Annotated in this window: 42 protein-coding genes; 20 read left to right on the plus strand and 22 right to left on the minus strand. The window is 71.5% G+C overall.

Features of this window, described 5'->3' with window-relative positions; translation table 11 throughout:
• Window positions 1-150 precede the first annotated feature (150 nt).
• Window positions 151-690 carry a class E sortase gene (locus AB0881_RS31860; protein ID WP_366622900.1) on the plus strand — a complete coding sequence of 180 codons (540 nt, stop codon included), beginning with the start codon at window positions 151-153 and terminating at the stop codon, window positions 688-690.
• Window positions 687-971, plus strand: a complete 285-nt coding sequence (locus AB0881_RS31865; protein ID WP_366622902.1) for a hypothetical protein — start codon at window positions 687-689, stop codon at window positions 969-971. The genes AB0881_RS31860 and AB0881_RS31865 overlap by 4 nt, the downstream gene beginning before the upstream one ends.
• Window positions 972-973: 2 nt before the next feature.
• On the opposite strand, the gene AB0881_RS31870 is transcribed toward AB0881_RS31865, so the two are convergent.
• From AB0881_RS31870 to AB0881_RS31880, 3 genes are read right to left on the minus strand one after another with little or no spacing between them, the layout of a single operon-like run.
• Entirely contained in the window at window positions 974-1,588 is a 615-nt protein-coding gene (locus AB0881_RS31870) for an ATP/GTP-binding protein (protein WP_366622904.1), read from the minus strand.
• Entirely contained in the window at window positions 1,569-1,949 is a 381-nt protein-coding gene (locus tag AB0881_RS31875; RefSeq protein WP_366622906.1) for a DUF742 domain-containing protein, read from the minus strand. The genes AB0881_RS31870 and AB0881_RS31875 overlap by 20 nt, the downstream gene beginning before the upstream one ends.
• 7 nt (window positions 1,950-1,956) lie before the next feature.
• Window positions 1,957-4,602: a nitrate- and nitrite sensing domain-containing protein gene (locus AB0881_RS31880; RefSeq protein WP_366622908.1), complete on the minus strand. Its 2,646-nt coding sequence runs from the start codon at window positions 4,600-4,602 to the stop codon at window positions 1,957-1,959.
• Between the two features lie 167 nt (window positions 4,603-4,769).
• Between AB0881_RS31880 and AB0881_RS31885 the strand changes: the two genes are divergently transcribed.
• From AB0881_RS31885 to AB0881_RS31905, 5 genes are all read left to right on the plus strand, one after another.
• A complete protein-coding gene (locus AB0881_RS31885) occupies window positions 4,770-5,999 on the plus strand; it encodes an ABC transporter substrate-binding protein (RefSeq protein ID WP_366622910.1) in 1,230 nt (409 codons plus the stop codon).
• Between the two features lie 85 nt (window positions 6,000-6,084).
• Window positions 6,085-7,134 carry an LLM class flavin-dependent oxidoreductase gene (locus AB0881_RS31890; protein WP_366622912.1) on the plus strand — a complete coding sequence of 350 codons (1,050 nt, stop codon included), beginning with the start codon at window positions 6,085-6,087 and terminating at the stop codon, window positions 7,132-7,134.
• 150 nt (window positions 7,135-7,284) lie between these two features.
• Window positions 7,285-9,447: an MMPL family transporter gene (locus tag AB0881_RS31895; protein WP_366622914.1), complete on the plus strand. Its 2,163-nt coding sequence runs from the start codon at window positions 7,285-7,287 to the stop codon at window positions 9,445-9,447.
• A 5-nt stretch (window positions 9,448-9,452) separates the two neighbouring features.
• Entirely contained in the window at window positions 9,453-10,589 is a 1,137-nt protein-coding gene (locus tag AB0881_RS31900; protein WP_366622916.1) for a sensor histidine kinase, read from the plus strand.
• Window positions 10,586-11,215: a response regulator transcription factor gene (locus AB0881_RS31905; protein ID WP_366622918.1), complete on the plus strand. Its 630-nt coding sequence runs from the start codon at window positions 10,586-10,588 to the stop codon at window positions 11,213-11,215. The genes AB0881_RS31900 and AB0881_RS31905 overlap by 4 nt, the downstream gene beginning before the upstream one ends.
• A gap of 73 nt (window positions 11,216-11,288) precedes the next feature.
• On the opposite strand, the gene AB0881_RS31910 is transcribed toward AB0881_RS31905, so the two are convergent.
• Complete coding sequence (locus AB0881_RS31910; RefSeq protein WP_366622920.1) at window positions 11,289-11,540, minus strand: hypothetical protein; 252 nt, start codon at window positions 11,538-11,540, stop codon at window positions 11,289-11,291.
• Between the two features lie 142 nt (window positions 11,541-11,682).
• Here AB0881_RS31910 and AB0881_RS31915 point away from each other — a divergent pair, with 142 nt between their 5' ends.
• Window positions 11,683-11,877 carry a hypothetical protein gene (locus AB0881_RS31915; RefSeq protein WP_366622922.1) on the plus strand — a complete coding sequence of 65 codons (195 nt, stop codon included), beginning with the start codon at window positions 11,683-11,685 and terminating at the stop codon, window positions 11,875-11,877.
• A 17-nt stretch (window positions 11,878-11,894) separates the two neighbouring features.
• Window positions 11,895-12,287, plus strand: a complete 393-nt coding sequence (locus AB0881_RS31920) for a VOC family protein (RefSeq protein ID WP_366622924.1) — start codon at window positions 11,895-11,897, stop codon at window positions 12,285-12,287.
• Between the two features lie 16 nt (window positions 12,288-12,303).
• Here the strand turns inward: AB0881_RS31920 and AB0881_RS31925 are convergent, their stop codons facing one another.
• Window positions 12,304-12,924 carry a hypothetical protein gene (locus tag AB0881_RS31925; protein WP_366622926.1) on the minus strand — a complete coding sequence of 207 codons (621 nt, stop codon included), beginning with the start codon at window positions 12,922-12,924 and terminating at the stop codon, window positions 12,304-12,306.
• A gap of 135 nt (window positions 12,925-13,059) precedes the next feature.
• Between AB0881_RS31925 and AB0881_RS31930 the strand changes: the two genes are divergently transcribed.
• Window positions 13,060-13,500, plus strand: a complete 441-nt coding sequence (locus AB0881_RS31930) for an SRPBCC domain-containing protein (protein WP_366622927.1) — start codon at window positions 13,060-13,062, stop codon at window positions 13,498-13,500.
• Here the strand turns inward: AB0881_RS31930 and AB0881_RS31935 are convergent.
• Together AB0881_RS31935 and AB0881_RS31940 are read right to left on the minus strand one after the other, a co-directional pair.
• Window positions 13,464-16,517 carry a BTAD domain-containing putative transcriptional regulator gene (locus tag AB0881_RS31935; protein ID WP_366622928.1) on the minus strand — a complete coding sequence of 1,018 codons (3,054 nt, stop codon included), beginning with the start codon at window positions 16,515-16,517 and terminating at the stop codon, window positions 13,464-13,466. The genes AB0881_RS31930 and AB0881_RS31935 overlap by 37 nt on opposite strands.
• Window positions 16,518-16,575: 58 nt before the next feature.
• A complete protein-coding gene (locus AB0881_RS31940; RefSeq protein ID WP_366622930.1) occupies window positions 16,576-19,743 on the minus strand; it encodes a BTAD domain-containing putative transcriptional regulator in 3,168 nt (1,055 codons plus the stop codon).
• 145 nt (window positions 19,744-19,888) lie between these two features.
• Here AB0881_RS31940 and AB0881_RS31945 point away from each other — a divergent pair, with 145 nt between their 5' ends.
• From AB0881_RS31945 to AB0881_RS31960, 4 genes are all read left to right on the plus strand, one after another.
• Window positions 19,889-20,452, plus strand: a complete 564-nt coding sequence (locus AB0881_RS31945) for an NAD(P)H-dependent oxidoreductase (protein ID WP_366622931.1) — start codon at window positions 19,889-19,891, stop codon at window positions 20,450-20,452.
• 57 nt (window positions 20,453-20,509) lie between these two features.
• Entirely contained in the window at window positions 20,510-21,079 is a 570-nt protein-coding gene (locus AB0881_RS31950; protein ID WP_366622933.1) for a dihydrofolate reductase family protein, read from the plus strand.
• Between the two features lie 138 nt (window positions 21,080-21,217).
• Window positions 21,218-21,571 carry a YciI family protein gene (locus AB0881_RS31955; protein WP_366622935.1) on the plus strand — a complete coding sequence of 118 codons (354 nt, stop codon included), beginning with the start codon at window positions 21,218-21,220 and terminating at the stop codon, window positions 21,569-21,571.
• Window positions 21,572-21,663: 92 nt separating this feature from the next.
• The gene (locus tag AB0881_RS31960; RefSeq protein ID WP_366622937.1) at window positions 21,664-22,986 is read left to right on the plus strand and encodes an RNA polymerase sigma factor; all 1,323 of its coding nucleotides are present in this window, start codon (window positions 21,664-21,666) and stop codon (window positions 22,984-22,986) included.
• A gap of 61 nt (window positions 22,987-23,047) precedes the next feature.
• Here AB0881_RS31960 and AB0881_RS31965 read toward each other — a convergent pair whose 3' ends face one another.
• Window positions 23,048-24,322 carry a lipase family protein gene (locus tag AB0881_RS31965; protein WP_366622939.1) on the minus strand — a complete coding sequence of 425 codons (1,275 nt, stop codon included), beginning with the start codon at window positions 24,320-24,322 and terminating at the stop codon, window positions 23,048-23,050.
• A 183-nt stretch (window positions 24,323-24,505) separates the two neighbouring features.
• Between AB0881_RS31965 and AB0881_RS31970 the strand changes: the two genes are divergently transcribed.
• On the plus strand, window positions 24,506-24,994 hold the full coding sequence (locus AB0881_RS31970; RefSeq protein WP_366622941.1) for a pyridoxamine 5'-phosphate oxidase family protein: 489 nt from the start codon (window positions 24,506-24,508) through the stop codon (window positions 24,992-24,994).
• Between the two features lie 88 nt (window positions 24,995-25,082).
• Window positions 25,083-26,042 carry a threonine/serine dehydratase gene (locus AB0881_RS31975; protein ID WP_366622943.1) on the plus strand — a complete coding sequence of 320 codons (960 nt, stop codon included), beginning with the start codon at window positions 25,083-25,085 and terminating at the stop codon, window positions 26,040-26,042.
• Window positions 26,043-26,048: 6 nt separating this feature from the next.
• Here AB0881_RS31975 and AB0881_RS31980 read toward each other — a convergent pair whose 3' ends face one another.
• Both AB0881_RS31980 and AB0881_RS31985 read right to left on the minus strand, forming a co-directional pair.
• Window positions 26,049-27,317 (minus strand): serine hydrolase domain-containing protein, encoded by a 1,269-nt coding sequence (locus AB0881_RS31980; protein ID WP_366622945.1) that lies wholly within the window; start codon window positions 27,315-27,317, stop codon window positions 26,049-26,051.
• Between the two features lie 135 nt (window positions 27,318-27,452).
• Window positions 27,453-30,821 (minus strand): pyruvate carboxylase, encoded by a 3,369-nt coding sequence (locus tag AB0881_RS31985; protein WP_366622947.1) that lies wholly within the window; start codon window positions 30,819-30,821, stop codon window positions 27,453-27,455.
• A gap of 483 nt (window positions 30,822-31,304) precedes the next feature.
• On the opposite strand from AB0881_RS31985, the gene AB0881_RS31990 reads away from it, so the two are divergent.
• Window positions 31,305-32,198: a MinD/ParA family protein gene (locus AB0881_RS31990; protein WP_366622949.1), complete on the plus strand. Its 894-nt coding sequence runs from the start codon at window positions 31,305-31,307 to the stop codon at window positions 32,196-32,198.
• A gap of 1,427 nt (window positions 32,199-33,625) precedes the next feature.
• Here the strand turns inward: AB0881_RS31990 and AB0881_RS31995 are convergent.
• From AB0881_RS31995 to eccD, 9 genes are all read right to left on the minus strand, one after another.
• Entirely contained in the window at window positions 33,626-34,006 is a 381-nt protein-coding gene (locus tag AB0881_RS31995) for a YbaB/EbfC family nucleoid-associated protein (protein WP_366622951.1), read from the minus strand.
• 74 nt (window positions 34,007-34,080) lie between these two features.
• Window positions 34,081-34,752: a hypothetical protein gene (locus AB0881_RS32000; protein ID WP_366622953.1), complete on the minus strand. Its 672-nt coding sequence runs from the start codon at window positions 34,750-34,752 to the stop codon at window positions 34,081-34,083.
• A 30-nt stretch (window positions 34,753-34,782) separates the two neighbouring features.
• On the minus strand, window positions 34,783-35,085 hold the full coding sequence (locus tag AB0881_RS32005; protein ID WP_366622955.1) for a hypothetical protein: 303 nt from the start codon (window positions 35,083-35,085) through the stop codon (window positions 34,783-34,785).
• Window positions 35,072-36,181 (minus strand): S8 family serine peptidase, encoded by a 1,110-nt coding sequence (locus AB0881_RS32010; protein WP_366622957.1) that lies wholly within the window; start codon window positions 36,179-36,181, stop codon window positions 35,072-35,074. The genes AB0881_RS32005 and AB0881_RS32010 overlap by 14 nt, the downstream gene beginning before the upstream one ends.
• 1,450 nt (window positions 36,182-37,631) lie before the next feature.
• Window positions 37,632-38,072, minus strand: coding sequence for a hypothetical protein (locus tag AB0881_RS32015; RefSeq protein ID WP_366622959.1), 441 nt, complete (start codon window positions 38,070-38,072; stop codon window positions 37,632-37,634).
• Between the two features lie 24 nt (window positions 38,073-38,096).
• Complete coding sequence (locus AB0881_RS32020; protein ID WP_366622961.1) at window positions 38,097-38,390, minus strand: WXG100 family type VII secretion target; 294 nt, start codon at window positions 38,388-38,390, stop codon at window positions 38,097-38,099.
• A 29-nt stretch (window positions 38,391-38,419) separates the two neighbouring features.
• Window positions 38,420-38,734, minus strand: a complete 315-nt coding sequence (locus AB0881_RS32025; protein WP_366622963.1) for a WXG100 family type VII secretion target — start codon at window positions 38,732-38,734, stop codon at window positions 38,420-38,422.
• 219 nt (window positions 38,735-38,953) lie between these two features.
• Window positions 38,954-40,285, minus strand: coding sequence for a type VII secretion protein EccB (gene eccB, locus AB0881_RS32030; protein ID WP_366622965.1), 1,332 nt, complete (start codon window positions 40,283-40,285; stop codon window positions 38,954-38,956).
• The gene (eccD, locus tag AB0881_RS32035; RefSeq protein WP_366622967.1) at window positions 40,285-41,670 is read right to left on the minus strand and encodes a type VII secretion integral membrane protein EccD; all 1,386 of its coding nucleotides are present in this window, start codon (window positions 41,668-41,670) and stop codon (window positions 40,285-40,287) included. The genes eccB and eccD overlap by 1 nt, the downstream gene beginning before the upstream one ends.
• A 332-nt stretch (window positions 41,671-42,002) precedes the next feature.
• Between eccD and eccCa the strand changes: the two genes are divergently transcribed.
• Window positions 42,003-45,992: a type VII secretion protein EccCa gene (gene eccCa / locus AB0881_RS32040; RefSeq protein WP_366622969.1), complete on the plus strand. Its 3,990-nt coding sequence runs from the start codon at window positions 42,003-42,005 to the stop codon at window positions 45,990-45,992.
• Here eccCa and AB0881_RS32045 read toward each other — a convergent pair.
• From AB0881_RS32045 to AB0881_RS32055, 3 genes are read right to left on the minus strand one after another with little or no spacing between them, the layout of a single operon-like run.
• Window positions 45,989-47,230 (minus strand): S8 family serine peptidase, encoded by a 1,242-nt coding sequence (locus tag AB0881_RS32045; protein ID WP_366622971.1) that lies wholly within the window; start codon window positions 47,228-47,230, stop codon window positions 45,989-45,991. The two genes, eccCa and AB0881_RS32045, sit on opposite strands and share 4 nt — an antisense overlap.
• A gap of 60 nt (window positions 47,231-47,290) precedes the next feature.
• Window positions 47,291-48,022: a hypothetical protein gene (locus AB0881_RS32050; RefSeq protein WP_366622973.1), complete on the minus strand. Its 732-nt coding sequence runs from the start codon at window positions 48,020-48,022 to the stop codon at window positions 47,291-47,293.
• A complete protein-coding gene (locus AB0881_RS32055) occupies window positions 48,019-48,357 on the minus strand; it encodes a PadR family transcriptional regulator (RefSeq protein WP_366622975.1) in 339 nt (112 codons plus the stop codon). The genes AB0881_RS32050 and AB0881_RS32055 overlap by 4 nt, the downstream gene beginning before the upstream one ends.
• A 217-nt stretch (window positions 48,358-48,574) precedes the next feature.
• On the opposite strand from AB0881_RS32055, the gene AB0881_RS32060 reads away from it, so the two are divergent.
• Both AB0881_RS32060 and AB0881_RS32065 read left to right on the plus strand, forming a co-directional pair.
• Complete coding sequence (locus AB0881_RS32060; RefSeq protein ID WP_366622977.1) at window positions 48,575-48,754, plus strand: hypothetical protein; 180 nt, start codon at window positions 48,575-48,577, stop codon at window positions 48,752-48,754.
• Window positions 48,755-48,904: 150 nt separating this feature from the next.
• On the plus strand, window positions 48,905-49,841 hold a 937-nt coding region (locus AB0881_RS32065), incomplete at its 3' end, for a serine/threonine-protein kinase (RefSeq protein WP_366622979.1).

Below are 49,841 nucleotides of genomic sequence, written 5' to 3' on the forward strand. Positions count from 1 at the left end.
GGGGGGCCCCCCCCCCCCACACCCCCCCCCGCCGGTCCAACACCCCCCCCCCCGTCGTCGGCGCCCCGTTAAAGGGGGGGGGGGGGGGCCGCGCCCCCCCCCCCCCCCCCCCCGCCGCCGTTCCGGCCGATCGAAGGACCAGACAGGAACATGCACGCGCTCATCGCCGCCGTCGCGCTCGCCCTGCCGCCCGCCGTCCCCGCAGCCCCTGCCACCGCTCCGGCCGCCGCCGTCCCTTCCCGCGCGTCCCAGCCGGAGACCGGTGAACGGATCGCGCGGATCACGATCGCCCGCATGAAGGTGCGCGGCCCCGTCCGCGAGGGCGTGACGCGCCGGGTCCTGGCGCGCGGTATCGGCCACTACCCCGGTACGGCGATGCCGGGCGAGACCGGGAACGCGGTGCTGCTCGCCCACCGCACCACGTTCAGGGCGCCCTTCGCCCGCATCGGGCGGATGCGGGCCAGCGACCGCATCACCGTGAAGGCGGGCGGCAGGACGTTCGTCTACCGGGCGTACGGGAAGCGGGTCATCTCGCCCCGCCGGACGAGCGTTCTCGCGCCGGTGCCGTTCCGGTGGGGGGCGACGCCGCGGGAGGCCGTGCTGACGCTGGTCAGCTGCCATCCGCCCGGATCCGACCGCGCGCGGCTGGTCGTGCTGGCCAGGCTGGAGCCGGGGAGGGGTGCCTGGTGACCGGCGCGCACCACCCCGCCTGGGGCGCCAAGACGCTGGGCGCCATGACGGTCGAGGACCTGCACGACCTGCGCGCCGTCCTGTGCCGCGAGACGCCTCCGGACTGCGCGCTGCTGCGCGCCGTCGACGGCCGTCTCGACGCCCTCGAACCGGCGCCCGCGCCCGTACCGGCGCCCGTACCGGAGCCGGAGCCGGCGCCCGTCACGGTCACCGTGACCCGCGACGAAGACGAGTACGAGGACGAGTACGAGGAGTCCGACGACTGGGCGCTCGACGGCTGACGTCAGATCCGGCCCGCCGCCGGCTGCGCGGAGCGGTCCTCGCCGTTCACCGCGATCAGGTGCTTGACCAGCGACGTGAGCACGCTCTTGGTCGAGTTCCGGCTGCGCGCGTCGCACATGATGACCGGCGTCCGGTCGTTCAGGTCGAGCGCCTCCCGGATCTCGTCGGTCTCGTAGTCGTAGCCGTCGTCGAAGCAGTTGACGCCGACGACGAACGGCAGCCCGCGGCTCTCGAAGTAGTCGACGGCCGGGAAGCAGTCCGCCAGCCGCCGGGTGTCGGCCAGCACCACCGCGCCGAGCGCGCCGTGCGACAGCTCGTCCCACATGAACCAGAACCGGTCCTGGCCCGGCGTCCCGAACAGGTACAGGATCAGCCCGTCCCGGATCGTGATGCGGCCGAAGTCCATGGCGACGGTGGTGGTCGTCTTGCGGTCCACCCCCGAGATGTCGTCGACGCCGACGCTCTGCTCGGTGAGGACCTCCTCGGTCTGCAACGGCTTGATCTCGCTGACCGCGCCGACGAACGTGGTCTTGCCGACCCCGAAACCCCCCGCCACGAGGATCTTCACGGCGAGAGGCATCGCCGCGGGGTCGGCGTCAGAGCGCCTCGAGTCCATGGAGCACTTCCCTGAGCAGATGTTCGGTCACGGTCGGGCTTTGCTGTTGCGGGCGCCGTACCGCGATGAGCCGGTGGGCGAGCAGGTCGCCGAGCAGGACCCGGACCACGACCAGCGGCAGCCCCAGCCGGGCGGAGACCTCCGCCACCGAATGGGGCCGCACGCACAGGTCGACGATCGCCAGGTGCTCGGGACCGATCTCGGGCGAGGACGCCGCCGGGGTCGCGACGGTGGCGATGATGGCGATCATCTCGAAGCCCTCGCCACGGGTGCGGGGCCGGGCGCGGCCCCGCGTGAGCGCGTAGGAGCGGACGAGGGGACCGGCGTCCTCGTCGAGCCATTCGTTACCGGGGCCGCTCATCGACCGTTCACGACCCCTCGTCGAACTCGATGTTCTCGATGTTCGGCTCGGCGACCGTCTCGTCCCGGCCGCGCCGGGTGCCGAGCTGGATCGACGACATCATCGAACGCAGTTCCTCGGGCGAGCGTTCGGCCCGCGACTCGGCCGGCGCCGGCGCGGGCTCGCCGCCCGCCTCCTCGCGCAGCTGCGGCGCGAGGTTGGCCTGCCGGACCCGCTTGGGCAGCTCGGGCCGCCCGCCGCGCGATCCGCCGCCCCGGGACGCCCCGCCGGGCGGGCGGCGCAGCGAGCCGGGACCGCCGGTGGTGCGCCGCTCGGGCCGCAGCTCCTGGACGGGCCGCGCGGACCGCTCGGGCCGTTCGGACCGCTCGGGCCGCGGCGGCTCGGGCGCGGGCGCCGGATCGGGTACGGAACGCGGCGGCTCCCCGTCCGGCCGGCGGTGCCGTGACCCGAGCTGCGGCGCGTCCTGGATGCCGACCGGCATGCCCGGCTGCTGCGGGATCGGGCCCGTCGGGCCGTTCGGGCCGTACGGCGGTTCCGGATGGCCGGGCTGGCCCGGCTGGACCGGCTGGCCCGGCTGGTTCGAGTGCAGGCGCAGCACCGCGCCGCCGGACCCGGCGGGCAGCGCGGCCCGCTCGTGGCCGCCGCGCAGCACGCCGGCCGGGACCAGCGCGTCCTCGCTGCGCCGGGTGAGCGCGAGCGGGGCGGCCTCCTGGAAGCCGTCGCCGTCGCCGTGGACCACGATGTCCTCGGGGATCAGCACGACCGCGCTCATCCCGCCGAACGGCGAGGTCCGCAGCGTCACCCGGATGTTGTGCCGCTTCGCCAGCCGGCCGACCACGAACAGGCCCAGCTGGGCGCTGTCGGACAGGTCGAACTCGGGCGGCTCGGCAAGCCGGGCGTTGGCCTCGGCCAGGCTCTTCGCGTCCATGCTCAGCCCGCGGTCCTCGATCTCCATCGAGAAGCCGCGCGCCACGACCTGCCCGGTCACCTGGACGCTGGTGTGCGGCGGCGAGAACGAGCAGGCGTTCTCGATGAGTTCGGCGAGCAGGTGGATGACGTCCGCGACCGCCACGCCGGAGATCGCGGCCTGCGACATCGGGGCGACCGACACCCGGGTGTAGTCCTCGACCTCCGACGCGGCCGCGCGGGCCACGTCGATGACCGCGACCGGGTTGCGCCAGCCGCGGCCCGGCGCCTGGCCGGACAGGATGATGAGGCCCTCCGCGTGGCGGCGCATGCGGGTGGCGAGGTGGTCGATGCGGAACAGGTCCTCCAGGTCGTCCGGCTCGGTGATCCGGCGCTCCATGGAGTCGAGCAGGTTGAGCTGGCGGTGCAGCAGCGTCTGGCTGCGGCGGGCCAGGTTCACGAACACCTCGCTGATGCCGCGGCGCAGCCCGGCCTCCTCGACCGCGCCCTGGATCGCGGTCCGGCGGGCCTCGTTGAACGCCTGGCCGACCTGGTCGATCTCTTCGGTGCTGAACGACAGCGGCGGCGCCTCGGCGGCGACGTCGACCTCCTCGCCGCGGCGCAGCCGGCGGATGACGCCGGGCAGCTTGCTGCCGGCCAGGTCGAGCGCCTCGCGCTTGAGCCCGTTCAGGTCGCGGACGACCGAGCGGGCGGCCCAGATCGCCAGGATGACCGACAGCACGACCGCGATCAGGCCCAGCACGCCGGCCAGCGCGACCCGCATGATGATCGCGTTGGAGATCGGCTCGGCTCGCTGCTCGGCGGCGGCGATCAGCGACAGCTCCAGGCCGCGCAGCCGGGTGAGGTTGGAGTCGACGGTGGTCTTCCACAGCACCGGGGCGTCGGCGCCGGCGCGCGGCAGCCGGACGCTGTTGACGTAGCGGTCCTCCAGCGCGCGCAGCCGGCCGTACTGCGGGGTGCTGGTGACCCGGCGGAAGTACGTGCGGTCCTCGGTGCGGAGCTCGGGCGAGGCGATGTCGTACAGCGCCCGCTGGGTGCCCACCGCCTTGACGAACGCGGCGTGCTCGGCGCGGCTGATCCGGCCGGCCGCCAGCACGCCCGCGAGCAGCGCGTCCTCCTGCGAGAGCGCCTCCCGCGCGCGGGCCAGGGCGACCTGGTTGCGGGCGTCCTTGGCGACCTCGGAGTTGTTCAGCGTGGACAGCGTGCCCTGCAGCGTACCGATGCCGCCGATCAGGCCGGTGTAGTCGGCGAACGCCTGGGCGCGCTGGGTGCCGCCGGTGTCGATGGCGTTGCGCTTGCCGGCCAGTCCGTCCAGCCCGCGGACGATCTCGTCCGCCAGCCGCCGGGTCGTCGCGGGAGCGGCGTCCAGCGCGTCCTTGTCGCCGGCCAGCCGGCGGAACAGGCTCGCCTGCCGGTCGGTGACCAGCCGGGCGGCCTCCATCACCGCGAAGTCCGTGGGCTGCTTACCGCCGAGATAGACCATCGTTGCCCGGCGTTCGGCCTGCAGCGTGCTGCCGAGCGCGCCGGACGGGTACTCGAAGTGGTCCTGAACGGTCTCGACGTTCCGCAGGTTCAGCCCTTCCCCGAGGGTGACGCTCGCCGCGAACGCCCACAGGATGCTCAGCGAGACGAGCGAGACCAGGACCAGCGCCGTGACCTTGAAGCGAACCGTACGGAACCGGCTCGTCCCGGTACGTGGCCGCCGATGATTGCTGCGTGACCCCATACTGCGGTCCCTTGATCGCACGAAGAAGGCTCTCTGTTAGCCGACGGTTACTGATCGCACGAGAGGGTACAGGTCCGCGTGATCGTTTGCGGAACTTGTGGGGAGAGATCTGAATCATTGCGGTTCGGCCCACATGACGGGTAGTCGCGGGCATACAATCCGCGACCGTGATCTTTAAGAGCCAGCTCAAGCGAAGGCCGCCCGGCCCTCCCGGCCTGCGGCGCCCCCGGACGGGCGGACGGCTGGCGGTCGCCGTGGCCGTCACCGCCGCACTGGCCGGGTGCAGCGACTCGTCGAACGCGACCCGCACGTCGCTCCCCCAGATCCCGGCCCAGCAGGTGATCGGCGCGACCGAGGGGCAGCTGAACCTCGTCGCGTGGACCGGGTACGCCGAGGACGGCTCGACCGATCCGAAGGTCGACTGGGTCACCCCGTTCACCAAGGCGACCGGCTGCCGGGTGCGCACCAAGATCGCCGACACGTCGGACTCGATGGTCGCGCTGATGAAGACCGGCAAGTACGACGGCGTGTCGGCGTCCGGCGACGCCAGCCTCCGCCTGGTGTACGGCGGCGACGTCGCGCCGGTGAACACCTCGCTGCTGACCAACTACCCCGACATCGCGGACTACCTCAAGGAACAGCCGTACAATTCGGTCGGTGGGCAGATGTACGGCGTCCCGCACGGTTACGGCGCCAACTATCTGATGTATCGCACCGACAAGCTGCCGCAGCCGCCGACGTCCTGGAACGTCGTGTGGGACAAGAACTCGCCCGCCGCCGGCAACATCACCGCCTACGACTCCCCGATCTACATCGCCGACGCGGCCCTCTACCTCAAGGCGCACCGTCCCGACCTGAAGATCAAGGACCCGTACGCGCTGGACGAGAAGCAGTTCGAGGCCGCGCTGGACCTGCTCCGGCAGCAGCGCCCGAACGTCGGCCAGTACTGGCACAACTACGCCGACGAGCTGCAGTCGTTCGTCCTCGGCGACAACCACGCCGGCACCGCCTGGCAGGTGACCGCCAACCTGGCCAAGGAGCAGAAGGCCCCGGTCGACACGGTGCTGCCCGTCGAGGGCGCCACCGGCTGGTCCGACACGTGGATGATCTCCTCCCGCGCCAAGCACCCCAACTGCATGTACCGCTGGATGAACTGGATCACCACACCGAAGGTGCAGGCCCAGGTCGCCCAGTGGTTCGGACAGGCGGCCGCCAACCCCAAGGCGTGCCGCTACACGGCCAAGGGATTCTGCGCGACGTTCAAGGTCGGCGACGCCGACTTCTACAAGCGCATCGCGTTCTGGAAGACGCCCGTGTCCAACTGCGGCGACGACCGGGGCGACGGGTGCGTCGAGTACGCGCGCTGGTCCCAGGCCTGGACAGAGATCAAGGGCTAGGAGGAAGACCCCGGAAACACCAGGACCCCAGCATCTCCCTTCATCCCCCGAACGTGCGATGGCGCACGACAAGGAGAGCAATCCCGTGAAGTTCAGCTACGCCATGCTTCCCGACTACCCCGTCGCGGAGTCGCTGGCCTCCATCAGGCTCGCCGACGAGCTCGGGTTCCACGCCGTGTACGCGGCCGACGAGCCGTGGCACAAGGACCTGTGGCTGCTGTTCGCCGCCGCCGCCGCGCAGACCTCCCAGATCCGCATGGGTCCGAGCGTCTCGGCGGTCACCCTGCGCGAGCCGAGCCTGATCGCCCAGGCCGCCGCCACCCTCGACGAGCTGACCGGCGGCCGCGCCGACGTCGTCCTCGGCAGCGGCAACTTCGGCGTGCTGGCCCAGTACAAGATGGACTGGACCAAGACCAAGCCGCTCACCCGCGTCAAGGAGGCCGTCGCGGCCGTCCGGACCCTGCTGGACGAGGGGGCCATCACCCGCGACGGCGAGTTCTACTCGTACGACGGCCTGTTCACCTTCGCCCGGCCCGTCCAGGAGCACCTCCCCGTCAAGATCGGCGCGATGCGCGGGCCGAAGTCGTTCCAGGCCGCCGGCGAGCTGTCCGACGGCGTCCACCACGCGCTGAGCTACTCGCGCGGCGCGTACGAGTACGCCGTCGAGAACTTCCGGATCGGCGCCGAGCGGGCGGGCAAGGACTGGGAGTCGATGGACATCGGCGCCTGGGTCGTGTTCGCGACCGGCCCCGACTCGCAGGCGGCCAAGGAGGCGGCCCGCAGCATGGTCGGCCTCTACGCCTCCGCGATGCCGGCCGAGCAGCTGGAGCGCAACGGCGTCGACCCGAAGGACATGGAGCCGATCGTCGCCGCCATCGGCGCCGGCGACCTGGCCAGGGCCATCGAGCTGACCACCCCGGACATCACCGAGAAGCTCTCGCTGGCCGGCACCCCCGACGAGGTCCGCGCGAAGATCGAGCGCGAGATCGCCGGCACCGGCGTCAACCACATGATCCTCGCGATCACCGACGCCACCCTGGTGAAGCAGTTCACCGGACGCGACGTCGAGAACGTCGCCGACGTGGACACCCAGCTCCGCCTGATCCACGACGAGCTGATGCCCGCGTTCAAGTAGGCACGCGCGCAGGCAAGGGGCCGGGCATGCGGCTTGCCCGGCCCCTTCCGCATGCCGCCGGCCAGGCCCGCTCGTCCACCGATCGGTGGACACGAGGTTCGACCGGTCGAGGCTGTCGGCGGGAAAGGGCGTCCGACCAGCATTGACGGCATGAGAGACCTACCTGTGCGGGCGGCCCGGTGGAGCGCCGGGCACCCCTGGCGCGCGATCGCCGGCTGGTTCCTGTTCGTGGCGCTGTGCTTCGGGATCGGCATGACCGTCGGCGGGAACGCCGCCACCACCGAGGACTTCCGCATCGGCGAGGCCGGGCGCGCGGAGGCCATGGCCGCCGAGGGCGGTCTGGGCCGGCGGCCCGTGGAACGGGTGCTGATCACCGCGCGTACCGGAGCCCTCGACCCGGCCACGGCGGACGGCGCCGCGCGCGACGTCACCGCCCGGATGAAGGCGCTTCCCGAGGTCGAGTCGGTGGGCGCCCCCGTACGGTCCGCCGACGGCTCGGCGGTACGCGTCGACGTGACCATGAAGGGCCCGGAACTCGACGGCAAGAAGCACGTCGAGCCGCTGCGCGCGCGGACCGCCCAGGTCCAGGCCGTGCATCCGGGGATCCGGGTCGAGGAGACCGGGAGCCCGTCCATCAGCGAGGGCGTCGAGAAGCTGCGGAGCGACGACCTCGCCCGCACCGAGATGATCGCCCTGCCGGTCACCCTGGTCACGCTGCTGCTGGTCTTCGGCTCGATCGCGCTGGCCGTCGTCCCGCTGCTGCTGGCGCTCACCTCGATCGTCGCGGCCGTCGGGCTGTCGATGCTCGCCTCGCACGCGTTCCCCGACTCCGGTGTCGGCACCAACGTGATCCTGCTGATCGGGCTGGCCGTCGGCGTCGACTACACGCTCTTCTACCTCAAGCGGGAGCGCGAGGAACGGGCCCGTTCCGGCGGCCGGCTCTCGTCCCGCGCCGTCGTGGAGCTGGCCGCCGCCACCTCGGGCCGCGCGGTCGTGCTGTCCGGCCTCGCGGTCGCCGCGTCCAGCGCCACGCTGTACCTGGCCGACGACGTCATCTTCTCGTCGATCGCCACCGGCGCGATCGTCGTCTCGCTCGTCGCGGTGGTCAGCTCACTGACCGTCCTGCCCGCGCTGCTGGCCAAGCTCGGCGACCGCGCCGAACGCCGCCGGGCCGGACGGCCGCGCCGGGAACGGTCCGGCGGCGGCCGGATCACCGTCGCCATGCTGCGCCCGACCGCCCGGCACCCAGCCGCCACCCTCGCCGTCTCCGCCCTGGTCATGCTCGGCCTCGCCGCGCCGCTGCTGTCGCTCGACCTCACCGACATGGGCCGGGAGACCCACCCCCGCGACATCCCGGCCATGCAGGCGTACGACCGGCTGAACGCGGCATACCCGGAGCTGAAGGCCATGCACCAGGTCGTCGTGCGCGCCGACCCCGCCCGTTCCGGCGACGTCGCGGCCGCCCTGGACGACCTCGCCGGGCGCGCGAAGAACGACCCGAACCTGGCCGGCCTCGCCGAGCTGCGCACCTCGCCGGACCGCCGGATCAGCCTGCTCGAACTGCCCGTACCGCACCATGTGAGCACGGACCAGGCCCGCACCTCCCTGGAAGCGCTGCGCGAGCGCCACGTACCCGCCACCGTCGGCGCGCTGGACGGCGCCGAGACCGCGGTGACCGGCGACGTCGCCCGGTACGCCGACTATCCCGAGCACCAGAAGGGCAAGCTGCCGTTCATCATCGCGGCCCTGCTCCTGGTCACGTTCGCGATGACGGTGTGGGCGTTCCGCTCCGTCGTCCTCGGCCTGGTCGGGGTGGTCCTGAACCTGCTGTCGGCCGCCGCCTCGCTCGGGCTGCTGGTGCTGGTCTTCCAGAACACCTGGGCCGAGGGGCTGCTCGACTTCACCTCCACCGGCTCGATCGGCTCCCGCGTCCCGCTGTTCCTGTTCGTGATCCTGTTCGGGCTGTCGATGGACTACCAGGTCTTCGTCATCAGCCGGATCCGCGAGAAGGTCCTGGACGGCATGCCGACCCGGCAGGCCGTGCTGGACGGCATCGGCGGCTCGGCCGGGGTGGTGACCAGCGCCGCGTTCGTGATGGTGACGGTGTTCGCGAGCTTCGTCCCGCTGCACATCATGGAGATGAAGCAGATGGGCTTCGCGCTCGCGGTGGCCGTGCTGCTCGACGCCGTCGTCATCCGGATCATGATCCTGCCCGCGCTGATGCTGCTGCTCGGCGAGCGGTGCTGGTGGCCCTCGCGCCGGACGGTCCCGGCCACGCCCGCCGCGGCCCCGCACCCGCTGGAAGTAGGCTGACCGGCATGGATCTTCGGCCGCGGCCCGGCGTCCGGGACCTCGCCCGGACGCCGGGCCGCTGGTACACCGCCGTGTGGATCCTGTTCGGCCTGTGGCCGCCGGCCATCGCCGTCCATGACCGTCCCGCCGCGACGCTGTACCCGGTGGTGGCGCTGCTCGCCGTCCTCGCGCTCTCCCACGCGCTCATCCGGGTGATCGGCCCGTACGCCTTCCTGTGCGTGCTCGCGGGCGGCGTGGGCGGGATGTCGTTCCTGCTCGGGGGCGGCGCGGCGATGTTCATCGTGGCCCTCCCCCTCTTCTGGATCCACTCCAGGAACCCGGGGCACGCGATCGCCTTCGTCAGCGCCGCCGCCGCGCTCACGTTCGCCGGCACGATCCGCTGGGACGGCGACACCCTCACCGGCAACGCCGTCTTCACCCTGCTCGGCTACGCGGCCGGCGCCCTGCTCGGCCTCTGGACGCACCGCGTCCTGGAGCAGCGCGACGAGCGGGCCCGCCGCCTCGCCACCGAACTGGACAGCACCCGCCGGCGGCTCGCCGAGGCGTACCAGCGCCAGGGCGCCGCCGAGGAGCGCGAGCGGCTCGCCCGCGAGATCCACGACACCCTGGCCCAGGGCTTCGCCTCCATCGTCGTGCTGGCGGAGGCGGCCCGGGCCGATCCGGAGAACGGCGCCCAGCGGCTGCTCTCCATCGAGCGGACCGCCCGCGAGAACCTCGCCGAGGCCCGCGCCCTCGTCGGGTCCGCCCCGTCCCAGAGCAGCACCTCGATCGCGGCGACGCTGCGCCGTACCCTGGACCGCTTCACCGAGGACACCGGCCTGTCCGTCACCGCCGAACTCCCCGAGATCGAGTGCGACCAGCCGACCCGGATCGCGCTGCTGCGCTGCACGCAGGAGTCCCTCGCGAACGTGCGCAAGCACGCCGCCGCCAGCACCGTCGGCGTCGTCCTGGCCCTCCACCCGCACGGCATCGAGCTGGAGATCACCGACGACGGCCGCGGCTTCGTGGTCGGCGACTCCCCCGGCTACGGCCTGGACGGCATGCGCCGACGGCTGGCCGAACTCGGCGGCGACCTCACCGTCACCAGTTCCGTCGGCGACGGCACCCGCGTCCTCGCCCTGATCCCGGCAGGTACCGCATGACCGAGCAGCCCCTCCGCGTCATCGTCGTGGACGACCACACCGTGATGCGCGCCGGCGTCGTCGCCCTGCTGGCCGCCGACCCCACCATCACCATCGTCGGCGAGGCCGGCGACGGGCGCGAGGCCGTCGAGCTCGTCGCGCGCCTCGCCCCCGACGTCGCGCTCGTCGACCTGCGGATGCCCGTCCTGGACGGCGTCGCCGCCACCGCCGAGATCGTCCCGACGGGCACCCGCGTACTGATCCTGACCACGTACGACACCGACACCGACATCGAGCGCGCCGTCGAGGCCGGCGCCATCGGCTACCTGCTCAAGGACACCACCCGCGAGCAGCTCGTCGACGCGATCCACGCGGCCGCCCAGGGCGAGACCGTCCTCGCGCCCCGCGTCGCCGAACGCCTCGTCGCCCGCATGCGCCGCCCCGCCCAGGTCCCGCTGACCTCCCGCGAGACCGACGTCCTGAACGCGGTCGCGGACGGCCTCTCCAACGCCGAGATCGGCCGCCGCCTGGTCATCGCCGAGGCCACCGTGAAGACCCACCTCCTGCGCATCTTCGCGAAACTCGACGTCAACGACCGCACCCACGCCGTCGTCGTGGCCATGGAACGCGGCCTCCTCATCCGCTGACCCCTACTGCTCCCGGCATCCCCCGTCCCGGACCGCTCCGCCTCACCGTCCACTGGGCAGGGCCGAGCGGGACTCAGTCACCACCCGTCCTGATAGCGACGGCCGTACCGAACAACACGTACTGATCGAGACCGTGGCTGCCCACACTGAACGCGCTGACGCGCAGACCCACGATCGCGTGCGCCCCACGCGAAGTCGCCACGTACGCGAGCTGGTCAAGGCCCTTCCCGATGTCACCGACCACCACCCACACCGGCCAGGCCTGCTCGACCGGCCCTACCCCCGCCACCGGAATCTGATCGGTCGTGTAGATGGGAATCGTCACCACCCCATGATGAGCCGCCCACTCAGAGCCCCGCTCCGCAATGACGTGAAAGCCGCGCACGTCCCTGCCGAATCCAGGCCGCCGGACGGGAACGCCTGTGAGACGCTGCGGACGTCGAGCCTCCCGGCCTGAAGGAGCCGCTATGAACGCGCCACGGTGGGAGCACGCGTTCGAGACCTACAACCCGTACGCCTCCAACTCCTGGCGTTCCCCCGCCCACCTGCTGGACACCTACTCCGCCGAGGGCTGGGAACTGGTCAGCCACGCGCACGACCACGACTGGATCACCTTCGCGTTCAAGCGCCCGCTGCCGGACGAACACGCCCCGGCACGGTGATCCGTACTCTCACCAGGATGCGCATCGACCTCACCACGATCATCGTGGACGACTACGACCGGGCCATCGAGTTCTTCACCGGCCCCCTGGGCTTCGAGCTGGTCGAGGACTCGCCCTCGCTGACCACCGACGGGCGTCCGAAGCGGTGGGTGACCGTACGGCCGCCCGGCGCCGAGACCGGCGTCCTGCTCGCCCGGGCGGACGGCGAGCGCCAGACCGCCGCCATCGGGGACCAGGTCGCGGGCCGGGTCGGGTTCTTCCTCCGGGTGGACGACTTCGACGCCGCGTACGAACGTATGGCGGCGGCCGGTGTCCAGTTCGTCCGCCCGCCACGTACGGAGGAGTACGGCCGGGTGGCCGTCTTCCTGGACATCTCCGGCAACCGCTGGGACCTTCTCGGCCCCGCCTGACGCCGGTGCCCGGCCGTCAGTCGCGGTCGGCCTCGACATATCGGGCGAGGAGCCGCTTCCACTGGGCCGAGGAGATCCCGGACCGCATCAGGCCCGAAGGGCTGTACGGGCAGGACGTGTCCTGGCCGGTGACGTCCATCGACGCGACCTCGTCCCGCGTGCGCGCCTCGTACACCGTCACCTTGTACGCCGTCCTCCACAGCGAAAGGGTCGCCGTCGTGCGCTCCGGTCGGGACCCGAACGTCGGGTAGAGCGACCGCCGCCCGCCCACGGGGCACTCGGCGGCCACATCCAGCAGGTCCTCGAACTCGGCGCAGGCGACGAGCGTCACCTGCTCGGGCCGCCGGGGCTGCCAGGTGGCGGGCGGCTTGTCCGACTCCGCGACATCGCCCGCACCGCCCCCGGGCGCACCGAAGATCACGATCTCGTGCGGGCCGCGCCCCTCGTACGGCGCCGCCTTCGTGTACGCGGTGTCCTCGCACACCGCGTACCAGTCCTTGCCATAGGCCTGCGCGGGCAGCCGGTCCACCTTGGTCGGCAGGGAGACCACGTACCAGATCCCGCCCGCGACGAGCACCGCCACCGCACCCAGCAGCAGCCACGTCCGCACAGGCCCCAACCGCCGAAGCAGCTCCATGCTCAGAAACTAATGATCGCCCCGCCCCCGCCCTACTCCCTGACCGGACCAGGCCAAGGCTTAAGCGGGTTTGAAGGAGGTCGTAAGGGGGTTCGGGGAGTGTGGGGCTCGTCGGGTGGGACGAGGGAGGGTGCCGTGGAGGCGACGATCGTGCGGGAGTTCGGGGTGTCGCGGGAGGAGGTGTACGCGGCGTGGACGCGGGCGGGGAGGTTCGCGCGGTGGTTCGGGCCGCGGATCTTCGCCACGCCGGTGGAGCGGGTGTCGCTGGACGTGCGGCCGGGCGGCGCGTGGGAGGCGACCATGGTCGGGGACGAGGGGTACGAGGTCACGTTCGGCGGGGTGTACCGCGAGGTCGAGGCGCCGGGGCGGCTCGTGCTGACGATGGGCGCGCCCGGCGGGCCGGTGTCCGTGGTCACCGTCCTGCTGGAGGAGCGGGACGGGGTCACGACGATGCGGTTCCGGCAGGACGGCGACGGCGCGGAGCAGGCCAGGGCGGGGTGGAGCGAGTTCTTCGAGCGGCTTGCGGAGCACCTGGCCGTTCAGAGGACGTCGTCGAAGGAGAGGCCGCGGCCGTGAGCGTACGCGGCGGCGAAGGCGGCCTCGCCGAGGGCGGCGGTGTGCTTCGCGGTGACGCGCTCGATGTCGCGGGTCTCGGACGGGTTGTACGTGCCGCCGTGCGCGGCGCGGGCGGCGGCGGCCAGACCGAGGAGGCGGGCGCCGTCCTCGGCGGGTGAGGCGGCGGCGAGGGCCTCGACGGCGAACGCGGTCGTCCAGGGGTCGCCGACCTTCAGGGCGGTGGTGAACGCCTCCGCGGCGAGTGCGCGGGCGCGGGCGGTGTCGCCGCGCTGCTCGTGGAGGAACGCCAGTTCGGCGAGGGTGGAGGGGAGGAAGAGGGGCGGTTCGCCGTCGCGGGGGACGCCGTCGAGCATCGCGTCCAGGTGCTTCTCGGCCTCGTCGAGGCGGCCGGCGCGGCGGGCGGCGCTGGCGTAGCCCATCCAGGCCATCATGCGGCCCTCCTGGTAGCCCTGCTCGTCGGCGAGGCGGAGGGCCCGGTCGCACTGGGACATCGCGCTCTCGTGGTCGCCGGCGTTCAGGGCCATCCAGCCGAGCCAGGACATGCGGCGCACGGCGTCCGGCCACAGGCCCATCTCCTCGGCGAGCCGCAGGCCGTCGGTGAACAGGCGGGCGGCCCGGTCGACGTCGCCGGCGCCTTCGGCGAGGGCGGCCAGCCATTCGGTGGCCTGGAGGCGGCCCCAGCGGTCGCCGAGGTCGCGGAAGATCCGCTCGCTCTCGGCGCCGGCGCGCTCGCCGGCCTCCAGCTCGCGGAGGGAGAACGCGTCGCGGGCGTGCCGGCTCAGCGCGGCGGCGGTGCCCCAGCGGTCGCCGGTCTCGCGGAACGTGGCGAGCGCGGCGTCGTTCAGTTCGCGGGACGAGGGCAGGTCGGGAAGGCTGAGCGAGACGAACCACTGGGCCCGCGCGCGGTCGCCGGGGTCGGTGAGGCCGTCCAGGGCGCCCTTCCAGTCGGCGTCCCCGCCGGTCAGGAGGGTGAAGCCGGCGAGCCAGGCGGCGGCCCTGGCCCGGTCGGGGCCGGGGTCGGCGCCGGTCAGGGCGCGGGTGAGCGAGCGGCGCGCCTCGGGGAGGCGTCCGCGCAGGAACCAGTACCAGGCGAGCGCGTTGACCAGCCGCAGGGCGACGGGCGGGGAGGCGGCGTCGAGGGCGGCGCGGAGGTTCGCGGACTCGGCGTCCAGGCGCCGCATCCATTCCGTCTGGTCGGCTCCGCGCAGATGCCGCTCGGCCCGCACGGCGAGTCCGGTGTAGTACGCGGCGTGGGCCGAGCGGACGGTCTCCGTCTCGCCGGCGTCCTCCAGCCGGCGCAGGCAGTACGCGGCGACCGATTCGAGGAGCCGGTAGCGCATGCCGCGGGCGCCGTCCGCGGCGACGACGAGGGAACGGTCGACGAGCCGTCCCAGGACGTCCACGACGTCGATGTCCGGTTCGCCGCAGACGGTCTCGGCCGCGTCCAGGTCGCAGCCGTCGGCGTGGACCGCGAGGCGCCGCAGGACGAGCCGTTCCTCGTCGCCGAGCAGCGTCCAGCTCCAGTCGATGACGGCGGCGAGGGTCTGCTGCCGGGCGGGCGCGCCGCGCTGGAAGCCCTTCAGGAGGCGGAACCGGTCGTCGAGCCGCGCCACGATCTCCTGGACGCCGAGGGCGCGGACGCGGGTCGCGGCCAGTTCCAGCGCCAGCGGGATGCCGTCCAGCCTGCGGCAGAGCTGCGCGACCGCGCCGGCGTTGGCCGCGTCGAGCGCGAAGCCGGGCGCGGCGGCGGCCGCCCGCGCCTGGAACAGCCGTGCGGCGTCGGTCGCGGCCACGGCGGGCAGGTCGTCGGATCCGGCGGGGACGGCGAGGGCCGGGACGCCGTACAGCGTCTCGCCCGCGACGTTCAGCGGCTCCCGGCTGGTGGCGAGGATCCGCAGGCCGGGGGCGGCGCGCAGCAGCCGGCCGGCCAGCGCGGCGGCCTGGTCGATCACGTGCTCGCAGTTGTCGAGGACCAGCAGGAGGCGCCGGTCGCGCAGCGCCCCGGTCAGGTGGTCCAGGGCGTCGGCGGCCCCGGCGCGGACGTCGAGGGCGGCGAGCGCGGCCTCGGCGAGCGATGCCGTGCCGGGTTCGTACGCGGCGAGTTCGACGATCCAGACGCCGTCCGGCTGGCCGTCCAGGAGCCGCCTTCCGACCTCCAGGGCCAGGCTCGTCTTGCCCACGCCTCCGGGGCCGGTGAGGGTGACGAGGCGCTCGCCGGCCAGCAGGTCGCGCAGCTCGGTGATCGCGGTGTCGCGGCCGATGAGTTCGCCGACGGGCGCGGGGAGGTTGGTACGGGGGCGTTCGCGCGTGCCCTTCAGCTCGGGGGCCTGGCGCAGGATCCGCTCGTAGAGGGCGGCCAGCTCCGGGGACGGGTCGAGCCCGAGCTCGTCCGCGAGGCGTTCGCGCAGGTCGGCGTACGTGGCGAGGGCCTCGCTCTGGAGGCCGCGCTGGTACAGGGACGTCATGTGGACGGCGCGGAGCCGCTCCCGCAGAGGGTGCTCGGCGACCAGTTCGGCGACGTCGACGGGCTCGCCGGCGTCGAGGCGTTCGGCGGCGTGGGCCTCGGCGGCCGACAGGCGCGCCTCGGCCAGCCGCGCGACCACCGGCTGGAGGAACTCGGCGTCGGCGAAGTCGGCGTACGGGTCGCCGCGCCACAGGGCGAGCGCCTCGGCGTACCGGCCGGCCCCGGCGAGCCGCTCGAAGCGGGCGGCGTCGACCGCGTCCGGCGCGGCGGCCAGCGCGTAGCCGGGCGCGCGGGAGACGACCAGGTCCCTGCCGCCCGGCTCGGCGTCCGCGAGCGCGCGGCGCAGCTGCGACACCCGCACCTGGAGGGCGGCCGTGGGGTCGGCGGGCGGCTCGTCCCCCCACAGGTCCTCGATGAGGCGGTCGGCGGGCACGACCCGTCCCTCGTGGGCGAGCAGGTCGGCCAGCAGCAGGCGCACCTTCAGCCCGGGGATCGTGACGGCCTCGCCCGCATCGGTCCAGGTCGTGACCGGTCCCAGAACTCCGAAACGCATAAGAGGGACCTTATGCCCCGTCTCAATGCCCGTCTCAATGCCCGTCTCAATGCCCGTCTCAGAGCAGGGCGTCCGCCCGCTCCAGGCACGCGGAGGGGGTGAGGGCGGCGCCTTCGGCCAGCTCTGCTTGCAGGGTGTCGCCCAGGTCCGCGCGTAGCCGCGCCTCGGTACGGGACACGTCGGCGCGTTCGGTCACGCCCGGCCCCAGGTTCCGTACGCGGCGGATCTCCGCGGCGGCTCCTAGGAAGCGGGCCGCGTCGGGGGAACGGCCCATGAGACTGAGGACTCCGGCCATGCATTCCAGGGAGACGGCCATGACGCGCGGGCCGTCCGCGCGTACGGCGAGGCCGAGGTTCTCCCGGTAGAGGCGCAGGGCCTCGGGCAGGTCGCCGCGCAGCTCGGCCGCGCGGGCCAGGCCCTCGTTGAGGAGGGGCAGGAAGATGGGGGGCTGGTCGTCGTCCCCGGCCGGGAGGTCCTTGAGGAGGGCGGTCAGGCGGGACTCGGCCTCGTCCGCGTCGCCCTCCCGGCAGGCGGCGAAGCCCAGGATGATCTCGGCGAAGATGTGGGACTGCCGGTCGTTCGAGCCCAGCGCGCGCTCGGCGCACGCGCGCGCCTCCGCGAACTCGCCGAGCTGGAGGGAGACCCAGCCGAGGAAGGCGTACCCGATCGCGACCTCCGGCCACAGGTGGAGGTCCTCGGCCATGGCGATGCCGTCGCGCTGGAGCTCCGCGGCGCGCTCGAACGCGCCGACCAGCTCGGCGTGGGCGGACAGCCAGCCGATCGCCTGGAGGCGGCCCCAGCGGTCGCCCAGCCGGGCGAAGATCCGGTCGGCGCGCTCGCTCAGGCTCTCGACCGCGGCGGGGTCGCCGCGGATGTGCGCGTGCATCGCCCTCATGGACAGCGTGGCGGCCTCGCCCCACGTGTCGCCCTGCTCGGTGAACGTCTCCATCGCCAGGTCGAGCAGCTCCTCGCCGGCGGCGGCCTCGTCGTACCGGCTCCCGCAGTACGCCAGGAACCAGAGAGCGCGCGCACGCTGGTGAGGGGAGGTCGGGGCGAGCCCCGCGACGGCCTTCCGGCGGCGGGCGGGCCAGCCGTCGCCGTCGCCCTGGACGAGCGCGATGCCCTCGCGCCAGGCGGCGGCGCGGGCGCGGGCCGCTTCGTCGCCTCCCTTCTGGAGGGCCGCGTCCAGGGAGCGGAGCGCCTCGGCGAGGCGGCCGCGCAGGAACCAGTACCAGGTGAGGGCGTTCGCCAGGCGCAGCGCGTGCTCGCCGTCCAGGGCGACGCGAAAGTTGGCGGCCTCGGTGTCCAGGAGGCGCAGCCAGCGGTCCTGGTCGTGACCGTAGAGGTACGGCTCGGCCCGTTCGGCCAGTTCGGTGTAGTAGACGTGGTGCCGCCGTAGGACGTCCTGGTACTCGCCTGCCTCCTGCAACCGGTCCGTGCAGTACGCGGCGACCGATTCCAGCAGCCGGTAGCGGGGGCCGTCGGCGTGGTCGGTCGCGACGACCAGGGAACGGTCGACGAGCCGGGCCAGCAGGTCGAGGACGTCCTCGTCGCCCCCCGCGCAGACGGCCTCGGCCGCCTCCAGGGAGCAGCCGCCGGCGTGTACGGCGAGCCGGCGCAGCACGACCCGTTCCGGCTCGGACAGCAGCTCCCAGCTCCACTCGATCATGGCGGTGAGGGTGCGCTGGCGGTGCGGGGCGCCGCGGTGGCCGGTCGCCAGCAGGCGGAAGCGGTCGTCCAGGCGGGCCACCAGGCCGTGCACGCCGAGGGCCCGGACGCGCGTCGCGGCCAGTTCGAGCGCGAGCGGGATGCCGTCCAGGCGGCGGCAGAGGGTTGCGACGGCGGCGGCGGTGCCCGCGTCGAGGCGGAAGTCGCGCGCCGCGGCGGACGCGCGGGCGACGAACAGCCGGACGGCGCTCGACCGTTCCAGCACGGCAGGATCCGCCTCGCTGGTCTCGGGGACGTCCAGCGGCGCGACGTTCCAGACGGTCTCGCCGGGGACGTCCAGCGGCTCGCGGCTGGTCGCCAGGACGCGCAGCCCGGTCACGGCGGCGAGCAGGCCGCTCGCCAGCTCCGCGACCTGGTCGATCACGTGCTCGCAGTTGTCGAGCAGGAGCAGCGCCGGCGGGCCGTCCAGCGCCTCGGCCAGCCGCCCGGCGGGCGTGCCGTGCTCCGCCGAATCGTGGACGTCGAGCACGCGCATGATGCCGTCGGTGAGGTCGGCGGTGGTCGCGGACCGCTCGAACGCCGCCAGCTCCACCATCCACACGCCGCCCGGAAAGGCCGTTCCGGCGGCGGCCTCGATCGCGAGCCGGGTCTTGCCGACGCCGCCCGGCCCGGTCAGCGTCACCAGCCGCGCCTCGTCCAGCAGGCCGCGGACGCGCCCGGCGTCCTCCTCGCGGCCGACCAGCTCGGTGGGCGGGATCCGCAGATTGGTGGTGGGGCGGCCGGCGGCCGGGGCGGGCGGCCGCGCGGGCTCCAGACCGGCGTCCTGCGCGAGGATCGACCGGTGCAGCGCGACCAGCTCGGGCCCCGGGTCGAGCCCCAGCTCGTCGGCCAGCGCGGCGCGCAGCGACTCGTAGCTCGCGAGCGCCTCGCCCTGCCGCCCGGAACGGTAGAGCGCCCGCATGTGCGCCGCGCGCAGCCGCTCGCGGAACGGGTGCGCGGCAAGCAGGTCGCCCAGCTCGCCGGCCAGGACGCCGTGCTCGCCCAGTTCGAGCCGCACCTCGGCGTGCTCCTCCAGCACGGCCAGCCGCAGCTCCTCCAGCCGGGCGGTCGCGGCCCGCGCGAACGGCTCGCCCGCGAAGTCGGCGAGCGCGTCCCCGCGCCACAGCCCCAGCGCCTCCGCGAACAGCGCCGCCCTGCCCGCGGGCGCGCGCGTGTCCCGGGCGCGGGCGGCGGCGGCCTGGAACCGGTGCGCGTCGACCCGTTCGGGAGGGACGTCCAGGACGTACCCGGCGGGGCGGGTCGCGACGAGTGCGCGCGCCCCCGCCTCGGCGTCCTCGAAGATCCGGCGCAGCTGCGAGACCTTGGCCGACAGCGCGGCGGGCGGGTTGCCCGGCAGGTCCTCGCCCCACAGGTCGTCGATCAGCCGGTCGGCCGGTACGGGGCGGCCCTCGTTCAGCAGCAGGTCGGCGAGCAGGGCCCGCACCTTCAGCCCGGGGACCGCGACGGGCTCGCCGCCGTCCGTCCAGACGGCCAGCGGCCCCAGCACCCCGAAACGCATGAGCGCACGATAGCGCCAGGCCCCGACCGGACCGGCGAGCCGCCGTAAAGCGGCGCGAAACGGCCAGCAACTCGCCGTAAAGATCCCGTAAGACCCCTCGGGCATCGTGGTACTCGTCCACAGAGAGGGGGCGGAGATGCTCAGGATGGCGGTCATCATCGGCAGCACCCGCGACGGCCGGTTCGGGCCGACGGTGGCGGACTGGTTCGCCGGTCACGCCCGCCGCCGCCCGGACTTCACGGTCGACCTGGTCGACCTGGCCGAGGCCGGGCTGCCGGCCACGCTCACCGACCACGACATGCCGGTCCCGGCGCCGGTGAAGGAGCTGGCGCCGCGGCTGGCCGCGGCGGACGCGTTCGCCGTGGTGACGCCCGAGTACAACCAGAGCTTCCCGGCGCCGCTCAAGACCGCCATCGACTGGTACTACGAGGAGTGGAAGGCCAAGCCGGTCGCCCTCGTCTCGTACGGCCGCGAGTCCGGCGGGCTGAACGCCGCGGCGCAGCTCCGGCAGGTGTTCGCCGAGCTGCACGCGGTGACGATCCGGGACGGCGTCGTCCTCCCCCGCTACTGGGAGGACTTCGCGCCCGACGGTTCCTGGCCGAAGCCGACCGCCGAGTGCAACACCGCCGTCAGGACCACCCTCGACCAGCTCTGCTGGTGGGCCCGCGCCCTCCGGGACGCGCGCGCCAGGACCCCGTACACCACCTGATCCCGAGAAACCGAAGACCCGAAGACCCGAGAACCACCGATCGCCAAGGAGGCGGCCATGCGCAAGATCATCAACTCCACCTACATCTCGCTCGACGGCGTCATCGAGAACCCGCACATGTGGACCATGGAGTACTTCGACGGGGAGGCCCAGGCGTACGCCCGCGAGCTGCTCTTCTCCTGCGACGCCCTGATCGCCGGCCGCGTGACCTACGAGGGCTTCGCGCAGGCCTGGCCGAGCATGGAGGAGCAGACCGGCGACTACGGCGTCCGGATGAACTCGATCACGCACTACGCCGTCTCCACCACGCTGGAGAAGGGCGAGTGGAACAACACCGTGATCATCAAGGAGAACGTGGCCGACGAGGTCCGCAAGATCAAGCAGCAGGAGGGGCAGGACATCGTCCAGTACGGCTTCGGCCAGGTGTCCCGGACGCTGGTCGAGAACGGCCTGCTGGACGAGGTGCGGCTGTGGATCCACCCGGTCATGGTCGGGACCGGCGACGCCGCCGACCTGATCACGGCCGAGGGCTTCTCGTCGAAGTTCGAGCTGGCGGACACGACCACGTTCGGCTCCGGCGTGATCGTGGCGACCTACCGCCCGATCGCCCCCGGAAAGGACGCCTGACCAGGGCGGACGGCCGACGCGGAAAAAATGTCGGAAGAATGTCGTCCGGGATGTCGATCCGGCCGTCGTCCGAACGACGCGTTGGTGACGGGCGGGACGGACACGCCGTCCCGCCCGCGCATCCGATGGGAGAAGACGATGCGGTTCCTGATGATGACGACGGACGACGGCTCGGACGGCGGGGCGCCGGACGAGAAGATGATGGCGGAGATGGGCGCCTTCATCGAGGAGCTGACCCGGGCGGGCTCGCTGCTGGCGACCGGCGGGCTGGAGCCGGACGGTGTCCGCATCAAGTCCGAGGGCGGCAAGGTCACCGTGACCGACGGGCCGTTCACCGAGGCCAAGGAGGCCGTGGTCGGCTTCGCGCTGGTCGAGACCCGGACCCGCGAGGAGGCCATCGAGCTCTCCAAGCGGTTCTACTCGATCGTCGGCGACGGCCAGGGCGTGATCAAGCAGGTCTTCGGCCCGGGGGACCCGTTCCCCGGCCAGTGACCGGCGGAGATCGGCCAGTGATCGGCCGGTGAGCCCGGAACGCCCGGCCCCGCGCTTGCGCGCGCGGCCGGGCCGGTGCTCTGATCGTCGTCGTGACGGACACGGAGACGGGGGCCCGGACCGGGACGCACCGGGCGATCGACGCGGTGTGGCGGCTGGAGTCCGCGCGGATCATCGCCGGGCTGGCCCGGCTGGTGCGCGACGTCGGGCTCGCGGAGGAGCTGGCGCAGGACGCGCTGGTCACCGCGCTGGAGCAGTGGCCGGAGTCGGGCGTACCGGAGAACCCGGGCGCCTGGCTCATGGCCGTCGGCAAGCGCCGCGCCATCGACCGGATCCGCCGCGACCAGACGCTCGAACGCAAGCTGGAGGAGATCGGCCACCGGCTGGAGACCGCGGACGAGTCCGCCGAGGACTTCGCGGCCGTCCTGGAGGACGAGCCGATCGAGGACGACATCCTCCGGCTGGTGTTCACCGCCTGCCACCCGGTGCTGCCCACCCCGTCCCGCGTCGCGCTCACGCTGCGGATGCTGGGCGGGCTGGCCACCGACGAGATCGCGCGGGCCTTCCTCGTCCCGGAGACCACGGTCGCGCAGCGGATCGTGCGGGCCAAGCGCACCCTCGCCGAGGCCGGCGTGCCGTTCGAGGTCCCGGCGGGCGAGGAGCGGGCCGGCCGGCTCTCCTCCGTGCTGGAGGTCATCTACCTGATCTTCAACGAGGGGTACGCGGCCACCGCCGGCGACGACTGGGTCCGTACGGACCTGTGCCAGGAGGCGCTGCGCCTGGGCCGGCTGCTGGCGGGGCTCGCCCCTGGAGAGGCCGAGGTGCACGGGCTGGTCGCGCTGATGGAGATCCAGGCGTCGCGCACGCGCGCGCGTACCGGGCCCAAGGGCGAACCCGTCCAGATCCTCGACCAGAACCGCGGCCTCTGGGACCAGCTGCTCATCAGGCGCGGGTACGCGGCGCTCCTGCGCGCCGAGAAGGCCGCCAGCCCACCCGGCCCGCCCGGCCCGTACGTGCTCCAGGCGGCGATCGCCGTCTGCCACGCCCAGGCCCGTACCGCCGAGGAGACCGACTGGGAACGGATCGCCACGCTCTACGGCATCCTCGCCCAGCGCGCGCCCTCCCCCGTCGTCGAGCTCAACCGCGCGGTCGCGGTCGGCATGGCGCACGGCCCGGAGAAGGGGCTGGAGGTCGTGGACGCGCTGCGCGGCGAGCCGTCCCTGAAGAGCTACCACCTGCTGCCGAGCGTGCGCGGCGACCTCCTCTACAAGCTGGGACGCTTCGCGGAGGCAAGGGCGGAGTTCGAGCGGGCGGCATCGCTCACCCGGAACGGCCCCGAACAGGTCGTTCTCCAGGAGAGGGCGGCGGCGGCCGCCGAGCAGGCGTCGGGCGAGCAGTCGGCCGAGCGGGCATGACGCGGCCCGGGCGACGAGCCGTGCCGCTCGCGTCGCCCGGGCCGCGCGCTATCGGGTGCCGTCAGCAGTTCCCCTTGGTGGGCTTGCCCTCGAAGCGCTCGCCCAGGAACTTCGTCACGTCACCCGCGGCCAGCCAGTCCGTGGACAGGTGCTCGGCCGGGTAGGACATGTTCCACTGCGTGGTGATCCCCGCCTTGCAGTACGCCGCCCGCGTGGCGTCCTCGGTCTCGTGCGGGATGATCTCCTCGAAGAAGCCGCGGTACTGGAAGACCGGGAAGCCGATCTTGTACCGGGCGCCGGACGCCGGGGTGCCGATGCCGACCCCGAGCTTCTGCCGGTCGATGATCTCGCCCCAGGTGACGCCGTTCGGGCCGCGCACCGCGTAGAGCTGGTCCAGCGTCAGCTTGTCCTTGGAGAAGTCCTCGACCTTCGCGCCCAGGAACACCGCCAGGGTGCCGTACAGGCAGTGGCTCTTGACGTCCTTGATGGCCTGCTCGCCCTTCGCGTTCATCAGCTCGGTGAACGGCATCTCCGGGTACGCGGCGTTCAGCCCGACCAGGGCGTCGGCCAGGAACCCGGCGAACAGGCTGCCGTTCAGCTGCTTCGCGGTGATCTTCAGGTCGCCCGGCACGCCGCCGGCCGCCGCGCCCGCCACGTTCAGCTCCGGCGCGTACGACGCCGCCAGCTGGGCGCCCCACAGCGACGCGGCGCCGCCCTCGGAGTACCCGGCGATGCCGACCTTGCCGTCCGGCTTGAGGTCCCCGCCCGGGATCTGGCGGGCGGTGCGGACGACGTCCAGCAGCGCGTGCCCGGCGTTGGCGCCGACCATGTACGTGTGCACCTGCCCGTCGAGGTAGCCGACCCCGTCGGTGGCGGCGACCGCGAACCCGGCCTTGAGGAACTCGGCGATGTTCGGCCCCTCGTAGTGGTCCACGTACTGGCCCGACATCTGCTTCGACAGCGCGCACTGGAGGCCCGACCCGGACGTGCCCGGGTTGAACGCGACCACCGGCCGCGACCCGCCCTTGGTCCAGGGCGCCTCCGGCACCGCCACGAAGCCGGAGATCACGTTCTTCGCGCCCTTGTGGTCGGTCGACGCGTACCGGACCTTCCAGGCCTTCATCTTGATGTTGTGCGGCACGCCCGGCAGGGCCGTCGGCCGGCACGCCAGCAGCTCGCCGGGCGCGCCGGTGACCGCGCCCTGTGCCGCGTAGATCTCGGCGTCCGAGGCGGTGCAGCCGGCCGGCGCCCCCGCCGCGGCCGGCACGGCCACCAGTGCCGGCGCGAGCAGCGCGGCGCCCGCCGCCACCGTGGTCAACAGCGTCCGTAGTCTCATCGCCACTCCAGGGGTGGGGGGTGAAAGCGAATGCTGACGACTGTCGCCCACTGCCACCGATCACTGGAATGAAGCCGTCTCACATGGAGCGGCCGCGTTTTAGCAACCGGCTCACAACGCGCGGTCCGCACGGGGGAACGGCGTCGCGTTGCCGTACGGCGACCCTGCCGGAAGGATGGCGGGATGACAGAACTGGCCGTGGCGGCTCCCGCGTTCGTCTCGATGGCACACGAGATCGTCTGGTGCACGGTCTCGACCGTGGACGGGCGGGGGCGGCCCCGCTCCCGGATCCTGCACCCGATCTGGGAATGGGAGGACGGCGAGCTCGTGGGATGGGTCGGCACCACGCCCACCCCCGCCAAGCGCGCCCACCTGGAGCACAGCCCGTACGTCTCGTGCAACTACTGGTCGCCGTCGCACGACACGGCGCTGGCGGAGTGCAGGGCGGAGTGGGCGTTCGACGATGAGACCCGCACCAGGGTGTGGGACCTGTTCGTGAACGGGCCCGAGCCCGTCGGATACGACCCCGCCATCATCCCCACCTGGGAAGGGCCCACGAAACCGTCCTTCGCGGCACTGCGGCTCACGCCCTGGCGGCTGCGCGTCTTCCCCGGGACCGTGCTGATGGGCCAGGGCGGCGAGATCCTGACCTGGACGGAGGACGAGGCGTAGGGGGATCCGTACGGAGTGGCGTCACCGCGCGCGGCGGCGGGCTGGTAGGCATGACGGTGCCCCCGCCGCATCGGAGAGGACCCCGCTGATGATCGCCCTGCCGGATGTTCTGGACGCCGCCGCACGCATCGAGGGACTGGTGCGCACGACGCCCGTCATGGAGGTGGACCCGTCCGGCTTCGTCCCGCGCGGGTCGGGCCTGCCGGCGCGGATGTGGCTCAAGCTGGAGCTGACCCAGCACACGGGCTCGTTCAAGGCGCGCGGGGCGCTCAACCGCGTCCTGGCGGCCGCGGAGGAGGGGGCGATACCCGAGGCCGGGGTCGTCGCCGCCTCGGGCGGGAACGCGGGCCTGGCGGTCGCGTACGCGGCGGCGCAAGCGGGGACGCGGGCCGAGGTGTTCGTGCCGGAGACGGCGCCGCCCGTCAAGGTGGCCAAGCTGCGGGCCCTCGGCGCGTCGGTCGTCCAGGTGGGGGTGAAGTACGCCGACGCGTACGAGGCGGCCATGAAGCGCGTGGAGGACGCGGGCGCGCTCTTCTGCCACCCGTACGACCAGCCCGCCATGTGCGCGGGCGCGGGCACGCTCGCGCTGGAGTTGCTGGAGCAGACCGGCAGCGAGGTCGACACCGTCCTGCTGGCCGTCGGCGGCGGCGGCCTCATGGCGGGCGTCGCCGCCGCGCTGGAGGGCCGGGCGACCGTCGTCGGCGTCGAGCCGGCGAACGCGCCCACCCTGAACGCCGCCCTGCGCGCCCGCAAGCCGGTCGACGTGGACGTCTCCGGCGTCGCCGCGGACTCGCTCGGCGCCGGCCGGCTCGGCGAGATCGCCTACGCGGTGGCGGCCCGTACCGGCGTGCGGTCCGTCCTGGTGACCGACGACGCGATCGCCGAGGCCCGCCGCCGCGTGTGGGACGAGTACCGGCTGGTGGTCGAGCACGGCACCGCCGCCGCCGTCGCCGCCCTCCGCACCGGCGCCTACCGCCCCCGGGCCGGCGAGCGCGTCGCCATCCTCCTGTGCGGCGCCAACACCGACCCCGGCGACCTGGTCACCTGAGGGGACTCAGGCGCCGGTGCGCGGGTTCACGAACTGCAGCGGCAGCGGCGGCGTGGCCGGCGCCCCCGGGGTGGCGCTGGTCAGCGGCCCCTGGCCGCCGCACAGCGCCTGCACCAGGTGCGCGCCCAGCGCGTTGTCGATCGCGTGCGGCAGCGGCACACCCTGCCCGTCGAGCTGCTGGTACTTCATCAGGTTGATGCCGTACGCGATCTGCCGGCGGCCGTCCGGGCTGGACAGCGCCTGCGTCCCGGCGCCGAACACCGCGCCGTCATGGCCCCAGAACCGCCCGCACGGCAGGTCCACCGCGTAGAGGCCGAGACCGTACTCCATGAGGGTGTCGCCGTTGGCGTTCTTCACGGGGACGGTGCGCTGCATCTCGGTCAGGCCGCCCTCTCCGAGGAGCCTGCCCCCGAGCAGCGCCCTGTAGAACGCGTTGATGTCGTCCATGGTGGAGACGAGCGCGCCCGCCGTACCGGCCCAGGACATGTTGTAGACGCTGTAGTCGCGGGGCGGGTCGATGCGGCCGTACAGCGCCTCGTACATGCGCGAGTGCGAACCGCGTACACGGGACGAGCCCGGGAAGTACGTGTGCTTCAGCCCCGCCTTGCGGATGACGTTGCGGAAGATGTACGTCTCGGCCTTGACGCCGGTCGTCTTCTCCAGCAGCGCGCCGAGGATGACGTAGTTGGTGTTGGAGTACGACCACGCCGCTCCAGGGGCGTTGGTCGGCTGCCCCTTAACGCCCCACTCGATGAGCTGCTCTGGGCGCAGCGTACGGAAGCGGTGCTCGTCCAGGCTGTCGGGCGACAGCTGCGCCCATGACGGGAACGCCGAAACGACGTAGTCGGCGATACCGCTGGTGTGGTTGAGCAGCATCCGCACCGTGACCTGCTGCCCGCGCTCTCCAGGGACGACGCCCGGCAGGTACTGGGCGATGGGCTGGTCCAGCTGGATGCGGCCCTGCTCGACGAGCTGCAGTACGGCGGTCGCGGTGAACGACTTGGTGACGCTGCCTACACGGTGCTCCATGTCGGACCGTACGGGCCGCTTCGTACGGACGTCCGCGACACCGGCGGCCCCCTTCCAGGAGTCGTCGTCGCGGCGCACGGACGAGTAGAGCCCGTACATGCCCGCCTGGTGGGTCGCCTCCAGGGTGATGCGCAGCTTGGCGTCGTCGAACGAGACGACCTGCGGATCCGCGGCATGCGCCGGAACCGCCGGGAGGGCGAGCGCCATGGCCATCGCCACCGGCAGTGCCCTCGCGAGACGCCTCAACCGTACGAACCGCCGCGTCGCCATCCCGTCTCTCTCTACCCCGTCAGCCGACTTCCCGGACGAAGACCATGGTGACACCCCACCAGGCCGCTTGATCGACATCCTGCCAAATGTCACATGAATGCGACCACCCGGTCAGGAGATCACCAGGAGCAGGTCCCCGGCCTGCACGGGCGCCGTCCCCGGCACCGCCAGCCGGGTCACGGTCCCCGCCACCGGCGCGGTGATCGCGGCCTCCATCTTCATCGCCTCGATCGTCGCGACCACGTCCCCGGCCGCCACCGCGTCGCCCTTGGCCACCCGCAGCGTCACCGAGCCGTCGAACGGCGCCGGCACGTGACCCGGCTCGCCCGGGTCCGCCCGCTCCACCGGCGGCACGTCCGCCGCGACCGCCCTGTCCCGCACCGACAGCGTGCGCAGCTGGCCGTTCACCGTGCAGATGACCTGCCGGAACCCCGCCTCGTCGAGCTCCCCGACGGCCTCCAGCCCGGCCAGCACCCGCACACCGGGCTCCAGGTCGAAGGAGACCTCGGCGCCCGTACGGAGCCCGTACAGGAACGCGCCCGTCGGCAGCACCGACAGGTCGCCGTACGCCGCCCGCGCCTCGCGGAACTCCTTGGCCGGCCCGGGGAACAGCAGCCGGTCCAGCGTGTCGCGCACGTCCGGCCCGGCCAGCGCCTTCTCCTCGTCCCCGGTCAGCTCGGCCCGCGCGGGCGCGTACTGCCGCCCCGCCAGCGCACGCCCCCGGAACGGCTCCGGCCAGCCGCCGGGCGGGTCGCCCAGCTCACCGTTCAGGAACCCGACCACGCTGTCCGGCACGTCGTAGCGCTCCGGATGCGCGGCGAAATCATCGGGATCGGCCCCGGCGGCCACCAGGTGCAGCGCCAGATCGCCCACCACCTTGCTGGACGGCGTCACCTTCACCAGCCGCCCCAGGATCCGGTCGGCCGCCGCGTACAGCCGCTCGATCTCCTCGAACCGGTCGCCGAGCCCCAGCGCCACCGCCTGCTGCCGCAGGTTCGACAGCTGCCCGCCCGGGATCTCGTGCAGGTACACCCGCCCGGTCGGCGCCGGCAGGCCCATCTCGAACGGCGCGTACAGCTTCCGGACGGCCTCCCAGTACGGCTCCATGACCGTCAGCGCGTCCAGGTCGATCCCCGTCGCCCGCTCGGTGAAGTCGGTCTGCGCCACGATCGCCTGGAGCGGCGGCTGGCTGGTCGTCCCCGACAGCGGCGCCGCCGCGCCGTCCACCGCGTCCACCCCGGCCTCCACGGCCGCCAGATACGTCGCGAGCTGCCCGCCCGCCGTGTCGTGCGTGTGCAGGTGAACGGGCAGATCGAAGCGCTCCCGCAACGCCGTGACCAGCCTCTTCGCGGCCGGCGCCCGCAGCAGCCCCGCCATGTCCTTGATGCACAGGACGTGCACGCCCGCCTCGACCAGCTCCTCCGCCAGCCGCAGGTAATAGTCGAGCGTGTAAAGCCTCTCCTCCGGCGACGACAGATCGCCGGTGTAACACAGCGTGCCCTCGACGACGGCGTGCGTCTGCAGGACCGCGTCGATGGCGGGCCGCATCCGTTCCACGTCATTGAGCGCGTCGAACACCCGGAAGATGTCGACGCCGGTCTTCGCCGCCTCGTTCACGAAGGCCCGCGCCACCGAATCCGGATAGGGCGTGTACCCGACCGTGTTGCGGCCCCGCAGCAGCATCTGCAGGCACATGTTCGGCGCCGCCTCGCGAATGGCCGCCAGCCGATCCCACGGCGACTCCCCGAGGAATCTCAGCGCCACGTCATAAGTCGCGCCGCCCCACGCCTCCAGCGAGAGCAACTGCGGCGTCGTCCGCGCCAGCACCGGCGCCGCCGCGACCAGATCGAACGTCCGCACCCGCGTGGCCAGCAGAGACTGGTGCGCGTCCCGGAACGTCGTATCGGTGACCGCGAGAGCCGTCTGCGCCCTCAGCCGCTCCGCGAAACCCTTCGCGCCCAACTCCAGAAGCAGATCCCGCGACCCCTTCGGAAGCTCCCCCGCCGGAATCTCCGGCAGCTTGACCGCCGGATCCAGATCCGTCGGCGCGTCCCCGTGCGGCTTGTTCACCGTCACATTCGCGAGATACCGCACCAGCCTGGTGGCCCGGTCCCCGCTCGACCGCGCGGTCAGCAACTCCGGATGCTCGACGATGTAAGCCGTCGTGACGCCACCGCTCCGGAAATCGTCCTCATCCAGAAGCGCCTGCAAGAACGGGATATTGGTCGCGACGCCCCGGATCCGGAACTCCGCCACCGCCCGCCTGGCGCGCCGTACCGCCTCCTCGAACGTCCGGCCCCGGCACGTCAGCTTCACCAGCATCGAGTCGAAATGCGGCGTGACCTCGGCCCCCGCATGCGTCGTCCCCGTGTCCAGCCGCACGCCCGCACCGCCCGGCGACCGGTACGCGGAGATCTTCCCGGTGTCGGGCCGGAACCCGTTCGCCGGGTCCTCCGTCGTGATCCGGCACTGCACCGCGAACCCGGAGACCCGCACGTCCTCCTGCGCGATCGACAGCTCCTCCAGCGTCTCCCCGCCCGCGATCCGCAGCTGGCTCTGCACCAGGTCCACACCCGTGACCTCCTCGGTCACGGTGTGCTCCACCTGGATCCGCGGGTTCATCTCGATGAACACGTAGTCGCCCGCCGCGTCCACCAGGAACTCCACGGTGCCCGCGTTCACGTACCCGATCTCGCGCGCGAACCGCACCGCGTCCTCGCACAGCCGCTCCGCCACCGCCGGATCCAGCCGCGGCGCCGGCGCGATCTCCACCACCTTCTGGTGCCGCCGCTGGACGGAGCAGTCGCGCTCCCGCAGATGCACGATGTGCCCGGCCCCATCGGCCAGCACCTGCACCTCGATGTGCCGCGGCCGCTCGACGGCCTGCTCCAGGAACACGGTCGGATCCCCGAACGCGCTCTCCGCCTCCCGCCGCGCGGTCTCCACCGCCGCCGGCAGGTCCTCCCGCCGGTCCACCTTCCGCAGCCCGCGCCCGCCACCGCCGGCCGCCGCCTTCACGAACAGCGGGAACCCGACCTCATCGGCCGCCGCCAGCTCCGCCCCCGGCTCCGGCGTCGCGCTCCGCAGCACCGGCAGCCCGGCCCGCCGCGCCGCCGCCACCGCCTCGATCTTGTTCCCGGCCAGCTTCAGCACCCGCGCCGGCGGCCCCACGAACGTCAGCCCGTTCCGCGCGCACGCCTCCGCCAGCTCCGGACTCTCCGACAGGAACCCGTACCCGGGGTACACCGCGTCCGCGCCCACCCGCAGCGCCGTCGCCACGATGCCCTCGACGTCCAGGTACGCCCGCACGGGATGCCCGTGCTCCCCGATCTCGTACGCCTCGTCCGCCTTCTGCCGGTGCAGCGAGAACCTGTCCTCGTGCGCGTAGACGGCCACACTCGAGATCCCCAGCTCGTACGCGGCCCTGAAGGCCCGTACGGCGATCTCACCACGGTTGGCGACGAGCACCTTCTGAATCACGGCGTAACTCCCAGGAGACGGTTGTGTGCGAGGCCGCCCGAACACGACGGCCTCCCGGGCTCAACGTCGAGCGTTCCCCAACATAACCTCCGGCCATCGCCTCCCGACAGCCGCCCCGGGAACGCCCTGACCGGCCACCCCCGTCCTAACTAGACTCGACGAGCCCGTACGCCTGGGAGGAGCCCGGTGTCAGAGAGGGACTGGCAACAAGAGGTGCTCTCCGAACTGAGCGCCCTGGACAAAGGCCTGGCCCCACCCGCAGACAAACCCACCAAAAACCCCCTCCCCGTCACCCCCTACCTCGAATTCCAACCCCCACCTCCAGCCGGCACTCCGCCCGCACTACGAGTCCCCACCCCACCCACTGCGACCGCCAGCATCGATTCCTGGGCACCTCGCGAACCCCCGCCGCAGCTCCACTCAGCGCACACACCGCCAGCCCAATCGCCCGAACCGCATCAGGCAGTCCCACCGCCCCCTGCGATGCCGCTCGACACTGAACGGCTCGTCCAGCGGAACCCGCACGGCGACCCGGCTCTCAAAAGGCTGGGCCGCGGCATGCGCAAGGCGCTCGGGGCGTCCGCCGGCACGGACATGCGCGACCAGGTCGAACTGGCGACCCGCCTCGGCGCCCCGGTCCGTTCCTGCCGCCGCATCGCCGTGACCAGCATCCGCGGCGGCGCGGGCAAGAGCACACTCGCGACCCTGATCGCCCGTACCATCCAGCAGCACCGCGAAGACCGCGTCCTGGCCATCGACGCCGACCCCGGCCTGGGCTCCCTCCCCTTACGCCTGGGCGTGGCTCCGACCCATTCACTCCACGACGTGGCCGCCACCCGCCCGCGAACCTGGGACGAGGCAGCCCAGCACCTCTCACTCACCGACACAGGCGTCTGGGTCCTGTCCGCACCACAAGGAACCGGCCGTGAACTGAACCTCCCGACCTTCCACACCGCCGTCGGCACCCTCGGCCGCTACTTCGCCGCCTCGATCATCGACTGCGGCCCGGGACTCGGCTCCCCGCTCAACCGCGGCATCCTCGACTCCACCCACGCCCAGGTCTTCGTCGTACCGGCCACCACCGACGGCGCCGCCACCGCCCAGGCCACCCTCGACTGGCTCCGCACCAACGGCCACGAAGCCCTCCTGACCCGAACGACCATCGCCCTGGTCTCCCGCACCCCGGGAACCGACCTAGCCACAGCCCGAGCCGCCCTACAAACCCACGGCCTCCCAGTAATCCCCATCCCGTACGACCGCCACCTAGCCGCCGGCACCACCATCTCCCCAGACCACCTGGCCGAATCCACCCACACCGCCATAACGAAACTCACCCTGCAGACCTTCACTCACACCCGCAGCGAGGGAACCCCATGAGCAGGGACTTCGTAGCACTCCTAAGGCAGAAGCCACACCTGGAGAGCATCACCACCGGCCTACCCACCAACACCAAGAACGGCGCGACCCACCTCTACGACACCGCAGGCCGCCTACTGGTCCACATAGCAGCCCCCATAGAAGTAACGGTCCCAGGCGAAATAGAACGCCTCCTCAACACCACAATCACCCCACCGATCTGGTGGGTAGAAATCAGAGCCGCCAGCAGCCCACCATCGGCCGAACCCCTAGCCCACGCCTACGCCACCCAACTAGCCACCCGCCACCAGGGCCAAATCTGGACCCCCACCAACCGCGCCTAATTCATCGCACACCCACGCACCAACAGACAACCCCAAGGAAGCCACACCGCTCGAAACACGAGCAACCGCCGTCGAGACATCCTCACCTAGAGCCCCGCGGCCAGCCGACGAATCGCACGGCAAAGGCAAGACAAGCACTCCCTGGCAACAGGAACACCACCACAAGGGCCGCGAACGTTCCCAACTGAAAGAAGCTCATTTGCCTCCAAAAACTTCTCAGAAAGATCGCCGAGTCCTCCTCATACCGTTCCGCCCACGCCACCTATTACAGTGCCGAGACCCGTTCCTGTGGCTAGTCCGGGCGGCCCTCCTATAGCGCCACCGATCGCACCGCCAAGCACTGCGCCGCCCGCTGCGCCTGCTTGCATGCCCTCAACGGCGCTACGGTGGAGCAGCGCCCAAATCTCCTGGTTCGAGACGGCCATGTTTGCGGAACAACCCGTCTATTCAAGACCTTCACCTAGGTTTTAGTCGAACGACACAGTCACCGCCGCGCCATGTCTCGCCACCGCCGCAGTTGAATGAAAGGGTACAATGAAGCGTCGTTAGAATCCGTAATCAGCTAGCCTTCTAAGATGGTTAACAACTATAGCGTTGTCCGATCCGCCTCCCGCTTCACTCAGGGCATCGGCCAAGGCATGCAACTGATCAGCCGGAAGTAGCGTCAATCCAGTATCGCGATTCCTGAGCCATATTCTTATTGGCCTTCCAGTTGCAGGCTTGAGGATCAGGTGTGGAACGATCGGGCCCGCCAAGCCAAATCGACTCGATCCCATTGAAACCGAAAGCGCACCCAGGTCATAGCAACGAGCACGCGGAATGCTCCGTTGCCAAAGGAAAGCTCCATCGAGCCAAAATGTGCGCCTATAAGTTGCGGCGACCAAGCCAACAATAAATACAAAAAATGCGCCACAGAGAAGCAGCAGAGAAACGGCCAATGCCGAGTCGCCATCCCGCATGAGTGCAGGCGCCAGAACTATGCTTATTAGCATAAAGCTAAGCGCAGCTACGAAATCGAATATCATCCACATCCACGTACGCACCCCTGGCCCCGTGGACAGACGTACTTCGCCACTCAAGTCTGTTTCCTTCAGCTAGGGTCGCTCATCGCTGGTTCTGGCGGTTTAGATCGTCCGCCTCATCCATCAAGCTAGCCACAAGATTGGCCGCTCCATCCAGGAGCTCGGCGAATGTTTTGACGTCCACACCTGAGGCTGTTGCAATACTTGCAAGATGAATTTTTGCTGCTCCAGCGATGGCCTGCTCAAGCGTTGTGAGGATTGATTCGGCTAGAGCCTTACTGTTTGGATTTCGATAGATGCGTGGGTCGATCTCCAGCGCAACCACTTGACCAGTAGCCAACGCCCTGACGGAGATCAATCCATCCTTCGAGGTAGCGGTGAACGGCCTACGAGAAACTTCGTCTACTAGTTCTCTCATCTGTTGCGCATGGCGATACTGCTGCTGTTCGTATACCTCACTCATAACGATTCACACCTCTCGCAAAATTCGCCAGATTCCGGGCCGCCTGGCGCCCAGTTGACTACCGATCGGATCGACTATGAATAATTTGGGTCATGAATAGAAGAAAATCCCTTGATGCCTTTTAGATCTGGAGCCGGAGGAGGAGTGATATTTTTAAGCTGCTGCCCCTTTATTAGACCTTCCAGCGACTGCACGACCTTGCTCTGTTCCTCCAACTGCTTGCGCTGCAGGTTGCGTCGATTAACAAGCCATTGGATCAGTGCAGCAATAATCCCTGCAGCTATTCCAACTCCAATCGCCCCAGCCGTAGTACCTGAAACGAGAGCCATCGCCAAAGCGGTGGCCAGAGCAGCAACCAGGCCGGCAGCGACCTCGCTAATCTTGTCTTTTGTCTCCTTCTTTCCAGCATCGAGTATTTCGGCAGCAGCGTTGAGCTGCCAAGCCACACCGTGCATGGCTGTTTGTTGAGCCTCTAGATGTTGCACTATCTTGTTCATATATTGAGTGAAGCTTGGCGGAACATCCCAATTTGCAGACACAACGGTTAGTTGTGTACGGACGGCTTCGATATGCGCGGTCACTTGATCTGCCGCTCGCCACCATTCGTCTTGTGTTGGCTTTATCAGCTTAGGTTCGGGAGTGGTCAGCGGTCTTGAAAGTTGCGATGGCGGTTGTTGGCCGAGCATTCCAGCCGTCGCATCGATCAACTCAATCCCGCTAAGCTTGAGCAGATTCTCGATCCCCATTCATATCTCCTTCATAGAGTTGAGTATGACTCAAGCAGACAGTCTTCTCTCAATTGCCCGGTAGTTCTTAGCAATCTTTGATACTGCAGCTCCCGAGTCTCGCATACCTATATAAGCTGCATTCAACTGCCTCCCGAATTCTTGACGCACTTGCTCGTAAACTCTTTCCATCTCGAAGCGCATCGCGTTCTCACCGAATGCCGCTGGATTAAGGTTTAGCGCGTCTACGCGTTTCCTTGATGCCAGTAGGTCGTCGGCGATGGCCATCATGTGATGGCGGCCCAGTTCGTCTAGCTTATTGATGTCACGCACCCAAACTTCATGCTCGCCCACGGCACCTCCATCGCATACCAGCAGTGAGAATGACTGCAACTATTGTGCCCGCTATCCCAGTCAGCGAGAGAAAGAACGACCACCCCCCTACCTTAGGCGAGGTCTCGGTCGTATTTTCTTCTTTGCCTGCACTTTTGACGGGCACTGAATTTTCGGCCGTTAACCGCTCAAAGCGTTCATAAATTGGGTTTGTGGCGTTTGAAGGTACCTTCGCGGTGAGAGCGGTGTAGGGAATCAGGGCGCCGTAGCCGGTGCGTTCGTCCCAGCCCTTGGCGTCGACGTCGCGGGCTGTGTAGAGGAGTCGTTGGACTACCTCGCGGCCGGACATCTTCGGGTAGCGGGAACGAATCAGCGCAACGAGGCCCGAGGTGAATGCTGTCGAGATACTCGTACCGTTCGTTTTCGCATAGACGCCGGCCTTGCCGACGATTCCCACGGACACGCCAGGGGCCGCTGCCATGACGGTGGGGCCAGGGGTCGACTTCTTCCACACATTGAGGTCAGCGTCCAGAGCCCCTACCGTGAGCACTCCGGCGCAGTTCGGGGGGTAATACTCAGAACTCTTCCCCAGGGCAAGGTTTCCTGCTGCGGCGACGAGTACGACATCCCGTTCGAGGGCGTATCTGACCGCCTTCTGGGTTTTCTCAGGGCATATCGGCCCCGGGGTGGTCACCGCAAGGTTGATGACCTTCGCGCCGTGGTCGACCGCATAGCGGATCTGGTCGTCGTAGAAGATCGATCCACCGACGACCGGCAGTATGCGAGCCTCGGGTGCGATGCCGACAAGGCCTGTTCCTCCCCCCTGGCCCGCGATGGCGACCGCCAAGCTGGTGCCATGACCGCCGTTCTCCGTGTCGGTGTCCTTACGGCCATCCCCCTTGCCGCCGACGAGTTGCTTCCCCTTCAGGACGACACCTCGTAGTTCGGGGAGTCGTGCCTCCACCCCGCTGTCGAGCAAGCCGACGGTGACTCCGCGCCCCTTGGTCAGAGGCCAGATCTTGTCCTCTATCTCCCATGCGGGGAACCACCACTGGTCCGGCCGCGGTGAAGGTGCAGCAGAGACTGGGCTCCCGTAGCTGAGAAGCAGTGCCGTCACGGCGCAGGTCGCACCGACTCTCCGTCCCAAGGCCGCAGAGTCGCCGGCGCTGGCTCTGGACCAGCTTCCCCGCTTCATTTCGAGTCTTCCGGCTGCCCGATCACACGTGGGGCAAGGTCGCGATCTTCTACCCAGACGCTGTCGTCCTCGGTCAGCCATGTGCGCCACTCATGCTCGCTCGTCCTCGGTCCCGCCGGAACGCTGCCTGTCATTCCATGGCCTGGGGTCGGGCGGGCGCTCGTTGCAGCACCGGACGCTCCCCCAGGTGACATCGGCATCACCGGGGCGATCACGCCATTTCGCGTCAGTGCACCCGCGCTGGCGGGTCGGCCGGCGCCGCTCGGCGCCGGGCCCGTGCCCTTGTTGGCGGCGCCTAGGGTTCCCAGCACTCCACCAGCGGGCAGCATCGGCGATACTCCAGGAGCGCCAGGGCGGCCTGCCCCTGATACGGGCGTTCCGCCACCCTGGCCGTGCGATCCGCCACGCCCGGGGACAGCGACGCCCGTTCCGGAGTGAGGGCCGATCACCCCACGGGGAGGCGCCAGCGATCCGGCGGCTGGTACGAAACCCCCTGCCGAACCGCCAGGCGGCTGGAGCCCGCCAGCCCCCGAAGTGCCCGGGGCCGCCAAGTTCCCTCCGGGACCAGGCGAGCCACCGAGTGTCGGCGAACGAACGCCCTCGAGTTCGGACGATCCGCCCTCGTTGGCTCGTATTCCTTGTTCTGGTTGGCGCGCGTCGGCGAAGGTCGAGGGAAGTTCCAGCCGAGAGCCCTCAGGGCCGGAGCCATCGGCAGCCGTCCCGGACCCGCCAATCGCCCCTCCGCCCCCTCCACCGGAGCTCGCTGCCCCGGATTCGCCGCCTCCGCCAGTGGTCGCAAGAGGCTCGTGCCGATCCCGGGGGAGATCGAAGGAAAGGCTTTCGGGGATGCGGGCGTAGGCGGTGTTTAGGTCGGTGTTGACTTTGGCCAGGTGGGCTTGGGCGGCCTTGTCGTCTGCGTGGTGGGAGAGGGAGCCGTCCGGGGGGCCGGGTTTGGGCTGTTGCCAGGGGAGGACCGGGTTGGTCTTGGCGGGTAGCCCTCCTGGAGCGGCGCGGACGACTCCGCTTGCCTGGGTCATCGCGGACTCGAAGGCAGTGCTGGCTTCCGCGAGGACGCCGGCGCCTTCGATCAGGCGCTTGAAGTCGCCCATGCCGAGTTCCTGTGCTTCGCCCTGCCACACTTCGCGGAGGCGGCTCACGTGCTTGGCCAGGTCGCTTTCGGCCTGGTTGAGGGCGGTTCGTGCTTGTGCGTAGGCGCGGGCCACGGCCATCAAAGGGATGGCCTGGGCACCCTTGAGGTGTGTGGCGATCGCGTCGTAGTTGTACTGCTCCGGGTTGCCCTTGCCCAAGGCTCCAGCTCGGATGTTCTGCTGCTGCGGGCCGCCGCCCATGTCCTCTCCTTCTGATTCGAGACCTACCTGGTGCGCCAGGGAAGGGTCGAGGGTGGGCCGGTGGTCGGGGGCTGGCCGAGATGCTGGCCGGGGTGTCTTGCGGCGGTGTCTGCTGCTTGTTCTGCCTTGCCGTAGTTGGCGGCGCTTGTCTCGACTCGGCGGATGACGATTTCGTAGGCCTGGATGTAGGCCTGGACGGTGGCGAGCATGTTCCGGTGGGCGGTGGCCACCTTGGTGCCGAGTTGCCGGGCCACGTCCCAGGTGCCGATCGTGCCGCAGTCGCCGTTCAGGCCCGTGAGCATGTACTGGAGCTTTGACAGGTCTTGGCGCATCGCGGCGGCTACCTGGCGCATGCGGTCGCGTTGGTGCTCGACCGTGCCTGGGCGGCCCTTGGTTTGGGGGCCCTGGAACATGCCTGGGAAGAGCTTGTTCAGGTCGGGTTGCTGGTCCTGCGGTGCCACCATTGCTCCTCCCCGTGCGGTCTGCGGTCAGGCCCAGAGGGCGGTGTTGGTCTTCTCGGCGCCCAGGTGGATGTCGTGGGCGTCGCCGATGGAACGGCCCATGCCGGCGACGGCGGTGGCCATGCGCTGGGAGGCGGCCTTCCACTCGCGGGACTTCATCTCGTACGCGGTGCGGGCGTCGCCGTCCCATTCGGCGAGGTGGGTGCGGACCTGCGCGTCGAGGGTTTCGATGATCTGCTGGTAGCGCTTGAGGACGTTCATGAAGTTCGCCTGGCCTTGCGCCATTCCGCCGAAGTTCACGTATGTGCGGTCATGGGACATGATCTATTCTCCTTTGCCGGATTTGTGGATCAGCCGTTCACGACGCCCTTGAGCTGGTTGATGCGGCCGGTCTTCTCCTGCTCGGCGGCCTCGTACTTGACGCGGGTGTCGACGAGCTTCTGGTGGATCAGGTCGAGGTCCTTCATGACCTTGGTGAACTCGGTCTGGAAGAGCTGGAAGACCTGGGTGAACGCGGCGGCCGACTCGCCCTGCCAGGCGGCCTGGAGTTCGCCGTGGTGGCCGGTGAGCTGGCCCTTGACCTGGCCCATCTGGCCGTGGGCGTCCTGGACCTTCGTCGCGGCCTGCTGCATGTGCTGGCGGTTGACCGATGACTGTGGAGCCATGCTGGGCCTTCCTTGAGTAATTGATCGCTAGTGTCCGATCAGGCGGTTTTGCCGGATCTGATACACGCGCTGTGACAATGAGAAAGTACGAGAGTAGAGAGGCTGCGGTTTAAGGGTCCACGCGAAGAAAAGGAACGAATTCCATGGGGCGCCGACCGATTTCTCACCGCCCACTCGCTGATCAGCGAAATCACCGGCACCCCGCGTTCGGTTCAGGGGTCAGCTGGCCGGAACCGGCCATTTGGCGGCCTCCGACGACAGGGTGGGTCCCGTCCGAAACAGGTTCAGCAGGTTCGCCGGAACGGGGGTCGCGGCGGTGGTTCCGTAGCCGAGCCTGGCGACGTCCTCGCGGGTGGCGACGGGGTGGCGGACTCCCTGGTCAGTGAGGATCGAGTACGCCTGGGGACGCTGCCCCGGGACGGCGAGCGTGCCGGCGAACGCGCCGCCGCCGGGGAGGGTGACTTGGTCCAGGCCGTTCGTTGCCCGGGACCGTGCGTCCGGGAGCGAGCCGCCGATCGTGAAGCGGGCGTCGGTGGAAAGGCGGTCGGTGTTGTGGTAAACGGCGCAGAGCGGGTCGGCCGGTGTGTAGGCGATGATGCGCGGTGGCCTCTCCGGGAGCGCCCGGCTGTGCAGGTTCGTACGGGACGGGCGTTCGCCGGCTTCGCCCGGGGAGATGTCGCTGGGCGGGCCGGGGGCGCCGGGGGCGTCGAGCAGGAGGCGGGCCTGGGTCTGGGAGATGCTGGACAGGCCGTCCGCGAGCTGGACGTACCAGCGTTCGGGCGTTCCGGCCACGGCGGCGACGCGGAACAGCCGGCCGATGCCGGGTTCGCCTGCGCCGGGGATTCGCGGCGGGGCGAAGTCGGCTCCTTGCGGCAGGCCGTTCAGCCAGCGTTCGTCCACCGGTACGGGCGGTGCGGCGGTCAGGACGCGCGCGGCCCTGGGAGATATCCGGAGGCGGGTGCTGCGCCAGATCAGCCAGGGTTGGGCGCCTGCCTGGACGAGGACGCCTTGGACGTCGGTCAGGGGCCGGCCGCCGATGTCCCGGCCGCCGGCGAGGGTGACCTGGGAGCGGCCGTCGGTGGTGCGGACGCATAGGGACCAGGGCGGTTCGGCTGGTTTGCGGGGGTCGGGGAGCGACTCGGGGGCTCCGGGGATGCCCGTCAGGGGGCCTCTGCCGTACTTGGCGAGGGACTTGGCGGAGACCGATCTGGTCTGGACGGTGGTGCTCGGCATCGCCAGTCGGGCCGAGGTGTAGTTGAGGAACGGGACCATCTTCCGGGTCTCGGCGCTGTAGGCGTACGTCGCGCCGGTCTCCTTCTCGATGATCAGGACGCCGGGCTTCTCCAGGTTGCGGGCGCCGCCCTTGAACAGGAAGCCCGCGATGCCGAAACCGGCGGCGACGAGGACGGTCACCATGACGCCGCAGAGGGTGCCGACGCCGGTACGTCTCATGGGGGATTCGGCCGCGCTGGGCTGCCCTTGCAGGAGCGCTAGGGCGACGCGTTGGGTCATCAGGCGGTGCGCCTGGTAGAGGTCCTTGCGGGTCTGCATCAGCCGGCCAGCCCGCGCAGCCAGGAGTAGAAGTTCAGCAGCCCCATGGCGAGGGGGAAGAGGCTGATGATGAGGGCCAGGTCGACGATGTCTCCTGCCCTGCCCCAGAAGGGGGACGGCTTGTGCGCCGGTAGGCGCAGCGCCATGGCGAGTGTGAGCGTTGTGGCTAGGAGGAGCGGTACGACGACGGTGAGCAGTGTCGTTTCGGCGGTCGCGGCGGTGCGCAGGCTGAGGATTGCCAGTCCGGCCAGGCCGCTGCACAGGAGCCAGAGGCGTTGCGGTCTGCCGTGGAAGACACGCGCGCGTAGGAGGAGTACGAGGGATACGCAGAGGCTCATCGTTAGGGGCAGCCAGCCTGGTGCTGTTACCAGGAACAGTTGGGCGGTTAGGCAGACGACCGCGACGGCGGCTACTAGTCCGGTGGTGAAGCGGTCTGCCTCGCGCGTACGGCGCAGCAGGGTCGGGCCGTCGAACGTCTGGGCGCTGCGCAGTTCCTCCGCGTTCTCCGGTACGGGCGGCAGCGGCAGCCGGGCAAGCCTGAACGCCAGGGACGGGATGAGCGCGGTCAGGGCCAGGCAGAGGGCCGCGATGAAAGCGGCGGCGCCCGCGGGGGCCGTTCCGGAGCCTTCGACGGTGGCGGCCGCGACGACTCCCAGGAGGGACGCCATGGCCAGGCCAAGGAAGACCGGCAGTCCCTCGGTGATGGCGAAGGCTGCGATGACCGCGGCCAGCGTAAGGGCGCTCAGGCCCGCCAAGAGGTGCGGGGAGTCCAGGTCGCGTAGCGCGACCGGACGTGCGGGGATGAGGAGTCCGGTGAGGAACGCGTACGGGAGCGCGCTGTAGCCCAGGACCGCTCCGGCGCCCGCGTCGCCGACCGCGCGGGAGAGCAGGATGCCGGCCAGGAGGAGGATCGCGGTGACGCAGCCGGCGCCGGCGGCGTACAACTCCCAGGGAGGGCCGGCGGTGGCCAGGGCCGCGGCGCCGGTGAGGAGGGCGAAGGCGGCGGCGAGGAGGCCGAACGTGCGCGTGGTCTCGGGGCGCCAGCGATCGGGGCGCTCGTTGATGCCGGTGGCGACGACGTCGGCGACGTCGTCGAAGACGATCTCGGGCAGCTGGGCGAGTTCCGGGCGGAAGTAGAGGAGTTCGCCGTCGCGGACGCCGAGCTGCCCGAGTGTGCGCGACTCGTCCAGCGGCGGCTCGTCCAGGCGCTGCAGGATCCAGCCGGCGTGCCACTCGCCCGCGCCCGGCCGCGCGTGCCCGGCGGCCCGCAGGAGCGTGGGGAGCATGTGGGCGAGCGGCACGTCGGCGGGCAGCGAGAGGTCGAGGCGCCGATTCGGCGCGACCATCACCACGCGGCACAGCTCTTCCCCTGGCGACGTATTCACCGGCGCCGTGACCTCCATCCCGAACGATCATTTGGTCGTTGCCGGCGGGCAGCCGAAACGATCATTAGAGGGCTGCGGAACAGGGCTCTGACCAGCGGTTCGATGAATTCGGCGGATCTTCGGCAAGCCACCCGGACACCGAACCCAGGGTGATACTTTGGCCCGTGTTCCGGGAGAATAGCGCGACGAGCTTCCCTCGGGGAGAAGTTAGGCCAAATGCCAATATTTCTCCGCGATGTCCGGAACGCAGGCCCGATCCGCGGCGGGCTGACCAATGATCTTGACTGCGGAAAATCGTCCGGTTTCTTGGCGGTCACGGCCGGGAGGCGGTTGTGGGAATCGAGGTCGTACGGCGGCCGGAGCGACGCACGCCGCCGCGGGTGCCCGAGGGCGAGATCGTGCTGGAGCCGCCGCCCGAGGTCCCCGAGAAGGCCGGCCAGGGCTTCGCGAACGCGCTGATGTACCTCCCCATGGCCGCCAGCGGCGCGGCCATGGGGCTGATGTTCATGGGCGGCGCGGGCGGCGCCGGGGGCGGCAACCCGATCATGTGGATCGCGAGCGGGCTGTTCGTGCTGTCGATGGTCGGCATGGGGTTCGGGCACATGGGCCAGGGCGCGGGCGAGCGCAAGCAGCAGCTCAACAGCGCCCGCAGGGACTACTACCGCTACCTCGACCAGGTCCGCGTACGGGTCAGGGACGCGGCCCGCCGGCAGCGGGAGGCGCTGGAGTGGTCGGGCCCCGCCCCGCGGACGCTCTGGTCCCTGGTGCTGAGCCACCGCCTCTGGGAACGGCGGCCCGCCGACGCGGACTTCGGGCAGGTGCGGATCGGTACGGGACGGCAGCGCCTCGCCGTCGAGCTGATCCATCCCGAGACCCGGCCGATCGAGGATCTGGAGCCGATGTGCGCCGGCGCGCTGCGTCGCTTCCTGCGGGCGCACTCGAGCGTCCCGGATCTGCCGGTCGCGGTGTCGCTGCCCGCGTTCTCCCGGATCGTTCCGACCGGCGATCCCGCGGCGGTACTGGCGATGCTGCGCGCGCTGGTGGCGCAGCTCGTCGCGTTCCACTCGCCCGACGACGTGCGGATCGGCATCTGCGCCTCGCCCGAGCGCATGCCCGACTGGCAGTGGGCGAAATGGCTGCCGCACTGCCTGCATCCCGGCGAGCACGACGCGGCCGGGCCGGTACGGCTGATGACGCACTCGCTCGCGGAGCTGGAACGGCTGCTGGAGGAGGACCTGAAGGACCGGCCACGGTTCGGTCCGGGCGCGGGCCCGCGGGACCTGCCGTTCCACGTGGTGATCGTGGACGGCGGGACGGTCACCGCGGACGCCCATCTGGGCTCGGACGGCATCAAGGGCGTCTGCGTCGTGGATCTCGGCACGCCGGCCGCCGCCGCGCCGGACTCGACGATGCTGCGGCTCGACGTGACGGCCGGCGGGCTGGAGATGCTCGAACGCGACCACACCGGCAAGGACGTCGCGAGCCCGCTCGGCCGGCCCGACGCGCTCACCCCCGTCCAGGCCGAGGGGCTGGCGCTGCGGCTGGCTCCGCTGCGCGCGGGCGCGCCGGACGAACCGGAGCAGAACGCCCTGGCCGGGAACCTCACCCTCACCTCGCTCCTCGGCCTGGACGGCGCCGCGGCCATCGACGTCCGCACCGCCTGGCAGCCGCGGCCGCCGCGCAACCGGCTGCGCGTCCCGATCGGGGTGGACGCCGACGGCCGCCCGGTCGAGCTGGACATCAAGGAGTCGGCGCAGGGCGGCATGGGCCCGCACGGGCTGCTCATCGGGGCGACCGGGTCGGGCAAGTCGGAGCTGCTGCGGACGCTGGTGCTCGCGCTCGCGATGACGCACTCGTCGGAGGCGCTCAACTTCGTCCTCGTCGACTTCAAGGGCGGCGCCACGTTCCTCGGCCTGGACCGGCTCCGGCACGTGTCGGCGATCATCACCAACCTGGAGGAGGAGCTCCCGCTCGTCGACCGCATGTACGACGCGCTGCACGGCGAGATGATCCGCAGGCAGGAGCTGCTGCGCGCCACGGGCAACCACGCGTCGGTACGCGACTACGAGAAGGCGCGCGAGCAGGGCGCGCCGCTCGCGCCCCTCCCGACCCTGTTCGTGGTCCTGGACGAGTTCTCCGAACTGCTGTCGGCCAAGCCCGAGTTCGCGGAGCTGTTCGCGATGATGGGGCGGCTCGGGCGCTCGCTGGGCGTGCACCTGCTGCTGGCCTCGCAGCGGCTCGAAGAGGGCAGGCTGCGCGGGCTCGACTCGCACCTGTCGTACCGGATCGGGCTGCGGACGTTCTCGGCGATGGAGTCGCGCGTCGTGCTGGGCGTTCCGGACGCGTACGAGCTGCCGTCCCAGCCGGGCAACGGGTACCTGAAGGTGGACGTCAGCGACATGATCCGGTTCAAGGCGGCGTACGTGTCCGGCGCGGTCGGCGACGAGCCGGACGGCGCCGGGACGGCCGGGGGCGGATCGCGCCGGCGGCGGGCGATCGTCCCGTACGGGCCCGCGTACGTGCGCCCGCGCTTCGAGCCCGCGCCCGAGGAGGGTCCCGCGCCGCCCGCCTCGCGGGAACCGGCGGGGACGCTGTTCGGCACGGTCGTCGACCGGCTCGCCGGCCAGGGCCCGGAGGCGCACCGCATCTGGCTGCCGCCGCTGGACGCGCCGCCGCCGGTGAACGCGCTGCTGCCGCCCCTGGCGGTGACCCCGCGGCACGGGCTGACGACCGCCGGCTGGGAGGGCCGCGGGCGCCTCGCCGCCGTCGCGGGGATCATCGACCGGCCGTTCGAGCAGCGCCGCGATCCGCTCTGGGTGGACCTGTCGGCCGCGGCCGGTCATGTCGGGATCGTCGGCGCGCCGCAGACCGGCAAGTCGACCATGCTGCGGGCGCTGATCGCGTCGCTGTCGCTGCTGCACACGCCCGAAGAGGTGCAGTTCTACTGCCTGGACTTCGGCGGCGGCACGCTGGGCCCGTTCGCCGGGCTCCCGCACGTCGGCGGCGTGACCGGCCGGCTGGACGCCGACCGCGTGCGCCGTACCGTCGCGGAGGTCTCCACCCTGCTGGAACGGCGGGAGCGCGAGTTCGGCGAGCGCGGCGTCGACTCGATCGCCACGTACCGGCGGCTGCGCGCGGCGGGCGAGCTGCCCGGCGACGGGTTCGGCGACGTCTTCCTGGTCGTGGACGGCTGGATGACGCTCCGCCAGGAGTACGAGCACCTGGAGGAGGTCGTCACGGACCTGGCGGCGCGCGGGCTGGGCTTCGGCGTCCACGTGATCGCCACGGCGGGCAAGTGGTCGGAGTTCCGGATGGGGATCCGGGACGTGTTCGGCACCCGGCTCGAACTCAAGCTCGGCGACGCCTACGAGTCCGAGATCGACCGGCGGCTGGCCGAGAACGTCCCGGCGGGCCGGCCCGGCCGCGGTCTCACCCCCGACGGCATGCACTTCCTGGCCGCGCTGCCGCGCCTGGACGGGCGCGGCACGGCCGGCGACCTCGCCGACGGCGCCGGCGAGCTGGTCGAGGCGGTCGCCAGGGCGTGGCAGGGGCCCGCGGCGCCGCCGGTCCGGCTGCTGCCCAGCCTGCTGCCCGCCGCCCGGCTGGCCGGGGCGCCGCCCGAACGGTGGCGGGTGCCGATCGGGATCGACGAGGACACCCTGTCCGCCGTACCGCTGGACTTCGCCGCCGACTCGCACTTCGTGGTCGTCGGCGACACCGAGTGCGGCAAGACCAACGTGCTCCGGCTCATCGCCGAGGGCGTGGTGGCGCGGCACCCTCCCGAGGAGGCGAGGCTGCTGTTCGTCGACTACCGGCGGTCGCTGCTCGACACCGCCGACACCGCGCACCGCGTCGGGTACGCCGCGTCGTCTGCGGCCGCCGCGCAGCTGGTGGAGGACCTGGTGGACGCGCTGAACGACCGGCTGCCGCCCGCGGATCTCACCCCCGAGGAGCTGCGGCGGCGCTCCTGGTGGAAGGGCGCGGACATCTTCCTCTTCGCCGACGACTACGACCTCGTCGCCACCGCGGGCAACCCGCTGCTCCCGCTGCTGGAACTGCTCCCGCAGGCCCGCGACATCGGGCTGCACCTGGTGCTGTCGCGGGCGATGGGCGGCGCCGCCCGCGCGCTGTACGACCCGGTCGTCCAGCGGCTCAAGGACATGGCGACACCGGCCTTGATCATGTCCGGCGGCAAGGAGGAGGGCCCGCTGTTCGGCGAGGTCGTCCCCTCTCCCCTGCCGCCCGGCCGCGGCACCCTCACCGGCCGCCGCACCGGCCCCCGCCTGATCCAGACCGCCTGCCTGGACGGGCAGGGCCCCTAGACGCGGGTGCCCGTGGTGTGGGTGCCGCTCGTGTGGCCGCCGATCGTTCCTTGGACGGCGCCGGTCACGATCTCCGGCTCGTCCTGAAGGGCGGGGGCGGGCGGGACGGCGCGGCCCGGACGCCAGCGCCGGCGGCGGCCCACCGGCAGGACCACGCCCGCCAGGGCGGCCAGGGCCGCGGCGGCGAGGGCGCCGCCGGTCACGGCCGTGCTGAGGTCGCGGGTGCGGGCGTCGGACGGCTCCGGGGCGGTGAGGGCCGCGGGACGGGGCGAGGCCTGCGGGAGCGGGGCCGTCTCCCCCGGGATCACCGCGGTGACGGCCTGAACGGGGTTGATCATGCCGCGGCCGGTTCCCGTGCCCGCGTTCCCGTCGGCCGTCGTCACGAGGCGGTTCGCCACCTGCTGCCGGTTCAGGTGCGGGTGGCGCGAGCGTACGAGGGCGGCCGCTCCCGACACGTACGCGGCCGCGTAGCTCGTCCCCTCCGCCTGCGGGTTGTAGCCGCCCCCTGGCCAGGCCGTGGGGATGCCCTTGCCGGGGGCGGCCAGGTCGACTCTGGACTGGACGCTGGAGCTTTCGGCGCGCGCGCCGTCCGGCCCCAGGGACGCCACGGAGAGAACGCCCGGGTAGCTCGCCGGATAGGCGGGGACCGCGTCGCCGCCCTCCTTCTCGGCGTTGCCGGCGGCGGCGACGATCAGGACGTCCCTGCTCTGGGCGTACCGGACGGCCTCGGCGAGGGCCGGGCTGGGACCGGCCTTGATGGAGACGTTGACGACCTGGGCGCCCGCGTCGGCGGCGGCGCGGACGGCGCGCGGGAGGCGGGCGCCGTCGGACTCGTCGAGGCCGGTGTCCTGCTGCTTGACCACCAGGAGGCGGGCGGCGGGGGCGACGCCGGCCGTTCCGCCGCCGAGGTCGCGGCCGGCGATCAGGGCGGCGACGCCGGTGCCGTGGCCGGCGCAGTCGCGGGGGCCGGTGCCGGTGAGGTCGAGGGTCTTCGCGACGCGGCCGGCCAGCATCGGGTGGGACGTGTCGGCGCCGCTGTCGATCACGGCGACGGTGGTGCCCCGGCCCGCGGTCGGCGTACGGGCCCGGGGGAGGTTCAGCCTCCGGTCAGCCCAGGAGGCGGCGACCGGGCCGGGGACGCCGGGGGCGGTCTCGCAGCGCGGGGCGGGGGCGGCGGCCGCGGGGGCCTGCGGGAGCAGCAGGAACGCGCCGCAGATCAGGGCTCCGAGTCCGCGCACCGCCGTCTCCCGCGATAGGGGGCTTCGCGGCACGACTGTACGGGCGGGCGGGTAGGGCGGTCACGGGTTTCGCCCACTCGACGGCGAGGAGCGCCGGGCGATCATCGACCAGACGGCGCCGATGACCAGGCCCAGCAGGGCGCCGCCGCCGATCAGGGCCACGCTGCCGCCGATGCCGTCGCCGTCGGCGAGCCGCCAGGCGAGGACGGCGGCGATCAGCGCGCCCCAGGCGGCGAGGAGGCCGGTGATGTTCCTGCTCCAGAACGCGCGGCGGCCGGGGGGCGCGGGGACGTCGGCGAGCGCGGCGGCGGGGCCGAGGTCGGCGGCCTTGGGACGCTTGAAGTACTCGTAGCAGATCCAGGCGCCGCAGGGTTCCCAGCCCTCCGGGGCGAGGCGCTCGGCCAGCGCGGTGCGGGACTCGCCGCGGAGCCGCACGGTCTCGCGGCGGTACTCCCAGCGCTGCGGGGCGTTCCGGTCGCGGCGGCTGACGAAGCAGCCGATGGCGTTGACGCGCTCGACCTCCCAGCCCTGGTCGCCGAACTCGTTCAGGTGCTTCACCTCGTGGACGGCGTCCGCCGTCCACACCCAGGTCTCGGCGGACGGGCCGGGCGGCTCGAAGGTGGAGTCGGCGAGCCGGGCGGCGAACTCCTCGGGCGCGCCGAACTCCTCGCGGGGGTCGGCGCCGGAGTCCGCGACGTAGGCGGCGAGGTCCTGGACGGTGCCCGCGATCCGCTCGTCCGGCATGCCCTGGGAGCGGAGCCGCTGGGAGAGGTCGTCGAAGTAGTCGGTCATCGGGGGGCTCCCTTGGCGAGGTTGGTACGGACGGACTCGGCGAAGTCCAGCCACAGCCGGCTCTGCTCGGCGAGGACGTCGCGGCCGGCGGCGGTGAGGCTGTAGTAGCGGCGGCCGGGGCCGCGCTCGGTGGCCCGGAACTCGGCCGCGACCAGCCCGGCCTCTTCGAGGCGGTTCAGGACCGGGTAGAGCGTGCCGCCCTTGATCTGGCCCATCCCGGAGGCGGCGAGCCGCTTGGCGATCTCGTAGCCGTAGCTCTCGCCGGCGGTGAGGTCGGCGAGGACCAGCAGGTCGAGAACGCCCTTGAGCCAGCTGGCCCGGCGGTCGGAGGTCATGGTGTCCCTTCGTAGTCGGCGGAACGATTTAGACTCTAAGGCAAGCTATGTAGGGATGCAAACTAGCGAGCACCGACGACTAGCTTCGTGAAAATACGAGCGGATACTCGGAATAGCGGATTCGATCTTGCGGTTGCACCGTGTGAGACGCGCGAGGGAACGGGTATCCGAGTTCCCCGCGGGTCCCCCCGCACCCCCTCGACCACGGAGGTACGTCTTGCGCAGCAGCATCCCCAAGGCCCGTACGAACGGGCACAAGCACGTCCGGACCCACTCGCTCCGCGCGCTCGCGGTCGCCGCCCGGCTGGAACGCGAGCACGCCCAGGAGGGCCCGCCGGGCCATGACCTCGGCCGGGCGGCCGACGGCCCCACCCGGGGCAACCCCGACCCGGCCTGACCAGCACCGCAGCAGACCCCCGCGCCCGCGCGCCGGGGGTCTTCCGCGTTCCAGGGCCCGCCTCGAACCGTGCACTTCGGGCGCGGCGACCCCGGCGGGCGCAATAGTCTGGGGCGTTCCAGGAGCCGGGTGCGACGAAGTGAGAGTGGTGTGACCGACAGGACGATGCCGGACGCCCATCCGCTGCGGTCGGGCGATCCGACCACGCTGGGGGCGTACGAGATCCTGGGCCGGCTGGGCGAGGGCGGCCAGGGCGCGGTCTACCTCGGCCGCACGACCGGCGGCGATCCGGAGCGGCCGGCCGACCACGTCGCGATCAAGCTGCTGCACTCCGGGCTCACCGGCGACGACTCGGCGCGGGCCCGCTTCGTGCGGGAGCTGGACGTCGCCAAGCGCGTCGCCCGGTTCTGCACGGCACAGGTGATCGACGCCGATCTGGCGGGCGACCAGCCGTACATCGTCAGCGAGTACGTGCCGGGCCTGTCCCTGCACGCGCTGGTGCAGGCCGACGGGCCGCGCGCCGGCGGCGCGCTGGAACGCCTCGCGATCAGCACGCTGACCGCGCTGTACGCGATCCACCAGGCCGGGATCGTGCACCGCGACTTCAAGCCGCACAACGTGATGATGGGCCCGGACGGCCCGCGCGTGATCGACTTCGGGGTGGCCAGGGCGCTGGGCGCGGCGGGCGAGACGCAGAACGTCGGCACCCCCGCGTACATGGCCCCCGAGCACTTCAGCGGGGCGGGCGTCGGGCCGGCCGCGGACATGTTCGCGTGGGGCACCACGATGGTGTTCGCGGCGACCGGGCGGCCCGCGTTCGGCAACGACGAGATGGCCGCCGTCATGCACCGCATCCTGGTCGAGGAGCCCGACCTCGGCGATCTGCCATCGCCGCTGCGCGAGGTGGTCGCGGCGTGCCTGGCCAAGGAGCCCGAGCAGCGGCCCACGGCGCGGGAGGCGCAGGAGCAGCTGGTGGGCGCCGCCCCGGGCGAGGCACCGGCGCCGCTGGCCGCGATGCCCGCGCCGCCGCCCCCGGCACCGTTCGCGCCCGCCGACCCGTTCGCCGGGCCGCCCACCGCCGAGCCGC

The organism is Spirillospora sp. NPDC029432, from assembly GCF_040703975.1.
Taxonomy (GTDB): Bacteria; Actinomycetota; Actinomycetes; order Streptosporangiales; family Streptosporangiaceae; genus Spirillospora.

What these genes read in the sequence shown, in the direction of transcription:
- AB0881_RS31860 (WP_366622900.1), top strand. Translation starts at nt 151, where the DNA reads ATGCACGCGCTCATCGCCGCCGTCGCGCTCGCCCTGCCGCCCGCCGTC.
- AB0881_RS31870 (WP_366622904.1), bottom strand. Translation starts at nt 1,588, where the DNA reads ATGGACTCGAGGCGCTCTGACGCCGACCCCGCGGCGATGCCTCTCGCC.
- AB0881_RS31875 (WP_366622906.1), bottom strand. Translation starts at nt 1,949, where the DNA reads ATGAGCGGCCCCGGTAACGAATGGCTCGACGAGGACGCCGGTCCCCTC.
- AB0881_RS31880 (WP_366622908.1), bottom strand. Translation starts at nt 4,602, where the DNA reads ATGGGGTCACGCAGCAATCATCGGCGGCCACGTACCGGGACGAGCCGG.
- AB0881_RS31895 (WP_366622914.1), top strand. Translation starts at nt 7,285, where the DNA reads ATGAGAGACCTACCTGTGCGGGCGGCCCGGTGGAGCGCCGGGCACCCC.
- AB0881_RS31900 (WP_366622916.1), top strand. Translation starts at nt 9,453, where the DNA reads ATGGATCTTCGGCCGCGGCCCGGCGTCCGGGACCTCGCCCGGACGCCG.
- AB0881_RS31905 (WP_366622918.1), top strand. Translation starts at nt 10,586, where the DNA reads ATGACCGAGCAGCCCCTCCGCGTCATCGTCGTGGACGACCACACCGTG.
- AB0881_RS31915 (WP_366622922.1), top strand. Translation starts at nt 11,683, where the DNA reads ATGAACGCGCCACGGTGGGAGCACGCGTTCGAGACCTACAACCCGTAC.
- AB0881_RS31920 (WP_366622924.1), top strand. Translation starts at nt 11,895, where the DNA reads ATGCGCATCGACCTCACCACGATCATCGTGGACGACTACGACCGGGCC.
- AB0881_RS31925 (WP_366622926.1), bottom strand. Translation starts at nt 12,924, where the DNA reads ATGGAGCTGCTTCGGCGGTTGGGGCCTGTGCGGACGTGGCTGCTGCTG.
- AB0881_RS31935 (WP_366622928.1), bottom strand. Translation starts at nt 16,517, where the DNA reads ATGCGTTTCGGAGTTCTGGGACCGGTCACGACCTGGACCGATGCGGGC.
- AB0881_RS31940 (WP_366622930.1), bottom strand. Translation starts at nt 19,743, where the DNA reads ATGCGTTTCGGGGTGCTGGGGCCGCTGGCCGTCTGGACGGACGGCGGC.
- AB0881_RS31945 (WP_366622931.1), top strand. Translation starts at nt 19,889, where the DNA reads ATGGCGGTCATCATCGGCAGCACCCGCGACGGCCGGTTCGGGCCGACG.
- AB0881_RS31950 (WP_366622933.1), top strand. Translation starts at nt 20,510, where the DNA reads ATGCGCAAGATCATCAACTCCACCTACATCTCGCTCGACGGCGTCATC.
- AB0881_RS31955 (WP_366622935.1), top strand. Translation starts at nt 21,218, where the DNA reads ATGCGGTTCCTGATGATGACGACGGACGACGGCTCGGACGGCGGGGCG.
- AB0881_RS31965 (WP_366622939.1), bottom strand. Translation starts at nt 24,322, where the DNA reads ATGAGACTACGGACGCTGTTGACCACGGTGGCGGCGGGCGCCGCGCTG.
- AB0881_RS31970 (WP_366622941.1), top strand. Translation starts at nt 24,506, where the DNA reads ATGACAGAACTGGCCGTGGCGGCTCCCGCGTTCGTCTCGATGGCACAC.
- AB0881_RS31975 (WP_366622943.1), top strand. Translation starts at nt 25,083, where the DNA reads ATGATCGCCCTGCCGGATGTTCTGGACGCCGCCGCACGCATCGAGGGA.
- AB0881_RS31990 (WP_366622949.1), top strand. Translation starts at nt 31,305, where the DNA reads ATGCCGCTCGACACTGAACGGCTCGTCCAGCGGAACCCGCACGGCGAC.
- AB0881_RS31995 (WP_366622951.1), bottom strand. Translation starts at nt 34,006, where the DNA reads ATGAGTGAGGTATACGAACAGCAGCAGTATCGCCATGCGCAACAGATG.
- AB0881_RS32000 (WP_366622953.1), bottom strand. Translation starts at nt 34,752, where the DNA reads ATGGGGATCGAGAATCTGCTCAAGCTTAGCGGGATTGAGTTGATCGAT.
- AB0881_RS32015 (WP_366622959.1), bottom strand. Translation starts at nt 38,072, where the DNA reads ATGGTGGCACCGCAGGACCAGCAACCCGACCTGAACAAGCTCTTCCCA.
- AB0881_RS32020 (WP_366622961.1), bottom strand. Translation starts at nt 38,390, where the DNA reads ATGTCCCATGACCGCACATACGTGAACTTCGGCGGAATGGCGCAAGGC.
- AB0881_RS32025 (WP_366622963.1), bottom strand. Translation starts at nt 38,734, where the DNA reads ATGGCTCCACAGTCATCGGTCAACCGCCAGCACATGCAGCAGGCCGCG.
- eccB (WP_366622965.1), bottom strand. Translation starts at nt 40,285, where the DNA reads ATGCAGACCCGCAAGGACCTCTACCAGGCGCACCGCCTGATGACCCAA.
- AB0881_RS32050 (WP_366622973.1), bottom strand. Translation starts at nt 48,022, where the DNA reads ATGACCGACTACTTCGACGACCTCTCCCAGCGGCTCCGCTCCCAGGGC.
- AB0881_RS32055 (WP_366622975.1), bottom strand. Translation starts at nt 48,357, where the DNA reads ATGACCTCCGACCGCCGGGCCAGCTGGCTCAAGGGCGTTCTCGACCTG.